Genomic DNA, 57,671 nt, shown 5'->3' with positions numbered 1-57,671 from the left:
CCGAACTGGAACTGCTGAACCGGATCTGGGCGTTGCAGGGGCGGCTGACCAATCACTTCGGACCCCAGCAGAAACTCGTCCAGAAGATCCGGACCGGCGCAAAGATCAGCAAGAAATATGACCGGCCGGCAACCCCGTACCAGCGGGTCCTGACCGACGAGGGCACGGTCCAGAAAGGTGTGAAGGCGAAGTTGAGGCGGGAGAACAAGCCCTTGAATCCGGCGGCAATCCAACGTCAGGTTCAAGCACTCTGCGCTGAACTTCTCACCCTCACCACGGCCAAGCAAGGCCCCAAGAGCCAACCACCCATCCGGGCACAATCAAATGATTCTTCGATAAACGCTACGCGGGCATCTTGACATGATTCCTCGGGGAGGGCCGGAGAACTCCCGAATTGGCCTCCTGTCATGGGTCACCGCCGGTGCCGGAAATGCTTCCGGTTTCCCTTGTCCAACAAACGCGTCATACCGTGGAGTAGGCTGAAACCTCCCAGACACCACTAAGCGAGGCATAACGTGCACCAGGACGCTGTCCGGTTCCTGTCCCAGCCTGTGAAGGCCCAGCCCGGCTCGCCGCTCCGGGCTGCCGTATACTCCCGGATCGCCGAGGCCATCCGCAACAGCCTGCTGACGCCCGGTTCCATGCTCCCCACCGAAACGGAGCTCGGCGCGGACATGAAGGTCAGCCGCACCGTGGTCCGCGAAGCCCTGATGCTGCTGGAGGAGGACGGCCTCATCCGCGCGCGCCGCGGCGTGGGCCGCTTCGTCGCCGACACCCTCCCCCGCATCGGCATCGAGCGGATCCGGCCCTTCGAGGAAGTCCTCGGCGGCCCGGGCCAGCAGTTGGAAATCAAACGCATCCAACGGGAGCGGCAGCCCGCGTCCGAGTTCGTCGCCCCCGGCGTGGGCGTGGAGCCCGGCGCCGACTGCTGGCTCTGGGAGTCCGTCCTGATCCGCGACGGCGAGGCCATCGCCCACCTGCAGGAAAACATCTCGGCGCTGCCGGTGAGCCTGGGCAGCAGTTCCGGCGCCTCACCGTTGGACATAGTCGACGACGGCGGCGCCACCCTGCTTGCCACCCTCACCAAGGAGCTGGGCCGGTTGTCCGGTCCCGGCGAGTGCCAGATCAGCCTGAGCCAGGTGGGGCCCAGCCGCGCCAAGCTGCTGGACCTGCGCGCTGCGGATCCGGTCCTCGTGCTGACGCAGTACGTCAGGCACGCGAACCGGCCCTTCTACCTGGCCAAGTGCCTGGTTGCGGCACGTGCCGGGCACCTGTCAGTGATGCAGTCCCTGCAGTCCTAGACCCAAGGACCGGAAACTACCGGACGGCCCTGTCTGCGTTCACGCGGCCATGCGCCCAGTATGTGCCAGTGCCGGAAATCGGGTCCGCGGATGATTCGATATTTGCGCGGACTGACGTGTTCGTGGCGCCAGGGTGGGAGCTCCAGGCAAGCGCGGCAGTTGCAGCGACGATAGGTGAGGACATTGAGGTCCCGTTGCCGACGTCGTAACCGAAAGAGCGGTTGTTCTGCGTCCCGAGGACAAAGGTGTGCTTCGGGAATGTCGAGTAGACATTGACTCCGGGTGCTGCGACGTCCACCCAGCTGGCTCCGTAGGTTGAGAACGATGCTTTGGCGTCGGTGTTGTCGGTAGCGGCGACTGCAATGACGTTGGGGTATGCGCCTGGGTAGATCTTGGTCTCGTTACCGCCGTTGCCTGCTGCGCCAACGAGCACCACACCCTTACTCCAGGCGTTATTGACGGCAGTTTCGAGGGTGCGAGACGCCCGCACTCCGAGGCTCATGTTGATCACCTGGGCACCGTTACTTACGGCCCAGTTGATACCGTTCGCAAGGCCTGAGCTGGATCCAACCCCGCTGTCGTTAAGGACTTTGCCGTCCAGGATGGTGCAGCCGGGGCACACGCCGGCGACACCAATCGTGTTGTTGGCGGTGGCGGCAACAATGCCGGCCACGTGGGTGCCGTGGCCGTAATTGTCCTGACCGGATTCACCATTACTAAAGTTGGCCCGTGCAACAACCTTCGGTGTGATGTCGTCGTTGTCGTTTGTGACCCCTGAATCGAGCACAGCAACCCTGATGCCACTGCCGCTGGTGACGTTCCACGCTTCGACGGCGTCCACATCAGCGTCCGCTACGCCCCCGGCCACAACCAGGGTGCCGGCGGTGTTGGTAAAAGATTGACCGGTGTTCTGCAGGGCGTACTGCCGATCGAAGTACTGGTCAGCCGAGGCGGCAGAGACCAGCTGGTCCGGCTCGGCGTACTCAACTGCCGGGTTCTGGCTGAGGGCGTCGATGAGCTGAAGTTCCTTGCCGGCCGGCACGGTGATGAGGTGGGCGCCGGTGCTGCCGATACCGGTGCCCTCGCTGAGGCCATGCTGGTGCAGTACACCGGCTGCCGCGCCATTGTCGCGGAATTTAATCATGATTTGACCCGCGATGTGTGACGACTGAGGCGCTGCAGTGCCCGGTGCTGCGAAGGTGATGGCGCCAAGCCCCATGATTGCTGCGGTGAAACCGGCGATGAGCAGTTTTTTCATAGGGCTTATCTTGCGCCTACCTGGACCGGCTGGATAGGGGTCAGGGCGCCAAAGGTGTCGGTGTCCGCCGCACCCGCGGCCAGTGCCGCCGTCGTACTTTCAGAGAACGACAGCAGCGTCTCCACCAGGTGCGGCGCGAAGTCACCTTCCACTTCCAGCACCACTCGGCAGCGGGCGCCGGGCTGCTCCGGGTAATCCATGTGCACGCCGCGCAGGTCGCAGATGGTCTGCCCTCGTCCCGGCCCGGAAGAGGTGTCGACGGAGGCACGCACCAGCGGCGCCAGAGAGGCCTTAACCCCGCCCACCGCGAGCGCCGCCGCCAGCGGATCGTGCATCGCGGAGCAGGGCCGGCCGAAGATGCCCTCGTAGAACCGGAAGTAGTAGCCCAGCATCTCGCCCAGCGCCCGCGGCACAGGACCGGGAGAAGCAAGCAGCTCCTGCCGGTGGTGCTCCTCCAGAACAGAAGTCATGGTCACGTCCAGCGGCACAAGGGTCACGTCCCAGCCGGGCTCAAACAGCTGATGGCACGGCAGGGCCACAGGGTCCTAGCGGACTCGTCCAAGCACGATCATCGGCCGTTTCATGCTTTAGCGCAGCTTGCGTTGCCCTGGACTCTGGTAGCGGACGACGGCGCCGACTCGGCTGAGCCGGAGAAGTTCCGGAACGCGGGGGTTGCGGTGGAGTCGGCGGAGGTTGGGCTGTTGGGCGGAATACAGCCTCGTTTTGGCAGCCCAGAGTAGCCGCACTGCTTACACCTGTTCGACAGGACAGGGGAATTATCGAAACGGACTAGTGGACCGAAGGAGAGCAACTTCGCCGTATCCTGTTCATTTGCCTAACCTGTGTTCGTGCGCCGCTGACTATCACCACACTCCGAAGCTCCTTTTCGTCTTCGTAGGCTTGGTACTTGAAGCTGGCCACATGGAGGATCGTCTGCAGTCGTTGGGCCTCCGACCGCTCGAGGTTATCGCGACGGCCCGGATCATCGAGGCTATCTGCGATCTCTTGAAGGAGCAGCTCGCTGCGCGCCAACTGCACGCTTTTTCGGTAGATGATCTTTATCCAAGAAATACCCCAAATGTTTGGGGACGATGCCTCAAACTTTCTCGGATCGGAATGAAGCGGGGCAGCTAGCGCTCCCGGGGACTTCTTACGCTCCGCCTTGATCCGAGACAGCGCAAACGCCGAACGGGCTTGAGGACGCCCCGTCGCTGACCTCGGTAAACCACGAGGAACGCGGGCAGCTGCCCAGCAGGAGCGGCACTTCTACCGGCAATGTGACTGTGCGGCTAAAGCCCCTCATGTCACTGGAGGACCTGGACGAAAGCCCGCCTTTGTTGATCCCGAAAAATAGACACGCAAAGGTGAGGCAACACGCCTACCTAATGCCGCCTCTAGCGCTCCCCTAGTTAGCACCGCCGTATGTTGCTATGCGCCGCACAGACGTACGATGTTGCCATGGGAGGTGATGTTTCAAAGGCCTCCGTGTCGCCTGCCTCTGACGGCATGCACATCGCCCCGAGCTGGGAATCGGCGGATTCATGTTTGCAGCATTTGCAGTGAAAGAAAAGAATCCCAATATCAGCAAGAAAAATTAGCCGGACACGGCTCTAATCTGTTGAGTGGCGAGGACAGCACAGGCAATGGCGCTGCTGGTCGCTCGCCCTATTTGAAAGGCGCATCAATCTGGGTGCTGCGGCCGGGTGGCTTTCGGGAGGCTTGAGAGGGCTTCCGAAGCACACACGGACCGGCGAAATCCGGATCCGCAAATTCCTGTTATTACTGCCTTCGGTATTGGGGCCCAGGGCATCTGCAGAAAGTCTGAAAATGAAGCTATCACTCCGCCGCGTCCTGACTCTGTTCGCGGCAATACTGTTCGCCCTCGCAACGGGCATGACTGCGGCACAGGCGGTCACAAACTTCGACAACGCTCCACAGGGAGCCCACTACGCCAAGGGCGCTGCCGAGCCCGTCTGTACCCTCAGCGGCCTCACCGTAACGTGTACTGGCACCGCGATCGAAGGCGTCGGAAACACGAACGCGACAGTGACGTTGGCGGTCACCAGCACGTTCACCGGTGTCTGCCACAACCCGGGCACGAACAGCAAGGTCGTCGAGCCGTTCACGAAATCCGAGACCACGACCACATCTAGCGTGATCAGGTCGAGCAGGAACGGCCGGCTCATCGTGCCTGCGCAGAGCGCGACGGGAACGAGCTCCGCGGAGTTCCTCGCCGACTTCACCTGCCCCAACCCCAACTGGACGGCGGAGATCACGGGCACCAGCATCAGCTTCGTGTACACGCTGACCTTCGCGGGGTTCACCGAGCCGGCCATCCTGATCACGGGTTAGTCGACACTCTGTTGAGGTAGGGCAGGACCCCTGCTCAGCCGCCACAAAAGAATCCGCAGCATCTCCCCAGACCTGCGGACTGCACGGCCCCGGAGAACCCATTCTATGGGCTCCGGGGCCCACCCATGCTCGACAACAGCAGGCAAAAAACCGAGTTTGCCTTGCCGGCGTGGTGGGGTGGAAGGCCGAGGTAATCCTGAGCGGGGGGCGTAACCCAGGCCGCATCCTCAGTGATTGCCCCATCGGACCGGGCTGGAACGCATGTCCCCCCGTGGCGCCCCCGAGTCCAGCCCACTCAACGGGGGGACAGCAAGCATGCGGCTTCAACATCTCCAAGCTTTCTTGGCCTTGGCCGAGGAGCTCAATTTCCGCCTCGCCGCCGCACGGCTATGTCTGAGCCACCGGGCTCTCGGAGCAGATGACCACCACCCCCTACGCCTGAGCCTGATCAGTCAAGGCCGGCTATCAGGCCTCGTTGGGCGCTCTTTGGCGTCGGCGCTGTTTCTTCGCTTGGTTCTCAGTGCTTGGAACTAGCCGGTTGGGATGAATCCTTCTACACCCCCTGGGCCAAGCGGCGAGAGGTGCTTAGCCGCGGTCAAGGCGGCCCCTCCCATCGGCCCCATGGAACCGCATTAGTCAGTTTGACGCCTATAGGAGCATCGTCGTATCTGGACAAAAACTCGAGGGGTGGGGCGGGGTTAGGCGACCGAACCCGCGGAGGCGAGTGCCGCCGTCGTACTTTTAGAGAACGACAGCAGCGTCTCCACCAGGTGCGGCGCGAAGTCGCCCTCCACTTCCAGCACCACCCGGCAGCGCGCGCCCGGCTGTGCCGGGTAGCCCGCGTAGGCGCCGCGCATGTCGCAGACGGTCTGCCCGCGGCCCGGCCCGGAAGAGGTGTCGACGGCGGCACGCACCACCGGCGCCAAGGAAGCCTTAATGCCGCCCACCGCGAGCGCGGCCGCCAGCGGATCGTGCATGGCGGAGCAGGGCCGGCCGAAGATGTCCTCGTAGAACCGGAAGTAGTAGCCCAGCATCTCCCCCAGCGCCCGCGGCACAGGACCGGGAGAGGCAAGCAGCTCCTGCCGGTGGTGCTCCTCCAACACAGACTCCATGGTCACGTCTAGCGGCACCAGGGTCACGTCCCAGTCGGCGGCCAGCACAAGAGCGGCGGCTTCGGGGTCGTTGTGGATGTTGGCCTCGGCCACAGGCGTGATGTTCCCTGGGGCCAGCGCAGCCCCGCCCATCACAGTGATCGACTCAACCAGTGTGGGCAGTGCGGGTTCCAGCCGGAGGGCTTCGGCGATGTTGGTCAGCGGGCCGATGGCGAGCACCCGCAGCGTGCCGGGGTGTTCGTGGGCGAGCCGCACCAGCATCTGCGCCGCGGTTTCAGGCACCAGCCCCACAGGAGAAGGAGGAAGCGAGACCCCGCCGATGCCGTTGTCCCCGTGGACCCACGGCGCCCCTCCCCCGAACGAGCCGGCCTGGGGGTGGTGGGCCCCGAGTGCCACGGGGATGTGTGCGTGGCCGGCGAGCTGGAGCAGGTCCAGGGTGTTGCGGGCGCCGACGGCGGCACTGACGTTGCCGCTGACCGTCCCGATCCCCACCACGCGGGCAGTGGGGGCGGCGAGCAGGTAGGCCAGGGCGAGGGCGTCGTCGATCCCGGTGTCGCAGTCGAGGTAGAACGGGTGGGGGGTGGGCGTGGTCATGGTTCTCTTTTCGTTGGTGCGGGGCGTGGGGATCAGAGGGTCTCGCCCTTGGGGGCGGCGACGAAGAGGCTGACGATGAACGCGGCGGCCGTGATGGCCACCGAGATCCAGAGGGCGGTGGCGTAGCCGGCGGCCGTGGCCTGCGCGGCGAAGGGCGCCACGAGGACGACGCCGAGGCTCGCCCCGATGCCGAAGGAGGCACCGTTGATGCCGGGCAGGGCAGCCGGGGCCTCCTTGGGTGAGAGGAGCACCGAGAGCCCGTTGATGGCGGTGAGGAAGAACCCGTTGTAGAAGATGCCCAGGGCCGCGATGGCGATCAGGACGGCCACATGGTTGTCCGAGAACGTCGCCGCAACGATGGCGCAGGCCAGGCTCAGGCCGGTGCCGGCCCGGAGGGTCTTGATCCAGCCGCGGCGGTCGGCCAGCCAGCCGGCGAGCGGGGCCGCAAAGACGCCGATAAGCGCCGCAGGCGTGAGGAACAGCAGGGCAGACACGGACGCGGTCAGCCCGAAGCCGGCGGCGGTGTCCTGGCTGAGCAGCACCACGGTGAAGTTGATGATGGCGAAGATGCCGGCGAGGGTGAGGACGGTGGTGGCGATGACCGGCCAGACCTGGCGGGAGCGCAGGTGGTGAACGGCAATCAGCGGGTGGCTGCGCCGTTTCTCGATCATCCAGAAGGCGGCGAAGGAGGCAACCGTGCCGGCGAGCAGTGCGAGGGTGCTCGGCGCTGTCCAGCCCGCGGCCGATCCACCGGAGACGAAGTAGGTGATGAACACCAGGAACACGGACAGGGAGCCGGCGCCCCACCAGTCCATGGCGCCGCGCACTCCGGCGGGGCGTCCGGCGGGGACGGTTTTGATGATGCAGGCGGCAGCGATAGCCGTGAGGACCAGTACGACGACGAAGATGGACCGGAAGCCGAGGGTTTCAGCCATCAGGCCGCCCACGTAGCCGTCCACACCGCCCACTCCCCCGTTGATGGCGGCGATGATGCCCACGGAGGTGCCGAAGACCTTGGCCTGCAGGTTCTCGCTGAGCACGATGTAGGCGAGTGCAAAGACGGCGCTGGAGACGCCCTGCAGGAACCGGCCCGCGATGAGCAGGGGCAGGGTCGGGGCGGCGATGCAGAGAAGGGTTCCGGCGCCCATAATGCCGAGCACCAGCAGCAGTGCGGCGCGGCGGCCGATGAAGTCGCTCCACCTGCCGATGACGGGACCGGCGATGGCGCCGGCGAGGAAGAACATGGACTGGACCGGCGCGGCGCTGTCAGCGCTCAGGCCGAAGTGCGCTGCGATCTGGGGCAGCGCCGGGGTGACCATGCTGGCGTTCAGCTGGAAGGACAGCACTCCGAGCATCAGCGTGGAGATCAGCAGGGCGGCGCGGCGGCCGGAGAACTTCGCTTGGTCCCGAGTTTCCGGGGGCGGCACGGTGGTGACAGGTGTTGGGGTGTTCACATCAAACTCCTTTGTTCGAGCAAGGCATCGCCCGGGGTTGGCGATATAAGTTGTTATACAACCATGTATGACGCACAAGTACAACCATGCCGTACACTATTTCCTAATCCGGCCGCTTCCGGCTTCACCCCGTTAGGACTTCCCATGAGCAATCGACTTCCTGCCGTCACCGTCGTCGGCAGCATCAACCTGGACCTGATCGCCACCGCCGAAAGGCTGCCAACGGCCGGCGAAACCATCGGCGGCGCCGTGCTCTCCGAACAGCCGGGCGGCAAGGGCGCTAACCAGGCCGCGGCAGCGGCACGTCTCGGCGGCAGTGCCCGCATGGTAGGCGCCGTGGGCAACGACGCGCAGGGGCAGCGGATGCTGGACGCACTGAAGAGTGCCGGCGTCGACACCGCGGACGTCGCCGCCCTTCCCGAGGCGACCGGAACGGCGCTGATCGTGGTGGACCGCGATGGCGAGAACCAGATTGTGGTGTGCCCGGGCGCCAACTCCAGCCTCTCCCTGGACGGGGTGGAGTTCGGCCCGGACGAGACCGTGCTGTGCCAGCTGGAGGTGGGCCTGCCGGTGGTGCTCGAAGCAGCCAAAAAGTCCACCGGCTACTTCGTGCTGAACGCTGCGCCGGCCATGGACCTGCCGGCGGAACTGCTGGAGCGCTGCGACCTGGTGATCGTCAACGAGAGCGAGTACGCCCTGATCCCTGCCCTCGCCGACGCGAAGCTGGTGGCGGTGACGTACGGCAAGGACGGCTCGGCCATCCTCGAGCACGGCAAGAAGGTGGCCGAGGCCCCCGCGTCGGCCGTGAGCGTTGCGAACACCGTCGGCGCCGGCGACGCGTTCTGCGCCGCCCTGGTCCTGGCGCTTCGGGACGGGCTGGACCACACCCGGGCCCTGGCCATGGCCAACGCGGTGGGTGCGGACGCCGTGGGCGATCCTTCCTCCCAGCCGGAGTTGGCACAGCTGAGCCATTACGTCGAGCGGACCGCGGCCGCCGGGGACGGCGCACGGTGAGCGTCGCGTTCAGGCGGGCGACGCCGTCGGACTTTCCGGACGTCCGGCGGATCACGCGCGACGCGTACCTCCGCGCCGGCCATTTCACGGCGGACCACCCGTACATGAGCGTCCTGGAGGACGTGGACCACCGGGCGGAGCATGCCGAGGTGTGGGTGGCGGAGGCCTCCGGGAAGGTGGTGGCGGCGGTGACGCTGACCTTTGCCGGCCAGCCGTACAGCGAAATCGCCACCGACGCGGAACTGGAATTCCGGATGCTCGCCGTGGACCCGACGTGCCAGGGCGGCGGCGTGGGGCGCGCGGTGGTCCGCAAGGTGGTGGACCACGCCCGGTCGCTGCCCGGCATCCAGGCCATCAGCATCACCAGCGCTACGTTCATGGAACGCGCCCACGGCCTCTACGAGTCGCTGGGCTTCCGGCGCGCACCCGAGCGGGACTGGTACGTGCCGGGCGAGGACGTGCTGCTGTGGGTCTTCCGGCTGGGGCTGTAAGGCACGACGGCGGCACGCGCCATCAGGGCGGCGCTCACCTTATGAATTCCAAAAGACTTTTCCCAATAAACCCATCCGACATGCGATACCGCCCGAATAGCTGGCATAACCCTTTGGGTTAGCAGGTAAAGAGAAACCCGCTCATCCATAAACACATATCGCATTCAGGAGATCACCATGACTACACACATGAGTAACCGCACGGCAGCCCGCACCATCGTCCAGAAGGCATCGATGGTTGTCGGCGCCGTGTTCCTGCTGGTCGGCATCCTGGGCTTCGTTCCGGGCATCACGGGCAACTTCGACCAGCTGCACTTCGCCGGCCACGAATCCGAGGCCGTCCTGCTGGGCCTCTTCCAGGTGTCGGTCCTGCACAACATTGTCCACCTGCTCTTCGGCGCAGCAGGAATTGCCCTGGCCAGGACCGCCGCCGGCGCCCGTTCCTTCCTCCTCTACGGCGGCATCATCTACCTGGTCCTGTTCGTCTACGGCCTGGTCATCCCCCAGGATTCGGTTGGCAACTTCGTGCCGCTGAACGGCTTCGACAACGTCCTGCACCTGCTGCTCGGCGTCGGCATGGTGGCCCTGGCCCTGATCCTGACCAAGGGCCACAAGGCACGCGCCTAAGGCATTTCCCCGGCGGTAACCCGCTCACCAAGCATGACAAATGGCCCCGGCCGCAGCTTCTGCTGCTGCCGGGGCCATTGCTGTTCCCGATTGCGCCGCCCCGGCGTAACATCCAGCCATGGAACCAATTCGGGTCATCCTTCTTCCCGGGAGCGTGCTCCCCGCCCAGCCCGCCTACGGTGCTCTGATTGAGGCGTTGGGACCGGACGTCCACGCCGTCGCCAAGGACCTGGAACTCTACGCGGGCGACGATCCCCCGCCGGGCTGGAGCCTGGACACCGAGATCGACGGCGTCCTCCGCGAAGCCCGCGAACGCGGCTGGGAGACGTTCCACCTGGTGGGCTACTCGGGCGGCGGCGCCGCGGCGCTGGCCTTCGCCGCCAAACACCCCGGGCGCCTACTCAGCCTGACCCTGCTGGAAGCTGTGTGGGCCGGGAACTGGGACTGGAGCCCCGCCCACGGAGAACTCTGGAAGCAGTACGAACAGCTGGAAGCACTGCCGCCCGAGCAGTTCATGGCCGTCTTCATGAGGCTGGGAGTGAAGCCCGACGTCGTCCTCCCGCCACCGCCGCCCGGTCCCCCGCCGCCGTGGATGGCCAAGCGACCGCCCGGCATTAAGGCGTTTCTGGAGACGTTCAAGAGTTACGACCTTAGCCGGGCACGGCTCGCCGCCTTCGAGAAGCCGGTGCTCTTCGTCCTCGGCGGCCTGAGCAACCCGGACGACTACGGCGAGGTGGCAGACCGCCTGGCCACGGTCTTCCTGGACTTCCGCCTTGAGGTGTTCCCGGACCGCCACCACTTCGATCCCCCGCACCGGATCGAGCCAGAACGGCTGGCTGGGTTGCTGCGCGGGCACTGGGAGCGGGCGGTTCAGATGTGAGCTGAACGACACCACCGAGCGGTTCCGGCAGCGCCGGGCCGCCGCGTTCCAGGCGTACTACGAGAACATGCCGCTGCGGGCCTCGTCCGTGCCGGCCGGGTTCGACATGAAGATCTACCGCACCATCCGGTGGGGCCAGCTGGCCAACTTCCACATGATGGACACCCGGCAGTACCGCGACGACCAGCTCGCCGGCGACGGCTGGAAGAAGAACGTCACCGAGCGACTGGCCGAGGACCGCACCATCACCGGCGCCGAGCAGGAGACGTGGCTGCTGGACGGGTTCAAGAACTCCACCCAGCGCCGGGACATCCTGGGCCAGCAGGTGTTCTTTGCCGAGCGGGACAGGGATAAGGCACCGGAGATCGACGACGTCTCCATGGACGGGTGGGACGGCTACGCCGCATCGCGCCGCCGCATCACCCAGGGCTGGGTGGACGCCAACGTCCGCAACGCCGTGGTCCTTACCGGCGACGTGCACCGCAACTGGGCCAACGACCTCAAGGTGAACTACAAGGACCCGGCCTCCCCGGTGGTGGGCTCGGAACTCGTGTGCACCTCCATCACGTCAACCGGCAACGGCACCGGCTCCACCACGGACCCGACCATGGCCTGGAACCCGCACCTGAAGTTCTACAACGACAACCGCGGCTACGTGAACACCAAGATCACCAAAGATGCGATGACCGCGGACTTACGGGTCCTGGACTACGTCACGACGCCGGGCTCCCCCGTCAGCACGAAGGCCTCCTTCGCCATCCAGGACGGGGTGCCGGGGCTTATCGGTGGTTGAGCCTGTCGAAACCGTCGAAACCCCGGGTGGTTAGGCCTGTCGAAACCCACCGGGGGTTCCATCTCCCGCGGCGAGCGAGGATTCGGTAACGCGCGTGCTGTGCCAGCCCTCCGGCCACTTTCCCGACGGGTTGTTGTGCCCATGGCCAGGCACGGCGCAGGTGTGACAGCATGAGTTCACTATCCATCCGCGCCGTGGAAAGGCAGCAATGGGCGGCAATTCCAAGAGCAGTACTGACTACGAATTCTTGACCGTCTGGCGCGTTGCGGGGACCCCTCGTGAAGTCATGGATGTTTTGGGCGATGCCGGGACGTTGGCCCGCTGGTGGCCCTCGGTGTATTTGACCGTCCTACAATTGGATCCGGGGTACGCGGACGGCACGGGAAAGGCATTTTCCCTACACACCAAGGGTTGGCTGCCGTACACCCTGCGCTGGAGGTTCACGGTCACCGAGCCCATTACGGAGCAAGGCTTCGCAATCTCAGCGCACGGTGACTTGAACGGTACGGGGCGCTGGACTTTCGAACAGGACGGGCCGGAAACCGTGATCACGTACGACTGGCGGGTCAGCCCGTCGAAGCCGCTGGTCCGGCGGCTGAGCTGGCTGCTCAAGCCCGCCTTTTCCGCGAACCACCGTTGGGCGATGGCCCGCGGTCAGGAAGCTCTCGCCCTTGAATTACGACGACGGCGCCCTGGTGCGGACCTCTCCAAGATCCCCCGGCCGGCGCCGCCCACGTTTGCAGGCCGCTACCGCTGGCCAAGGAGTACGACACATGCCTGACGAAAACAGGGGCGAGGTCCGCTGGTTGCCGCAGCCGGAGGAGCAAGATTATCCGGGCGCGGCGGACTATCTGTCTTTACTTGAATCCGACGACGTCGTTGCCACCGTTGTTGCGTCTCTCACGGTCGCCCCCATCCAACATCGCAAGGCAAAGGACATTCTGCGGGCCGCGGGGCTGGTGCTGCTACCTGAGGACAACGCCCACGTGGCATCGGACCTGAAGAAGATCAAGGAAGGCAAGAAGCTCTCGCCCATCCTGATGGTCAGGGGTGACTTGGCCAGGGGGATTCCCGCGCAGGTGGCCGATGGCTACCACCGGGTGTGCGCAAGCTACTACACGGACGAAAACACCGACATTCCACTCAAACTGGCTGACGCGCCCCGCTAACCACCGCAAACGAACCGCAACGCCGGTAGAAGGAGGGGCGTGTCGTTCTTTCAGCTTTCGATGATCGCCGCGGTCGCGCTCCTCGGTCCGCTGCTGGCGCTACCCCAGAAATGGCACCTTCCCGTGGTGCTGGGGCAGTTGCTGGCTGGTATCGCCATCGGCCGCACGGGTCTGGGACTGGTGGACTCCTCGGATCCCACGTTCACCTTTGTGGCCGACGTCGGGTTCGCCCTCGTCATGTTCGTGGCCGGGACTCATGTCCCCATGCGGGACGAAGCCATCCGACCGGCACTGGGCGCGGGCGCGCTTCGTGCCGGCATCGCCGCAGTGTTGGCTGCCGCCGTCGGAATCGTCATTGCCTTTGCCTTTGCCACCGGACATGCTCCCCTCTACATCGTTCTGCTCGCTTCCTCTTCGGCAGCCTTGGTCCTGCCGATCGTCGATTCGCTGCGGCTGACGGGACCAAAGGTCCTGACGACGACGGCGCAAGTGGCGGTAGCGGACATCGCCTGCATTGTGGCGCTTCCGCTTGCTGTCGACCCACCCAATGCGCCGAGGGCAGCCGTCGGGGCAGCCGTCGTCGCGGCATGCGCTGCGGTCCTGTTCTTTGTCCTTCGCTGGCTGGAGCACAGCGGCACGCGCAGACGGATGCATGACGTGTCCGAGGACCGGAAGTTCGCCCTGGAGCTCAGGATCCAGCTTGCCTTGCTCTTCGCGCTCTCCGGGCTTGCCGTCGCGGGCCACGTGTCCATCATGCTGGCCGGGTTCTCCTTCGGCCTGGTGGTCGCAGCGGTGGGCGAACCCCGGCGACTGGCTCATCAACTCTTCGCCGTCAGCGATGGCTTTCTAGGGCCGGTGTTCTTCGTATGGCTGGGCGCATCGCTTGACCTGCGCACCCTTGCGGGAAGCCCCAGCATGATTCTCCTCGGGATTTGCCTTGGCCTGGGAACCTTGCTGGTGCATGGAAGCCTGCGGCTACTCGGCCAGCCCCTGCCGCTCGCGGTGCTGGCGGCCTCCCAGCTGGGAGTGCCGGTTGCCGCCGCCACTATCGGCTCCCAATTGCATTTGCTGGAACCGGGAGAAGCCGCGGCCATTATCCTCGGGGCCCTCATCAGCATCGGGGCGAGCACCATCGCGGGCTCACGGGCCGCCCGCACGTTTACCCAGCCCGCCCCGGCGCCGGCAGACAAGCCATCCGAGGGCGGACCGGCCGTGGCTGCGTAGCTCACCCAAGGCCCAGGGTTGAGTCTACCCACGGAGGAACCGCAGCAACCTCAGTGGAAGGGATGAGAAAGGGGCCAATGCCGGTGCGCCCGGACCCTAGGGAACCGGTCGGCGAGGGCTTTGGAGCGAACGGTGGGCAAAGAAGACAATGGCAGCGTAGCCGGTAGCAAGGACAACCAAGCTGCCCAGCCAACCGGCTGACAGGAACAGCAGGACCATCCGGTCCCGGTCCTCAAAGGGCGTCAATGATTGTCCGGCGACGACGACTTTGCCCGCCGCCGGGCGTGCGACGACCGCCATCCGCAGGCCCGGCTCCGGCTGCCATGTCACAGCGTCGGATCCGGAAGTTCTTGCCGCCCGAAGCACGCCGGCGGGAAGAACTGGAAGTGACCCGTGGAGGGCAACCGTCCCGGATGTCGGCTTGTCGTCCTCCCCATAGACGATAATGAAGACTCCGCTGTCGGGGCCTAGTTCCAGCCGCGGCGCCCCCGGCGGCTCCGAACCAATCAGCTGGACCTGTGCCGCAGCGGCAGCCGCCGGTGCAGCATCCGCTGAGCGGCGGCCGAGCTGCTGGAGGGAGACATAGACACTGCCGAAGATGAGCGTGGTGATAACCGCTGCCGTCAGCCAACCGATGACCCTTTGCATGCCTCCATCATCCGCCGCCGCGCCCATTTGAAGTATGACAGGCCTGAAATCAAGGTGGACTACAAAAACCCGGCCTCCCCCGTGGTCGGCTCCGAACTCGTCTGCACCTCCATCACATCCACCGGCAACGGCCTTCAGAGACAAATACGGGAAGATTCCCTTCGTCAACTGCACACCATAAGCAAGGCACCCTGCCTCTCGTAGTGGTGAATCAGGCAAGTGCGAGCAGTTGGCTAGGTCATCGACGCTGCAGGATTCCACACGCAGTCCTGCACAGTTCGCTACCGTCCGTCGGCGATACTGGATTCATGGTCATCAACATCAGGCTCATCGACCGACAAAATGCAGAGAGCGATGATCCTCTTGGACGCGATTGGTACGGTTATGACCCCGACGCAACACCGGAGCAACTCTGGGCGCACAATCGCGGAGACTGGTACCTGGACGCGGGCCGCATCGCCGGCGAGCGCTGGGCAGCGCTCAACTACCAAGGCCGGGTAGTGCTGATCGCGGAGCTCGACGACCCGGGTCACGAGCTCCTGGCAGGCAACACAGGGAGACCAAAGAAAGCTCTCATCGGCCGCGTCCTGGCGGCCGGACATTCCATTCACGAGGCCCTGATCGAAACGCGGGTCGAATACACACCCCGCAGCAGGACCGCAATTTTGTATGGCCCGGACCCTGAGGCTGATCCCACGCCTCAAGCAGACCCGGACCTGCCTGAGGCGTGGGATCGGCCCGGTGAACGGGGCCAAGGACTGCAAATGGACGCCGAGGTCCGCAAAGCCATTGAGGACGCTGCCCAGGAACGTTTGATGCGCTACTACCGGGACGGTGGCTGGACCGTCACAGACACCCGGCAGAATCGTCCCTACGACGCCGAAGCGGATAGGGGTGGCGAGCGGATCTATCTTGAAGCGAAAGGTACCCAGAGCAGAGGTGACTCGGTCATCGTGACGCGCAATGAAGTCGATCACGCCCGCCACCATCCGGGACGATGCTGGCTGGGAGTTTGGTCCGGAATGAGATTCCTGCCGGACGGGATAGTGGATCCTGAGGCGGGGACCTTCAGGATTCTTGCCTTCGATCCCGACGACAAGGACCTTCGTCCGCGTGACTTCGATTGGACGCTTCCCGGCGACGCCACATAACGACGGGGCGCGCCGCCCCCGCCGTCGGCTGCCGGTGCCAGCCCGGACAGCAAAGTCCTCGACGAGGGCGGTATGGCGTCGAGCTCAGGCCTGTGTGCAAGCAATCAACTGGTCTGTTGGTAACGGCGTGGCCGCAAGTGATCAGCATGAGCACTCTCCGAAACTGCCTTCAATAACGCACCACCGAGCACCCTTAAGGGTGCACCAGCACCTTCACCGCCGTCTCCTTGTGGTTGATCAGGGTGTCGAATCCTTGCTCCACCAGATCCTCCAGCGCGATCCTTCCGGTGATGAACGGCTTCAAATCCACCTTGCCTTCCTGCACCAGTTTGATGGCCGCGGCATGGTCCCGGACGTACCCAATGGTCCCGCGCAGGTCGATTTCCTTCAGCACCAGCTTCTGCATGTCCACCGTGGCCGGCGCTCCCCAGATGGACACGTTGACCACCACGCCCGCCGGCCGGACGGCGTCGAGCATGGTGTCCAGCACCGCGTTCACGCCCGCGCATTCGAAGGCGACGGCCGCCCCGGTACCGCCGGTGAGTTCCAGCACGCGCGCCGGGACGTCCTCCTTGCTGGGGTCCAGCACATGGTCCGCCACGCCGCTGGAAACCGCCTTCTCCTTGCGGGCCAGCGTCAGCTCACTGACGATCGTGGTCACGCCCATGCCCTTGAGGACGGCCGCGGTGAGCAGCCCGATCGGACCCGAACCGCCCACCAGTGCCACGTCGCCCGCCTTCACGCCGCTGCGCGCCACCGCATGGTGCGCCACGGACAGCGGCTCGATCAGGGCCGCCTCATCCAGCGGGATGTCCCCGATGGGATGCACCCACCGGGCGTCCACCACGATTTTCTCGCTTAGACCTCCCCCGCCGCCGGAGAGCCCGATGAACCCCATCTTGCGGCACAGGTGGTAATTGCCCGCCTGACAGGAATCGCATTCGTCGCAGACAAAATAGGGTTCGACGACGACGTTGTCCCCCTTCGCTAAGCCCGTCACCCCATCGCCGACTTCAGAGACAGTCCCGGAGAACTCGTGGCCCAAAGTCACCGGAGCCTCCTCCCCCGAGAGCGGGTGGGCATGACCCGGGGCGGGGACGAAGATGGGGCCTTCGAGGTACTCGTGCAGGTCGGTTCCGCAGATGCCGCACCAGGCGACGTCGATCTTGACGGTCCCGGCGCGGAGCTCCGGCTCCGGCACATCCTCGATCCGGATGTCTTTCCTGCCATGGAAACGTGCTGCTTTCATGATGGTCCTCCTCATTGAACGGTTTCGACAAGCTCAACCACCGGTGTCAGCGCGCGTGGTGCGTCGGCTGCAGTTCGTACACCGGCGTTTCCAGCCCTTCCATCCGGGCTTTGAGCTGCAGGGCCAGGTACGAGGAGTAGTGGCGGCTCTGGTGCAGGTTGCCGCCGTGGATCCAGAGGTTGGGCACGTTGGTGGGCTTCCACATGTTGCGCAGCTCCCCTTCCCAGGGGCCCGGGTCCTTCGGCGTGTCCGAGCCATACCCCCAACATTTTCCTACTTTGTCCGCGATTTCGGGAGAGACCAGGTCCGCCAGCCAGCCGTTCATGGAGCCGTAGCCGGTGGCGTACACAATCAGGTCCGCTTCCAGCTCGGTGCCGTCGTTCAGGACCACGGCGTTGCCGGTGATCTTGGAGACCTCCCCGGACTTCAGCTGCACCCGGCCATCGATGATCAGCTGGGAGGCGCCGACGTCGATGTAGTAGCCGGAGCCGCGCCGCAGGTACTTCACAAACAGCCCGGACCCGTCCACGCCGAAGTCCAGATCGAACCCGGCGGCCTCCAGCTGGGAGTAGAAGTCAGCATCCCGGGCAGCCATCTCCTGATACACGGGCACCTGCGCCTCGGGCAGGATCCGTAGCGGCAGCGACGCGAACAGCAGGTCGGCCTTCTCCGTGGTGACGCCGTTGGCGAGCGCCTTCTCGGAGTACAGGTCGCCCAGCGCGAGGTCCATCAGCGACTCGCTGCGGGCGATGTGGGTGGAGGACCGCTGCACCATGGTGACGTCGGCGCCGTGCTCCCACAGGTCCGCGCAGATATCGTGCGCGGAGTTGTTGGAGCCGATGACCACGGCCTTCTTCCCGGTCCAGTCCCCGCCGCCCGGGTGCTGCGACGAATGGCGCTGCTCGCCCAGGAAGGAGCCCGCGCCGTCGAACACGGGGATGTTCGGGTAGCCCGAGACACCCAGAGCGAACACCAGCTGCTTGGGGCGCAGGGTCACAGGTTCGCCGTTGCGGCGGACGCTGACCACCCATTCCTGGGTGCCGTCGTCGAACTCGGCGCCCAGGCACTCCGTGCGGCCCCAGTAGTTCAGCTCCATGATCCGGGTGTAGTACTCCAGCCAGTCGCCGATCTTGTCCTTGGCGGCGAAGACGGGCCAGTCGTCGGGGAACTTCAGGTAGGGCAGGTGGTCGTACCAGACGGGGTCGTGCAGGTGCAGGGACTTGTAGCGGTTCCGCCAGGAATCGCCCGGCTTCTCGTTCTTCTCGATGACGAGGGTGGGGACGCCCAGGCGCCGCAGCCGCGCCGCGAGGCCGATGCCGCCCTGCCCGCCGCCGATGATGACCGTGTAGGGCTGCTCCTCGTACCCGAGCCGCGCCTCGCGCTCCTCCTTCTGTTCCAGCCAGGAGCGCCGGCCCTTGATGATCTCGTGCGCCACGCTCTTCTCGCGGCGGATCCCCTTCTTCTCCTCGAAGCCCTTCAGCTCCTGCATGGTGGTGAGCAGCGTCCAGCATTTGCCGTTCCGCAGCCGGAGGTGGCCGTAGCCGCGGGCGGCGGCGGTTTCGAACGTGATCCAGGCTTCCGTGGTGCCGGCGTCGCCCGTGGCGTCCTCGGCCAGAGTCCAGTTGGCAGGCTGCACGTGGTCCAGCGTGGCGTCCAGCATCTGCCGGATGTCCGCCTTGCCTTCCAGCGTTTTCAGGTTCCAGGTGAACGCCACGAAGTCGCGCCAGTAGCTTTCGTCCTCGAAAAGCTCCAGCGCGGCGTCCACGTCCCGCCGCTGCAGGGCGGCGTCCAGTTCCGTCAGCCAGGCCTGCGCGGCTGCGGTGGGTGTTTCGGTCATGTCCACTCCTTTGTGTCGTATGGTCCGTGTGTCTGTTGGTCCCGGCGGCCCCGTCCCGCCGGAATCCCCTGCGATATGCTGGGGCTGGCGTGAGCTGCATCACCATTGCAACGCAGTGGGGGTTTCAACCGCGTTACACAGGCACTGCCGGCAAGGACGCCGCCGGTGAGGAGGACACTGCTTTGGACTACGGCCTGAGGTTTTCGGACCCGGCGAAGTACTCGCGCGCCCTGCGCCGCGCCCACGAACTGGTCATCTCCGGCGTCCCGCGCCCGGAGATCCCCACCGACCTGGCGGATTCGTGGCGCCGCTCCATGGCCCTGGGCATCAGCCCGGACCAGCACAGCCCCCGGCACCTGCACGATGTTTCCGATGTCCTGGAGCTGCGGCGGGAGCACCGGCTGCAGCAGGTCATGCCGGCGCTTCACGACTTGCTGGCCGACGATTCAAGTTCCGGCCGGCACCTGCTGGTGCTCACCGACGCCCGGGGCGAGATCCTGTGGCGGGTGGGCAGCCCGGAGGTGCTGCGGCGGGCGGACCGGCTGGAGTTCTCCGAAGGGGCTGACTGGTCCGAGGCCGGGATCGGCACCAACGCCATCAGCGAGGCGCTGGTCACCGGCCGGCCGGTGCAGCTGTTTTCCGCCGAGCATCTGGTCCGCACCCACCATGAATGGGCGTGCACGGCGGCGCCCATCAGGGACCCGGCGACGGGCAGGCTGCTGGGTGTACTCGACGTATCGGGACCGCTGGACACCCTCAGTGCGGACACGCTGCGGATGGTGCGGTGCGCGGTCCGGGTGGCGGAGACGCTGTTGGGAACGTCCGACGGAGGGACGTCCGTGAGTGCCTCACCTGGCCGGGCTGCGTCCCGGCAGGCCGCCCGCCGGCCGGTTGCAGCCGTTGAGTCGCTGGAACTTCTCGGGGACAAGCCTGCCGCGGTGTTCCGGGACGGTAGCCGGGTGCCGCTGACGCTTCGCCGGGCGGAAATCCTGGCACTGCTGGATTCGCGTGCCCAGGGCTGGTCCGCCGAGGAACTGACTTATGAGCTGCATGGCGACGCTGGCACTCCACAGGCCATCCGCACTGAAATGTTCAGGGTCCGATCCATGCTGGGCGACGCCGTGGAGTCGAATCCGTACCGGTTTGTTTCGGGCCTGGCCGGCTGCTCGGATTCGGGGCGGGTACTGCGGTTCCTGCGCGACGGGCGGGTGGCCGAAGCGCTGGAGGCCTATACGGCTCCCCTGCTGAGCCGGTCGGGTGTCCTGTCGGTGCAGCTGCTGCGGGACCAACTGGACCTGGCCGTCGGATCGGCAGTGCGCTCCAGTGGCGACGCCGGGCTCCTCGGCCGCTGGCTGTCCACGGACATGGGCTCCGCGGATTCGGAGGCGGTGGAGGCCCTGGGAAGTCTGGTGGGTCGGGGGGATGCGCGGTACCTGTCGTTCTTGGCGTTGAGCCTGTCCTGAGCCCTGGGCGCTGCGCAGTGATCCTGAGCGGCGCTCCACGCCACATGTGTCGTGCCTACATGCCGTCCGTCCGTCGTCCCGGTTCCGGATTGTCGTCTGGGCGGGTGATGGCCTCGGCAGCGTTCATAAGTTCCGTCAAATCCTTGGCTTCCTCTTCGAGAGCCTGTCTGGCTTGAGTTGCTTTTCGATTGTTGTCGAAGTCGTCGTATCGGCGGCCGATCTCCGCCTTCATGGATTGGTGAGATACGGACCCGGCATTACCGAGCAGAGTCCTTTCGTTGAAGTCGAGGAAGCGGTCGGCCTGCGTGACCCAGTCGGCCATACGAATTTCCTGACGTCTTGCGGACCGGTCTTCAGCAAAGTCGAGGAACATCACGGTCAAACGGTCAAGCTCTCGTATCTCCTCATGCGTGAGGTAATTCTTGGCCGTCTCCGCATCCAGACGTTTGACTTCCTTGCCTGCCCAGGTCGTGAGCCCCAAGTTTGGAGCCGACGCATCCGAACGAGCCACCACCAGTTCAGCCGCCGTCTTGCCGGTAACGGCGAAGAGCAGCTTATTCTGAATGGTAGCGAAGAAGCTCCGAGCCAGTTCTGACTTGCTGTCGTAGTCACTGCTCGTTTCAGCGAAAATGTCACGAACCTTCTGATAGAAGCGCTTCTCCGACGCACGAATGCTGCGGATCCGCTCCAGAAGCTCGTCGAAGTAGTCCACGCCGGCGGGATCTTTGAGGTATGCATCATTCATTGCAAACCCCTTGATCAAGAATTCCTTTAGCACCGTCGTCGCCCACTGGCGGAACTGGACAGCCCTTGGTGTGGAGACGCGATAGCCTACGGCCAAGATCATGTCGAGGTTGTATACCTTGACCTCGCGGGTGACCTGTCGGGTCCCCTCAGTTCGAACCATTAACTCTGAGTTAATAGTTGCCTCGGTCACTTCCCCGTCCCCCAAAACCCTGGAGATGAGCTGGGCTACATTGGGTATTGAGGTCCCAAATAGCTCCGCAATTTGCATCTGCGTGAGCCACACTGTGCCACCAGATGCCCGCAGCTGCACCACCTGCCGACCGTCAGGGCTGGCATAGAGAATCAGCTCACCGTTCGGACTTGCTGCTCCAGTCAAGTTGCCCGCCTTCACTCATTTGTTGACACCCCATCTGTCTGTTCTGCGACGATGCTATTCGCTACCACCGACACGGTTAATTAGCCCGAAGCTGAACTGGTCAAATGGACCACGTCGCCGCGCAGTTCCAACTGATCCGATTCAAGGCCATGCTGCAGCCCCTCGTTTAGGCGGGCGATGATGCCGGCTGTTCGGCGCTTTCCTCCGAATGTTTGGATTGTCTCCCGCTGCAGCTCATCTACGGCTATGCCGCCGTTCACGCCCACAATGTCCACCATGGCGTTCTTCAGCTCGACAACACTGATGTGCTCTGGCTTGCGGACAATATCCGTGCCGTTCGGACGGAATACCCGCCAGGAGCCTCTGTCCATGGCGGCGTCCCACACGAAGCCATCATCATCGATGACGTGGGTCGATGGCTCCACCAACCGAAGCACAGAATGCGAACGCTGGCCATTGACCTTGTTCAGCCCGAAAGCCGCACACACCAGTTTCGCCAGACGGTCCTGATGGACAGGACCTTCAGCTGCCACTACCGCGGAAATGGCATCCCGGACGGCAGCGATTGAACGGCGCGAGTGGAGGTTGTCAAGGACGTCGGTGGTACCGAACGTCTGAACGGGCCACGGCTCGTACGTATCAACCTCAGAGACGACAGACGTGGACGACGGCGGGACAGCCGGTTTCCGAATCTCATCGAACAGCGGCAAGGTTCCAAGAATGTCCGTGACATCCTCAGCAGGCTCTGCGTAAAGCTCTTCGTCGGAGGCACGCGGAACGGCAACTTCCCGAGGAGCTGGCTCGGCGGCGGGCTCTTCTAAAACGTCCGGTGCTGCTTCCCGCAGGGACAGTTCAATCCGGTCAAGGACGGCCTCACTATCGGCGAGCCAAGCCGGCAACCATACCCGCTCCACCGACGGCCACCGCATCATCCGCGTCAGGACATCCCGCGGCAGTCCATCCCGATCCCCCGCCGTCCGGCGAGCAGCCCAGGCGGGACCGTCCAACAGGATGGCCATCAGCTGGCGGCTTGGGTTCTCCGCCAGCGCCACGCTCAAATCCACCTTGAAGTCGGACAACCCAACATCTGAAGAAACCACGAACCCACGGTCCCGCAGGGCGTCGGCAATCTCTTCCCGATGCAGGTCAATGCTGGCAGCACGTCGCCCGTCATAAGGCAGCGCAGCAGTTCCCTGCTCGGCCAGATCCAGGTAGGACCGGAGGTGCTTGATGCCCACCGAACTGGTCTCCTCAGAGCGCAGGTCCGCAGGACTGAAGCTGGAGAAAACGATCACCTGCCGGCGTGCACGGGTCACGGCCACATTGAGCCTCCGCTCACCACCCGACCGGTTCAGCGGCCCAAAGTTCAGCGGCAGGTACCCCTTGTCGTTCTTGCTGAACCCCGTGGAGAACAGGATGACGTCCCGCTCATCGCCTTGTACGTTCTCCAGGTTCTTGACAAACAGCCCTTCAGAATCCTCATCAAGAGCAGCCACAATCCGCGGATCCTCCGTATCCCGCAGCAGCCCCTCAACCAAGGCACGCTGCTGCAAGTTGAACGTCACCACACCAACTGAGGGCAAACCCGCAGGATCAGCATCAAACCGGCGCCGGATCTCGGCCACCACAGCAGCCGCCTCCACAGGGTTGGTCCGGAGCACCTTGGACGGCCCCGAACGATGGAACTGCCCATCCACCCGGACAAAGTTCACGCCGTGCCCGAGGACACCCGCATTCGCAGCACCATGCGATGGACCGGGGAAGGACGACAGCTTGCTGTCGTAATACTGCTGATTGCTGAAGGCGATCAGCGATTCGTCCTGGCTCCGGTAGTGCCAGGACAGCCACTGCCGCGGCACCCGCGCTTCCACGCATTCGGAAAGGATCGATTCCATATCCTCCACCACGGAAATCTCGGCGTCCCCGTCGCTGCCGCCGTCTGAGGAAATCTCCGCGAACGACGTCGGCGGCATCTGCTTGCTGTCACCCACCACCACTACTGACGCACCGCGGCCCATAGCACCCACCGCGTCGGCTACCCGGATCTGTGAGGCCTCATCGAAGACCACAATGTCGAATAGACCAGCCTTGGCAGGGAAGAACCGCGCCACCGAATCCGGGCTGACCAGCGTGCAGGGCATAATCCCCGTGATCAGGTCTGCGTAGCTTTCCATCAGTTTGCGGACGGACATGCCACCCCGCTGGCGGGTCAGTTGACGTTGCAGCTCCCCCATACGCCCTGAGGTCGACGACGACGAGACCGTCCGGGAGCGCAGTACCCCGGCAGCCAGGTTGGTTTTGAGCAGCTCACGAACCGTTTCGGCCCGGGTGGTGAACCTGTCGATCGTGCGCTCGTGCACCGCGGCGTCAAAGTCGCTTAACCCCGTAGCGATGCGGCGTTCGGTCAGCGATCCTTCGGCCAAGCCGCGTTCGAAGGCAGCTGCAGCGTCATCAGCTTCAAGCTCGCCGTCGAGCACGGCGGTACGGGCGTCGAGCAGCCCCGCAGCACGCAGCGGTTCGAGGTGGCGAACCAGATCAAGCCATCGCGTCAGGGGTACCGCCCCCGAGGCATCCAGCCGCCTGGCCACGGACGTTTCCCACCAGCACGCCAGGAAACCCCGCTCACCGGTCCAGGTACGCAGCTCAGCTGAGCCCACGCCCTGGACCTGCAGGAACTCTTCCCAAGCCTGGGAAAGCTCCTCCAGCCAGCCAACAACGTTCTGGTGGACGCCCGGGGCATCCTTCAGGAACGTCCGCAGCTCGCCCTGAAAGCTCACGACGGCGGTCTCCGGAGCAGGCTGCACAGCCTGCGCGGCCCAGCGCAGCCAGGATATCCGGTGTCGCAGGTCAGCCTGATCGTCCGGCGTCAGTGGGTTCCACTGCTGATCCGCGGGAAGACCAGGCAGTGAGCCCCGCGTTGCCCGCAGGCCCGAAACTTCCTGCTGCACAGCCACCAGTTTCTCCAGCAGCGGCACCAGTTCCTTGTGCCGGATCTCCGCTCCGGGAGCCAGTACGGGAGACAGCTCAGCAGCTACCGCGAGCAGCCGCTTCTTCCGGCCCCAGAATCCGGTGGCCGCAGCCTGCTGCGCACGTCCCAGGATCTCCGGCAGCGGCAGGTCCATGGCACCGGGCCCCACCTGCTCCAGTCCAGGATGCTGGACGGAGGCAAAAGCCGTCACCAGTTTTTCGAGCTGTTCAGCGTTGACGGACCAGCCGCCTGAGCGGACCACGTCCAGGGTGCCCAACGGTACGTTCCGGTCCTGCAGCAGCGCGGCGAGCGTTCCGACGTCGGCCGGCGTCTGGGCAGCATCCAGAACCGACGGCAGCCCAGGCGTTGGACGCAGGGCGTTCAGCGCATCGTTGATGCGACGTCCCAGAGCCAGCAGCTGTTGCTCCTGCTGCTCGCCGCCAGCCACAGAGACAAACCTCCAAGGGTGAGCTGGGCCAGGACGGACGGGGTCTGTGAGCTCCGGAAGTTCCCGGAACACCTGCCGGATCGAATCCAGCGTCGACCCGTTCAATGACGCTGTCAGTTCCGGGCTGAGCGGCACAATCGCGTGATCAGGTTCGTAAGTCAGGGCCTTGGTCCGCGCGCTGTACAGGGAGAGCTGCGCGCCATTCTCTTCATGGACGTTATTGGCATAGCGGACCAGTCCGCGCCGGGCTGAGGCCAAGTCGGTGGAGGCAGTTTCGAGCTGCTGCTTGTCCGCCGCTAACCGCAGTTCCAAGGCGTGCTTAATCTGCGCCCTGACCACCGCCGGTTTGCTGCCCTTGTCATGCAGATCCAGGGAGAACGGCCCCATGCCGACATCCTCAAGCCGCCGCTGGACAACATCGAGTGCTGCCCGTTTCTCCGCAACGAACAGGACCCGTTTGCCTTCAACAATGGCGCGGGTCAGCAGGTTCGTGATGGTCTGGGACTTGCCCGTGCCTGGTGGGCCTTCCAGAACGAATGTCTGGCCGGTCACTGCGGACGAAACTGCCTCCAACTGGGACGAGTCCGCTGGTATGGGACACTGCGCCGCAAGGGCATCCAGGTCGACGTCGGACGTCACCGGAACGCCGTCCGAGAACAGTTCCGTGGGGGTGCTGATGAGGTGGTTGACCAGGTTGTTGCTCGTGAATTCCTTCCAGTTCTCGTCGAGGTCCTTCCACAGGCGGAACTTGGCGAACTGCAGCATGGACAGGTCCACGGTGTTCTCCACCCGGAAGGCCAGGCCCTTGGCAGAAACAGCGGTACGCACGGCAGCGAACGCAGCGTCCAGGTCAATCCCGGAGCCATCTTCGTCCGGCTCGGCCAGGCCAGGGATGCGCAAGTCATGGGACTGCGCCAGCTTCTCCAGAAGGCAATAGTTCGGCGTGGACTGGCCCGTCTCATCTAGAGTCACCCGGTACAGGCCATTTTTGCCCGCGGAGGTCAGCTTGACCGGGACAAGAACCAGCGGGGACCTGAGCGCCCGGCCGTCCAGCTCCCACATCAGGCTGCCGATGGCCAGGTACAGGTTGTTGGCGCCGGTTTCCTCCAACTGGGTCTTTGCCTTGTAGGCGAGGCCCCGCATCTTGGCGTTGTAGCCGTCTTCGCTGACCTCAGCGAATACGGACTTCTTGGAGCTCAGCAGGTCCGCGAGTTCGTCCTGGGGGAGGTCTCGGCCGAAGCGCACGCCGCGCTCCTGGTGGATGGCGCTGATCTGGTTGGACGGCAGCAAACTGACGGACGTGCCCTTGCTGACGAGGTCCTCGAAGGCACCCATCCAAGCGGTGGGGACGGCCAGCGGGAACCGGGCCGTGTCCGTGAAGTTGATAAGCCTATTTCGCAGGCTGAGGTCCAGCAAGGCGTTTTTCCACTGGACTACCCGGGGTGGAACGTCGGAGGGGGTCCTAACCGCTCCCCCGCTGGAGGCTGCCTTCTCCGGCAGGGACGGCGCCGTCCTGGTCTCCGGGACGTAGTTGACCACCGTGTGGGTTCCGGCGTCGGACGTGGTGCGGGCGGGCAACGGGTAGATGCCGTCAAGGCGCGCGCGCCGGACGTCTGTGACGGCGTTGATCTCGTCATTGCCGCTCTCCACATAGCGGTTCAGCGGACTGCTGCGGAGTGCGGCGGCTGAGATGGGCTGACTGCCGGTGAGGAGTGTGGTCTCCACGAGCCCGATGAAACCGCGCTGGACCAGGCTGACCAGTTCGGGAACGTCGTCCGACGCCGCGGTGCTGAGGCTGCCTTCTTCGCGCCAGTAGCCGAGGAACGCGTGGCCGTCCACCAGCCAGAGCAGCGGCCGGATGCCGCAGGATTCGAGGGCTGCGGCAAGGACCAGCGTGGTGTCCAGGCAGGTGCCCAAGCGACCATCCAGTACCTGCGCCGGGGTGCGGACCTGCTGGCCCTCCAATCCCCAGCTGGCGGGCGGCATGCTGTAGCGGATGTCACGGGCACTCATGGCCTGGGCGATGGCGAAGACGATCTTGTCGACCCGGTCTCCGTCTTCCAGGTAGCCGTCGAAGCTGCCGCTGCCGGTGGTTTCCATGAGGACGTCGGCAGCCTCGGAGATGAGCTTGGCGATGCTGGGGTGGTGTGGTTGCACATACGCGGCCAGGAACTCGTAGGAGACCAGTCCCCGCCCGGCAATCCACAGCTGGGCGGGCAGGAGTATCAGGTCAGCCTCGGCGCGGCCGAGCTCCGTCACGGTTGAATCGGCGCCCACCGACTGGACGGTCACCAGCACCTTCCCCAGCTGCCGGTCCGCCAGCTCATAGATGGTGGCGGCCTGGACAGGGACGTTGAGATCATCCAGTGTGATGGTCTGGCCTGCTGCGAGATCCACATACTGCTGGAAGTCGCCCGAGATCCGGCCGGACTGCGCGGTGGCTTCGATGTGGACGACGGCACCGCGGATTTCCGCGCCGGCGTTGGTGACCTTGACCTGCCTCACAAAACGGAAGCCGTTGTGCGCCATCGCATAGCTGAGGGCATCTGCTGTGGTCACTTCCACCACCATGTGAGGAGACGCGGCGACCGGTTCCGGCGCCACCGAATCGTCCGCTGCGCTGTCTTCCTGGACGCCGGGTTCCACGACGGCGGCGGGCAGGGCTTGCTCGTTCTCTTCCGGTTGTTCCTGGTTCTGAGAAGTCCGCTTCTGGTACGCGTTCAGAAGTGCAGTCAGCTCGCTGGAGGTGTCGTTCAGGCCGATGACCTTGGCCAGCCGTCCTGTGGTGTCCAGGGTGCGGAACGTGTCGGCGTCATTGAAGGACTCATTGTGTGCCCACAGGTTACGTGCCTGCCGCAGCTCGGAGGTGTGGCTGCGGGCGTCGTGCGGGAGGTTGAAAGGGTATCCCAGTGAGCCCATGGGTTCGGTCATGATCCGCAGCTGCACGCTGAGGTCCGAGGCGGCGTAGTTCTGCGCAGCACGTCCGGCGTTCTCATCCTTGTGCTGGAGGATCTTTGTCCAGACCACGCCGGGGGCTACCTCGGCGAGCACTCCTGCGATGTAGGGCTCAAGGCCCACGGCCAAGGCGTCAAGAGCACGGCCCACGTACTCGCGGTTGGACAGACTCATCAGATTCCCCCATCTACGGCACCGGCGTCAGTGTCGTCATTCAATCAATCAGAACCCATCATGGCATCTGGCGCCGACAATCAGGCGCGCCGGGCGCCGCCACGCGCACCCGTCAGCACGAAAGCATCCTTCGATACCCGCGGCGCTCGGGATGCCGCTTCGTACGTGCAAGAACGGGTTTCCCTCCACGAGGCATTGGTTTGGTGCCTGAAACACTTGCCGCTGGACCTTCCGCACAGTGATGATGGCGTAGCGCACGACGCGCTACTGGCTGTGGGTTTGGGGTTCCCTCAGCCGGGCTATGCGCCCCAGAAGGCTTCATTGCTGCACTTTCCTTCGGCCAATACGGCCGCGCACCGACCATCCGCCCGCGATGTTGCGAAACTGGGTGAGTTGCTGGACGACGATGTATGGGCGTTCAGTAACTGCCGGGTGGACGCACCGGGCAGGCCGGTCGCCGAGGTTGACTGGTTTTTCTACAACGTCCGGCATGGGACGCTCATGGTCAGCGAGTGGAAGGGCTTCCCCCAACGCGTGGCGTCAGCAACCGACACCGGCACACCTTGGCGGCTCGACGGCGGACTGAACGTTCCCAACCCGATCGAGCAAGTGTCGCGGCAGCTCGACGCCGTCCGCGCAGTCCTGAGGGGCACCATCCTTCCCCACCACTTCCCAACCTTCGATCCGCAGCAGCTGCTGCTCATGCAGAGCGTCTACTCTCCCCAGGTGGACGACGGCACAACCATCGAGCGGATCCGCTGGGGCAAGGTCTACGGCAGTCTGCCGCATCTAGCCGGGTTTATTTCAACGGCCACCAGCAAGTCGCCGCTGACATTGCCCGACGACGGCGCCCGGCTCGGTCTTGCAACAGCGCTTTGTGCGCTGTTCCGCACCAGCTTCCCCGCCGACGTGAAGGCCAAGCTGCGCAGCCCAAAGAGAGGCGGGGACACCGACGTCGTCCGGCGGATCAGCGCGATCCACCGGCACATCGCGGCACTCCACACCGAACTGGCCGACCTCATCGTGGTGGCCGCCGGAAGTGCGGGCACCGCCCAGCCGCCAACCGCAGCCGAAGCGCCTCGGGCCAAGGTCTCAAAGTCCCAGGCACTGACCGAGCAGCAGCGGATGCATGACCATCTGGCGCGAAGCTTCCAAGGCGTCAACAGCAGCAGGGATGACGCAGCCAAGGCACTGGAAAAGGCATGGAGGTCGGTGCTCAACGATCCCCTGCTGCACGGGGACACCGGCATCAGCATTTCCCTCTTCGGTTCCGTGGGGACGCCGCTGGTGAAGCAGCGCCACGGGTCATTGCCAAAGGTGCTCGGCATGCAGCTGCGCAAGTGGTGCCTGCTCCAGGCCAAGGCCTTCGGGATGAAGCCGCTGGACATTCCCGGGAAGCCGTCGAACATCCGGGTGCGATGAGCGGATCCGTTGATGCAGCCACGGCGCGACATGCTTGGTTAGGGACCCCGCCGGTGGCTACTGCCGCCCATACGATTAGCCCATGCACGCACCCGCCGCCTCAGATCTCCAGGCCACCGATTCCGCAGTCAGAACAGCCCATATGGACCATGCCCTTTCCCACAGGAAAATGGAGGCCCGGGCGGCAGCCGACCACACCGGCAAATCAGAGGGTCCCGCCATCCTTCGAGTAGTGCCGCTTCTGCGGGTGTCCGGACCCAAGCGCGAGCGTGTTGTGCTGGTGGGTCACAGCCGCCTCGTGGTCCAGGACCTTCACCGCGTCGCAGTCGAGTCGTACGTGACCAACGCTTGGGTTGAAGGCTCCGACGAGGGTGAGTTTGTAAGAGTAGGTGTTGATGCGGCGTCAACGGACGGCCGGGTCACGGCCGCAACGGCAGAATTCAACCGCGAACTCCCGGCGTGGCCTAACGCGGCCTCGACGGCAGACGCGCAGCTGCACATCGCGAAACATGCCAAGGCCTTGGCCGAGCTTTCCCGCAACGCAGTAGCAAGCGTCCGGGAGATCCGCTACGACCTCGAACACCTGCTGGCGCACTTCAGCAGCAAGGGCCTGCCCACCACGAGCAACACTCCGATCGTCGCGTCCCTTCTCGAGTTGAACATCATCTGCGGCCGCGCTGCGGATGAAGCCCGGGAGGCGGTGCGGGAAGGCCTCTGGCTGCACCTCTCAGATTCCGAGGCCTATCACTCGTACCGGCGGCTCCAGGACCCGTCGATCATCAACGATGCCGCCGTCGCAACCTCCGCGACCCGCAGCTGGATGCGCCTTCACGATGCCGCCGTCCGCCAATGCCTTGAGATGCGCAAACAGCTGGACGCCGAGTCCGGCTCCGCCCGCGACCTCATGGCCGCGGCGGCCAGCGTTTCAAACTCGAGGGAAGCCGACTCCCAGTCCGCGTTCAATACGCTTGCCGCGGTTGCCTCCCTCGGTCTGGGCATCCCGGCCCTGGTTCTGGCCCTGTACGGTGCCGACCGTCTCCTCCCTCTTAATACCGAGCCCAGGCAGCTGGCGTTCATCCCGGTCGCTGCCGGGTTGCTCTTCGCAGCGGTCATCGCGATTTGGCGGGCCCCGAAGGGAAAATCCAGCCGAATCTGGATCTTCGGAGCCATTGGGATCATCCTCATTCTGCTGAGCCTGCTGGTCGCTGCGGGACTGCTGGCGCCGTCAAGTTAACCTGAGCAGAGATACCGACTCACTAGCCATCCCTGGGGGACAACATGTTGGAACTGAAACGCATTTATTGGAGCCGCCAGACGCTTAAATTGGCCTATTCTGCCGTGATGGTGTGGTTAGCCATCTCCGCCGTCGGTGCGCTGATGCCCAACAAAGTCCCCACCGTAGCCAGCCCGGGCATCTCGGGCGTCACCGAGGTTGCACGGGAAATGTTAGACCGAGTCGTGGCGGCGGCCGCACCCCCTGGACTCATGCTGGTCGCCCTGGCGATCGTGGCGGCGTTCGTTGTGGCCAGGGACGTCCGACGCCGGGACCCGGTCAGGCGCTTTACGCTCCAGCAGCGCCGCGAAGGTATGGCACGCGCTGCCGGGCAGTGTGAAATGGAGGCAGGGTTCGGCCGGCGCTGCTCCCGGCCGGCCGAGCACGGCGACCATTTCTATCCGTGGTCCAAAGGCGGCTCCACCAGCATGCAGAACTTTGTTGCTGCCTGTGCGAGGTGCAACCGAACGAAGGGTGCCGGGATTCCGTCCCCCGGCCAGCAGGAACGGATACAACGACAACGGCGGGACTACGTCCCATCCGACGGTTCCGTCAGCGTCGGTGAGCGGCAGCCGCTGCGCTGAGAACGTAGTCAGCGTGCGATGCCGAGAAGACGGCATGCGATTGCCCGCACCTACACCCCGCCAGTCTTCTGAATCTGCTCGATGAAGTTCAGCTCGCGGCCGTACTCAGGACCGTCTTGGTAGGCAGATGGACGTGGCCTACCTGGTCGGTTCGAACGTCCGGAGATTTTACGATTCCCCATTGATGGCGCCTCCACCTACTGCACCACAAACTCCCCAGGCCCTCCCCTCAGACTGACATCGGAAACACCAGGGTGGAGGGGCGGGCTGTGGAGCTTTAGCCAGAGCTTCGTGGGCCCGCTGGCCGTGGGCGGTGCAGGAGCGGATGAGGATGGGGCCAGCACAGCCCCGGCACCTGCGCGACGTCGCCGACGTCCTGGAGTTGCGGCGGACCGGCTGGAGTTCTCCGAAGGGGCCGACTGGTCCGAGGCCGGGATCGGCACCAACGCCATCAGCGAGGCGCTGGTCACCGGCCGTCCGGTGCAGCTGTTTTCCGCCGAGCACCTGGTCCGCACCCACTATGAGTGGGCCTGCACGGCGGCGCCCATCACGGACCCGGCCACGGGCCGGCTGCTGGGCGTGCTCGACGTCTCCGGACCGCTGGACACCCTCAGCGCGGACACGCTGCGGATGGTGCGGTGCGCGGTCCGGGTGGCGGAGTCGCTGCTGGGAACGCCCGACGGCGGGACGTCCTTGAGTGCCTCACCTGTCCGGGGTGGGTCCCGGCATACCGTCCGCCGGCCGGTTGCGGCCGTTGAGTCGCTGAAGCTGCTCGGGGACAGGCCTGCCGCGGTGTTCCGGGACGGCAGCCGGGTGCCCCTGACGCTGCGCCGGGCGGAAATCCTCGCTCTGCTGGATTCACGCGCCCAGGGCTGGACCGCCGAGGAGCTGGCCTATGAACTCTATGGGGATGCGGGCACCACGGCTGCCATCCGCACGGAGATGTTCCGGGTCCACTCCATGCTGGGCGAGGCTGTGGAGTCCACCCTTACCGTTTCGTCGCGGGTCTGACCGGACGTTCGGATTCGGGGCGGGTGATGCGGCTGCGCGCGGGACTGGTGGCTCAAGCGTTGGAGGCGTACCGGGCTCCCCTGCTCAGCCGCTCGGGCGCCCTAGCCGTGCAACTGCTCCGGGACCAGCTGGACCTGGCCCTCGGGTCAGCCGTGCGGTCCATCGGCGACACCGGGCTCCTCATCCGATGGCTGTCGACGGACATGGGCTCCGCGGACTTCGAGGCTGTGGAGGCCCTTGGCCGGCTCGTGGGTCGCGGGGATGCAGGGTACTTTGCGTTCCGGGCGTCCTTGCTAACCGGGGAGCGGAATTTGCTGATTTAGCCCCTCATATGTTCGCATCAGAGGTCTAGCCGCCTGCGCAGGAGGCAGAACTCGCTGCCCTCCGGGTCGGCCAAGACGTGCCATCGCTCATCACCGGTCTGCCCGACGTCGGCAGGACGGGCGCCCAGGGCGAGCAAGCGTTCCAGCTCCGCGCCCTGGTCCCGGTCCACGGGATTTGACGTCAATGTACAGAGGGAGTCTTCCCGCCCGCGGGTCGTTGCTGGGGCTCAGGATGATCGTCGGCTGCACACCGCCGAACCCGGCGTCAGGAGGCCCGATCTCGATCGCACCGTCCTCCAGTCGAGCTCGACGTAGCCGAGGACGTCACTCCAGAACCGTGCGAGCAGTTCGGGGTCGGCGCAATTGAGGACCCGTTCGCTAATACGGGAGACCATTAAACTCAGTGTACGGAGATAGAGGAGGACGACGGCGGAGCCCCTCTGCCCATCGATCTCGCCAATCGATCAGCCGGCTGCCACGGCCGGTCCGCTGCAACGCTGGATATCAATCCCGCCCACGACAGTCCCGAACGGTCAGCAAAGGCGTCCAGGGCCGTAAACACCTCATCCGCACTCCAGTGCCTGCCGTTCGTGAGCCAGCAGGCTTCCTCGCGGACAAGGACAGGAACCGGACGGCGGAGATCGACGGCGTCTCCATGGGCGGAGGTGGGACGGCTACGGCCGCGTCGCGCCGGTGCACCACTTAGGGCTGGGTGGACGCGAACGTCCGCAGCGCCGTGGTCCTCACCGGCGACGTGCACCGCAACTGAGGCAACGACCTCAAGGTCGACTACCGCGAATCCGGCGAGGCTTGGAACTCGCACTTGAAGTTCTACAACAACAGCGCGGCTACGCGACCACCAAGATCACAAGTCATTATGCGTGCCTGTGCCAGAAACTGATCGGAGTTTGGCACAATCAAGTCAAGGTCCCACTTTCATTGGAGATACTGTGCCGTTCCAGCCGTCAACAACCATTAAACGAGTTTTGAATGATATCCAGAAAAAGGAACTCGTCCTTCCTGCGATACAGCGCGAATTTGTGTGGGATGCTTCTCAAATCGAGATGCTTTTTGACTCCATCATGCGGGGATATCCAATCGGGCAGTTCCTCTCGTGGAAAGTCAAACCGGATACTTCACGACTGTTCAAATTCTATGATTTCATGCGAAATTTTCACGAGTGGGATAGTCCACATAATGAGCAGCTCGATCTACCTACACAGTCCGTCGTCGCGGTGCTAGATGGCCAGCAACGACTCACGGCTCTCAACATTGGGCTTCGCGGATCATTTGCCGACCGAACCCCTGGCAAGTGGGTTGGAAAAAGCTCTTCATATCCTGTGCGCCGCTTGTTTCTTAATGCGCTCGCCGAGCTTCAGCAGGACGAGCGGGGCCGCGAATTCGACTTCAGGATGCTGACTGAGAAGCAGGCCGTTGCCGCGAGCCGCACCAGCGACTGCCAACTTATCCCGGTCAGTGAAGTTTTCGACATAGAGATGATGAAAGTTCACGAGTTACTGATCAACCACGGCCTCGGTAACGATGCGGCTGCAGGAAGGCGCGTGTACGAGCTTCACCGCGCGGTACACACAGAGCAATCCATTACCTTCTACCAGGAAGAATCCCAAGAAATTGAGCGCGTCCTCGACATCTTTGTTCGGGTAAACTCCCAGGGTGCAGTTCTTTCCCACTCCGACCTCCTGCTTTCGATTGCGACCGCGCAATGGGAGACTCGCGATGCACGCAAGGAAATAAACGCGCTGATTGATCGTCTAAACAGGATCGGGGCAGGTTTCAATTTTCGTCGAGACTTGATCCTCAAAGCTGGCCTTGTTCTTGCCGGTATCACCGATTTTAGTTTCAAAGTCCAAAATTTCAACGCAGAAAACATGGATCGGCTAGAAGCTGAGTGGGACGGAATCAGCGCCTCGCTGGCTCTAGCAACTGATCTGCTTTACGATTTCGGCCTGTCATCGCAAACGTTGCCGGCCGCCTCGGTGCTGATTCCGGTCGCCTATTACGTTCATACGCGCCAGCTCTCGGAGAGCTACCGCGCCAGCAACGTAGATAGGGGTGACAGATCCTTGCTGAAGTCATGGGTGCTTCGCAGTCAGATCAGCGGCGGGATATGGGGCGCAGGACTGGATACATTGCTGCGCGACCTTCGCAGTGCTATTGACGGCGCCTCCGGAGGCGGTTATCCGGTCGCCGAAATCGAGAAACGAATGGCTGCGAGAAACAAGTCGCTCATCATGAATGATGAAGAAATCGATGATCTCCTTAGCCTGGCGTATGGGCACCAACGAACTTTTGCAGCATTGGCAATACTGTTTCCGCATGTAAACACCAGAAATGTTCACCATGTAGATCATGTGTACCCTCGAGCCCTATTGGCCAGACCGCGTCTCAAGAAAGCTGGCCTGACTGACCACGAAATTGAACTCATACAGCAGCGCACCAACATGTTAGCCAATCTAGAGCTACTCGAAGGACCCGAAAACATTGGCAAGTCCGACGTTGACCCCGCGACTTGGTTGAGGTCTAGGTACTCACCAGAGCATGTTGGCACGCATATGGAACTCCACAAGCTGCCGACGTTGCCCGTGGACGTCCGGGATTTCAATGACTTCTTCGAGCAACGGAGCAAGCTTCTGCGCGACCACATCAAAGATGTGCTCGGCAGCCACATCAATTTGCCGGCCAACTGAGGTCTTGTTCACAGGCAAGGACAGGAACGCCGCGCCCCAGATCGACCACGTCTCCATGGACGCGTGGGACGGCTACCCCGTTACCTTTTCGTAGCCCGTTCCTGTTGCAGGATGAGGGTGTGCTGGCCGCCGACCCCGGCATGAGCCGCCCCCCGGTCGTCCATGTTCCGGGTGTTGTCACCGGGGGTCCGGTAGGTGCCGGAGAGACCGCCAATAGAGGCAGGACAGTGTGGGATCGTCGCGCCTAACGTGGATGCCGCGCTCTGATACCGAAGACAGTCCAGCACAAGTGTCAGCTGCTGCGGCTGGGAGGTACCGGTGATCGGAAACCACGAGAGCATTGATGTCTTCATCGGTCTGGACGTCGGCAAAGGCGAGCACCACGCCGTTGCCGTGGACCGGGCCGGAAAGAAGCTCTTCGAAAGGCTTACCCAACGACGAGCTCAGGCTGCGCGAAATACTGGCGTCACTGCTGAGATTGTCGCACCTATATGCCCACGACGGGGTCTGTCTGCGCTGCCTTCTTGCGCTTATACCACTGGACACCTTTGTAGGCGCCATAGCTGGCGCCGGCGATAGCCACGATGCCGGCAACGACGAACCACACCTTTTCCGGGTCGATCTCGTGCTCGACCTTGGCCGCTTCCTTGCTCACCTGGAATGCTTGGAAGTGCGCCTCCGCCTGGGCCTGCGCGACCTTCGCCGCGGCGCTCAGCGCTTGCTTGCGCGCCAAGATGTCCTCGCGCACCTTCGCGAGCCTTTCGGGCGCGGAGTCGAGAACTTCGGTGATGCTGGGGGTGAAGTGCGTCGTCTCCCAGAACCGGTGCGCGAATCCGCCGTATCCATTGTCGTGGACCTGTTGAACTCCGAACTCCTTGCCCTTTGGCGTGAGGCCGTACGCACCCGGTTCGCCGTAGAGGAACCCCTGGTCCTTCAGCAGATAATTGACCTCCACAGCGGTCGCACCGATTTGCTTGCCGATGCCTCGTGCGGATAATCCATGAGCATGGCTGTCCATGAGTGTGGTTCCTTCCTGATCTAGAATGCCTGTGTACGAGTACTCGTATGTGTATGAGTTGAACCTATACAAGTATCAGTAAGGTGTCAAAACTATGGGCAACCGATCCGCAGGCGAAGTCCTTGCCGAGGCGCGCAAGAGCCTTGGCTGGAGCCAAGCAAAGCTCGCCGAAACTCTTGGCTTCAGCACCGTCCTGATTTCGAAGATCGAAAGCGGCGTGCGCGCCCCATCTGAAGCGTTCATCCAGGCTCTTTCGTCTCATCTGCCCGAGACGGCGGGCGCCGTCCAGGAAGCTGCAGGCTCCGAGGCGCATTCGGACAAGCGCAAAAGCGGGAGTCTGAAGGTGGTTGACGCGATGAAGCTTGCGAAGAAGAACGGCGAACGAGCCAACCGACTCAAGGCGCGAGCAGAGAACGATAAGCATGTGGCCGATGAGATCGCCCAACTTCTCGTCGTGAAAGTTAAAGAGTTTGACCGTGAAGTGGTCGATCCATTCTCTCGACTTCTGACACGCGTTGCCGACCTGCCGGAAGATGTAATCGTGCACGCGGACGTTCAGCCCTCGCACGCGAACCCGGAGTTCTCTGACGCGCTCAAAGACGCGCAGTTGAAGACCAGCAAGAGCATCTTCGCCCTGCTGGGCGCCGGCGTTCTCGGAAGTGGCGCCGGTGCAGCGGTTGGGGCCGGAGCTGCAACTGCCACGTACATGACGGTTGCGAGCATCGCTACGGCATCCACGGGTGCGGCGATCTCAAGCTTGTCTGGTGCTGCCGCCACATCGGCGACTCTCGCCGCCATCGGGGGAGGCAGCTTGGCTGCGGGCGGCTTGGGGATCGCGGGTGGAACCGCGCTGCTCACCGGTCTTGTCGCGATGCCGGTGATCGCGGCAGTTGCGGGTGCTGTATTGGCGAGCGGCGGACGCATCCTGGAGAAGCAGAAGTCGGTCGAGCAGAAGATCCAACAAGCGGAGACTGACTTTGAGGCGAATGAGGTCATCGTACGCAGATTCGTGACTCGCGCTGGGAGGATCAACGAGATCTTGACGGTGGCGCTACTCGCTGCGCGCAACCACCGACGCACCATAGAGCGCGCGTTGCCTGATCAAGGCGACGTTTCATGGGCTGAACTCGATCCTTCAAAGCAGGCTTCAGTGCGCCGCGTGGCAGAAATCGTCTTGGCGTGCCTGACCGTGCTCGCGCTGCCAATCGGCATGAACCTGAAGCAGGGCGCACCGAAAGACGCCATGCACGCCGAAATCGTTGACGAGAACTCCGTTCCTCAAATCGCGCCCGAACTGGAAGCGGGCCGCGAGCTTGAACACGAGTTCATCGACTTCGCAATCGAACAGTCCTTCAGCCAAGTCGCCCGATAAAGCATCCGCTTGAGCACCGCCCGCTGAGCGTTGCTCAAGCGGGATAACCTCCTTTTGGGGGAATGGCAGCGGGAGCACCGTCCCTTCCGAGGAAGTGCGACGATACTGATATCGAAGCTACTTCATGAATTAGAGGAGAATCGGTGACGCTAACAGAGATGCACGTTCCCTTGAAAACTGGATGCACGCTCGATTTGCCAAGGCATTTCGGGTCACCACGATCTCCGATTTTGAAGCCGGTGTCCTCACCAAGGGTGATGTCACTCGAGAAGTTATGAAGAGGCGTATCGGCTATACGTCGAAAAAATGGCCGCTGCAGGGTTCCTCGTGGAAAAAATAGTTGATGACGGTGGTTACTACGTTCGAAACTACTCGGAATGCACAAGTAATCCGTGAGTGACTGCGAGCGGTGGACGGATAAGTGCGGAGTCCGGGCGGCTTCGACAGTCGTGGGCTCTGTGCTTTGGAGCGGAAGTTTCGGACCGCCTCGGCGTCGCTTGCTATGTAGTCTGCAGACTTCCGCGCTGCGGGGAAGTAGGGGCGCGTCTCGCTTGCCGTCCTGGGCGGGGTCGTAGTTGCCACGCTTCCATTCCAGCTGGCTCAGGTCGACGTCGTCGGAGACGCCGAAGTAGTGGAACGGCACCAGCAGGTCAGCGTCCAGGGCGTCCCAGACCGTCGGAGTATTATTTGCGACGGATTGCTCCGACCGACGGCTGAAACAAAGGTCTGACTCGCGGCGCACTCCGATCAATGCTCACGCATCCAACTCTGACGGGGACGATAGGTAGATTGTCGGCTCAGCCTGGTATCCTGGAGTGTCGGATATCAAGGGGTGCATGTGTTTCCAATTATTGATCTCTTCGCCGGGCCCGGAGGCCTGAATGAAGGATTCTCAAGTGTTAGAGACGAACGGGGGGCCTACGTCTTTAGAACCTTGGCGTCGTTTGAGATGGATAGCCTTGCCTGTCAGACCCTCAGGTTGCGAGCGACATACCGAGAGCTCGTTCGGTGTGGAGGAGATCTGCGACCCTACTTCGATTACATCGAAGGCAAGCAGACATGGCAATCCGTGCTCACTGGCGACTTCAAAGAAGCCTACTTAGCGGCCAAGGCTCACGTCTACCAGGTCGAACTTGGAGAGGACAATCGCCCCGAAGTGGACAACTTCATCGAGCGTCAGCTTGGACCAGAGAATGAACGAGGACACTGGGCACTCATTGGCGGCCCCCCGTGTCAAGCGTATTCCCTCGCTGGGCGGTCCCGGAGGACCGGCGATGAGTCGTTCGCGTCCGACCACAAGCATTTTCTTTACCGTGAGTACCTTCACATCCTAGGCAAGTTCAAGCCAACGATTTTTGTCATGGAGAACGTCAAAGGGCTCCTCTCGTCAAGAAACGGCGACAGCAGCATGTTCCAAACGATTCTCGAAGACCTTAAGCGCCTACCCGGCGGTGCTAGCTACGAGATCCGCTCACTAGTGGTTGACGCCGAACCGCGAGACTTGGACCCGTCAGACTTCATCATTCGTTCCGAAGAGTACGGTGTGCCTCAGAAACGGCACCGCGTGATATTGCTCGGAGTTCGAAGCGACGTTGCGGGGTGCCTTCCGCGGAGTGCTTTAAAGAAGGCAGATGGACCAGTTACGGTTCGAGCCGCACTGCAGACTATGCCTAGCGTGCGTGCAGAGACCTCAAAGAGAAGGCCGAAAATCGATCAGGACTGGGTAGCGGTCCAGAATCAAGCACTTGACTCGGTCCGCCGGATGGAATCAGTGTCCAAGCATGAGCCCGTGAAAGCCGGCACGTTGGCTATCGACGAGTATGAAGGGTGGATCCATGAAACGTCACTCTCCGCGCCGATACAGCATGATCCACGTGCTCACATGGTTTCCGACCTTGCTCGGTACCGCGTGATGGCTGAACTAGCCGAAAGATTGGGCAAAAGCCCTAAGTACACAGACCTGCCAGTTTCGTTGCATCCTGAGCACAGCAACGTTGGCCGGGAACGCACCCCTTTCACGGATCGCTTCCGAGTGCAGGTCTGGGATGCGCCCGCGACGACGGTGGTCTCACACATTTCCAAAGACGGGCACTACTACATTCACCCCGATCCACAGCAGAACCGCAGCTTTACCGTGCGAGAAGCCGCGCGCCTCCAATCCTTCCCCGATAATTACTTCTTCGAAGGGGCCAGAACACAGCAATTTCACCAGGTGGGAAATGCCGTGCCGCCTTTGCTTTCTAAGCAGATTGGTGTCGTTGTTGCTGACATGTTAGGGGCCCTTTAGTGCCTTCTTAGTCGGCAACGGATGGCATCGTGCCTTTGATGGTCAGTACATAGGCCATTCAGTCGCAAATATTCTGGGCTTAGAATCACGGGCGCTGAGAGTTTCTATGGGAACCTCCGCTGGGGAAATGCCCAAAGCTGAAGCGGACTCTAAGAATAATGATGTGACGAATACGTCCACCTGCTGGGATGACATAACGAACACAGATTGGACTGCCATCTTGCGCAGGAGCCTTTTCGTGGCATCTCGGAAAAGTTCCATGCGCCGGCCCGTGTTCGTTTCTGAGGCGAAAGCTAATAGGTGTGCCCCCATCGCTCGCGAGAGAAGCGGATAGCCGCCAATCCGCGGCTTCTCCAACAGGTTGACAACCTCATCCTCACCCAGCCGGCCAGCCAACTCGGGCCCGAGAAGATGAACTCTCCACCAAAGTCGTCCGATGGTCGTCCTGGTCATGTCGAACAGGCGATCCTCGGAGATGTTCCACTTCTTGTTCTGTACGTTGAATCGTCCATATCGCCAGAGGACGACATCAGGAACAACGGCCGTATTGATGAAGTTCCAAACATCTATCGCAGAGGCGTCAGCGGGCATTATGGCCATCTGAGCGTGAACTTCAGGCCCAACGCTTCGGTCGAACTCAACTAATACCTTGCTGCTTACCGCCGAGGGGAAGCCAAAACCTTCAGCAATGCCCAGTATCTTTGTTCTGAGACTCGTCAGCTCCTCTGCGCCGGCGCGCTGGCGAGCCAGGGGATAATACGGCGCTTGAATATTAGTTAAGTCAATGGACGAACCAATCTCCGACAAACTCTGTGAACGCAACAACTCCCATGACAGGGAAGAGTCGTACAGTGCCATGCGTGGGTAGCACAACAAGGCTTTCTCCGCGGTCACTTTACTCCACCAACCTTGGCTTGCAGTTCCGCTTCCAAACGACCCGGATCCTCTTGGTAACGTTGCCGGAGCTGATCCAGTGAATTTCCCAACAGAGTGACCAAACTGCTCAGAACACACCCCAGCGATTCCTCCGGATATGGAACTTGGAGGCTCAACTCATCGTTACTTAAAGCCTCGCGAAGGAGTTGACGCATGAAATCAATTTCGAGAAAACGCAGCCACATTTCCGATTCCGGAGAATCGGGGACCTCCAACATCCGCACAATGAATGGGTTGTCAACATTCAGCCACAACCAAATTGCGGAAGAGGCACTGGCCGTCAGGTCATGGGTAGACAGCCGGAGCCACCACAGAGAGCTTTCGGAACCTACGATGCCATGGTCGGCAAAGCTCACCGGCAGCATTGGCAACCGTGGCGCTATTCCCTCCAGCAGAATTTTCCGTTCCACCCGGAAGACCGTGTTCCCGATTTTTTTGGGCGCAAAGGGACTCTCCACGGTCCGACCGGGCTCGAGGAGCGACATCTGAAAATCAAGAGTTAAGCCTCCGGAAATCTGACTTCCCGGAACGGTCAAATAGATTTGTTGCCGGCCGCTGCGCACGCTGCGGACATCCGATCTCATAATGAGAGGCGTTCCCGTGGATCTAGCGACAATAACTGCGCCTAGGCCTGCACTGGCTGGAAGCCGTAGTCGGCGGAGTGTCGACTGAAGATCCAACTCAAATGTGCATTTAACCAATATGTCGTCGTAGTACGTCCAATCTTCGGCCGCGGTATCCTCCTCAGAAAGAGGAGAATCTCCCACAGAAATTTCCCAAGCGAGAGTGGATACTTCCTCTAACGGCAGTGTGAGATAACCGAAACTAATGGCCTGCAAATTCGAGCTCCTCTACGGAGGCACTGACGCGGATGGCCGTGTCAGCCGGCTGGGTGAACACCGCGGTGATTTCGTCGTCATAAGGCGCAAGCACGGTCAAGACCTCGCCGGATGACAACAACGACCCCGAGGGGGAAATCCAACCGGCGAAGCGAGGAAGCTCGGCACCAAGTGGACCCTCCGATTCGTTCCCTCCGGACTCGGTCACAACGCGGGCAGCAACGCGGACAGCGAGAGAGCTTCCCGGTGTGCCGCCGGTCAATGAGAAGGAATATTTAGCAACCACCTCACCGTCCAAGAGGTCTAGAGAAGCCGAGGTAAGGAGCCGTACTGCGGCTCTTCTTGATCTCCTTGACCCAGGGGCGCTTGGCCCCGCAGGTGGCTGAAGCTCAGCACCCGTGCCAGAGAACCCCGCCAAGAGGCCACCTAGCGCAGCAGCTACACGAGAAGCTCCTCTGGAGTGGACCCCGTCTCCTGCCGCCGCACCCTTAGCTGAGAGACTTCTGAAAGTGTCCCGAATATTATCTAGCGCAATCCTTACGGGATTCGGTGCATTCTTTTCGACCGTCGCTTGACGGTATACCCAATCGTCGTGAGTTACGGGTTCAGATTCTGCAAATTTTTCATTCATCTCTGGCGAGGAAATGAACACCCCAAAGACTGGTACTCCATTGGGTGGAGCTGCGACGGATAGGTATTTGACGACCATTCTTGGGTCACGCAGGAGTGCAACAGTGTTCTCCAGCTCGGCGCCCGTCGCAACAGGCGTGTGGCTCATGCGATGCGTCAGCAGACCCAGATAGCGTTTGGGCCGCCTGCTAGAGATGCGAGTGAAGGTGGTTTGCCAATTGCTCGTATGGTCGGCGTCTAATATTCTCTGACGGCCTTCCATGTAGGCCGACGCAAACTCGCGAAAGACCGGATGGTCCAACGGTTGAGGTCCCGGGATGTCGGCGCCGTCCGCGCTGAAGTTGAATCGAATATCTGGTCCTTTGCCGAGATCGAGGGCATGCGGCCAGGCCCATTTCAATGCGGCGTCAGCGATTGCCGAAACTCGTTCACGACCGTTCTTGACGCCAGCAAAATCGGGTGCGATAACCATGATGCTGGTGCCGGTACTTTCACTGGACGGTATGCGCATGCCCAGGCTCTTTGCTAAATCCCGGGCAGCTCGTCCTACCAAAGGATCGACAATCCCGTCAACGCCAGGCACCCCCCACCAGTTCCGTCCGGTATAGCGGCTAGCTCCGTCGTCGTAGTCGCCGTCACCACCAGACACGCCAATCAGCCGCGGCTCTACCGCTCCCTTGTAGTTGGCCTGAGAGTAAACGAGACATAGGCCTACTTGGCTCGCCCGGTAAAGGACACCCTTGCCAAGCCCGTAAGTACCGCCCTCCAACCCCTTCGAAGTCGACCGGCCAAGGTTTCGAACGAAATCAACGAAGTCTCGAGACTCGCCGGATTTCCCTGAAACATCCGCCCTAATTGGCCCGCCTAAACCTCGAGTGTCTCCATCCTCTATGACGAGGACTCGAATGCGCTTGTGAAATATGTGTTTATGCAGGCCGGTCGATCTGCAATTCGGGGGAAGCTGGCTGAAGACGTCATTCGTCAATATCCGAGTCTGGTCCTCGGTCATCTCGTACTCATCTACGGAATACGAAATGTGTCCGGCCCTGTCTACACGGGCGTCCCAACTGTTTTGCAGAGACTCGCGGAGCACGAGATCCCAAAGCCCAAGTGATGTACGCCCGATGGCATTATCAGCCGAGCGCGCATCGAGGCCACCATCAGCACCGTACTGCTGCCTGTACAGCGACAGCATCAGTCCTGCCCGCCGCTCGCCAGAGAGACCCCTGACAAATCGAGGTCGGTTGTCTCCATGTGGCCCAAGTCAACGGAGTAAGCAATGTTGCCAAGCCGCTCAATTGTGCCTGCCGGAACGAGGGTGTCGGCAGTAATCCTCGGGAAGTTGGCGTCAACTAGGTACGAGTTCTCGGACAGCGTTGAAAATCTCAACCCCCCGTAAGCAGATGAGTCGGCATCCGAGTAATTTGCGCCGCTTAGCACTGTCAGAAGATCAAGCCTGGAGACACCTAGCGCAATCACTTCCTTGACCTTATCCGGAACGGAGATGCCGTTGGGAGTGCGCTCCAGTTGGAAGGCTCTGAGGTAAAGGTCACCCTGATCCGGCGCCGCCAACTGACGTCCGCCGTGGATCGTAACAACCATGTTGTTGTGATTGGTCGTGGCCTTGACCTCTACGGCGCAGTCGGAAAATACAAAATCGTGCCGGTTCCCGTTTGGCCCTTGCCATGCTGACAAGGCATAGGGTCCATGCGACTTGACAAGCTCATGAAGGACTGAAAGCTCCGCCATAATGCCAGCCAACTGCTCGGCCCCCAAGAGGGACCCTCGCTCGGACTCAAAGAGGTTCCTCCAACGGTCCAAAGTAGCCGAGACTGCCTTTGCTGCCCCTTGTGGGGCTTGGGCAATTGCATCCAAAACGTCGTCTGCCAATAGCCCGAACTGGTGGTGCAGCTTTGGGTCGATGCAGCGGAGAATCACAAAGGGCCGTTGCACACCATCCACAGCAAGTTCGGTTGTTTGCATTGACAACGATTTACTGGCCCAGTTCGGGGGACCGTTCTTTGATGCGCCAATCGGGACGAGTACTGTGGGCTGTCCGGCCGCGTCTACGGCACAAAGAACTTCGCCGTCTGCCGCCGATACGCCAGATTTCCGTGAATGAAAGCTCCCTGCAGCTGAGACATCCTTGGCTAGGAAATCAAAGACTGAAGCCGATGATTCCCTCATGCTTTTACCAGCTCTTCTTGGACAGCCTTCTCTTCGTCCAGCTCATCGGCTGCCTCCAGCTCCTCTTCAAGGGCTTCAAGATAATCGGCATCTACCTTCGCGGCAACGTAATCGACCACTGATCGAGGATTGCGCGAGTCGGGGAACATAAAGCAGAGCCCAATCACGTCCGCCGCCGCGAACAGCGGAACCCGGCGGTTCTCTGCGGGCTCTAGAGCGGATTTGTCCAGTCCCGGATCAGAATCCTTGGCAATGGGGTAGATGCACAACAGACCTTTTCGGTCGGACTTCTGCCGCAGTTGCCGGAACTGCAATAACTGCCGGTCCGTGATCTTGTCTGTCGACACTAGGTTCAGTGATTTCCGGATGAAGTCCAGGCCGACATCAAGATCGGCAACACGGTCGGAAGTCGACGCAATTGCCTTCAAATTGGCCGTCCCGTCGTCGCTCGGAATGTACATCTTCTTGCGGCGCAGGAGCCGCACTTTTCCAACGAGCCCTAGATCCAGCTCTTCCTCCCCGTTCAGAGGCTCCATGAGTACAACGTCCCAACGCTTCAAATCACCTTCGGAACGTTCCCTTTCGATATACCGGCGTATCGCGTCCTTGTCGATGGATTTTGCCGCGTCATGAACCTTATATGCATCGAGGAAGTCCAGAATGTCGTCGGCCGAAACGTCTTGGAACCCGCGGCGGGACGCTTCGAGTTCATTTTCATCATGGCCTTGGTGTATCAGACGCCCAAACAGATTCTTGGTTGCCGTGATGTTGCCATTCAACCAGTCTGAGTCTCCTTCGTTGAACATGATCGTCTGCACACGACGTCCGGAATAACTGACCTGCGCCTTGACTGCAGAGCGCATTTTCGCGGCCGACGTCACTGACATTTGGGGATGGGTACGGATCTTGACGGGTAGTTCGGCCGGAGTCTTACCCTCCGCCTCGTAGACCTTGATCTCCTCGCGTATCTCAGCTTCAACGATGGACAACATGAGAAACCAGCTCTTCAGCTCGGAACTCATCCAGATGCGGATCAAATCTTCGTAGCCCATTCGGTATCCAAACCAGCGCCCCATTTGAAGCAAGGTGTCGTATGCCGACGAAGCACGGACAAAGTAGCTCGCTGTCAGACCTTCAAGCGTCAACCCACGGGACAGCGTGTTGCCACCGATCACGATTGCTGTCTGCGGATGCTTTTTGTCGTACTCCAACCGGTCATTCGATTTGTAGTTATCCACGATGACTTTTGCGGCACGGGCCGTCTCAATCAAGTGGGGCATCAGGTCGTCAAAGGTAAGCGGCTCATTGCCGAATGTATCCGCCTTCACCCGAACCGACTCGGAGTCCCAAAGATCTCGGAATACGGCGAAAGCCGTAGGAGCCTCATTAACCAGCTCCGCCCTGAGCGCATCCAGATGATCTACGACTGCTTCTGCAGTCTTCTCATGCGCCCCAGCCAACATCGAGGTATGGATAAGCATCGAAGAATGGGCCACTTGGCCGGCGCGTAGGCGGCGAGCCGCCGTTGCCAGGAGGAACCACCGGATCGCGGCGTCCATTGCCTCAGGTACGTCGGGGGACCATTGTTCGAAAAGTGTCTTGTTCCGTGGGGGACGAACGACATCCACCTCCAATTCGGAGATCAACCGGACCACGTCCAAGCCATCATCCACAGGATCTTCAAGGCTCTCAGCCTCAAGCTGACCAAATATCCGTTCCGCACCGAAATAGTTATCCGGGCGCGGGAGGTCCACTATGAAGTCCCGCGGGTACAGGTCCTGCTCCACACTTGGATCGATAAGAAGATTTGCGAACGGGGTAGCCGTATATGCGATGTAAGCAGCCTTGGGGTTGCCCAGGAGGTCACGGATTAGACCGTTGATAGTCGACTGACGCTTAGTACCAACATCTATGGACGCTTGATCTGCCTCATCGTCAATGATCAAAATGGGACAACTTTGACGCGTCGTCGCGGACGCAGTTTTGATCCAATTGCGAAGTCGACGAAGCCTGGAGGGGTTCTTTTTTACGACAGCAATTGAACGCATTGACGGATTGCTCAGTATCGCATTCGCCGAAGTCGTCACGCTGAAGTCAAGATCGACGGTAGTCAAGGGGTTCCAGATTGAGACGCAGGGATCGATCAAGTAATCATTGATCCGGTCCTGCGTCTGCGTTCGAAGGTTTTCGGTCGTCCCGGTGAGAACGATAATGAGCCGGTATCCAACGTCTGCCGCTTTCGCCACCACGGACATGAAGTTCGTCGTTTTGCCGCTTTGGACGTAGCCAAGCACGAGACCCCTCGTATTGATGGTCTCTTTGCCCGGAGGACTTCCGAGGCCGATCACCATGGAAGACGCTGCATCCACGCCTTCTACCGCTGTTGCAGGAAGTTCCTGCAACAGCCTGGCTTTCAGCGTCGGCCAAACAACATCATCGTGTCGGGGACCGGAGTACCAGAAGCCAACCTTGCGATGTTTGTCGGCCAAAAAGTCGGGATCCGGGATCTCCTTTATGAGATTCAACCGCTTCTCGTACAACACTCGCGCCGCGTGGACAAGTCCCGCCGGCACGTACGTCAAGGCTGCCTGAGCCCCCTGAAGTGTCTTGCCGCCTGCAACCAACGTCGCAAGCGTGTCAGCCATCGCTTCGACATCGCTGTCGGAGTACTCCGGTGCCCCCATGAAATCTCCCATTTTGTATGTGATTATCAACCCTTGTCAGATGTTAGCGGCAGCAGTCGAAGGAATCACAATGCCGAAAAGCAAGGTTTCAGGCCCCGCCAACCCGCCAGTTTGCGCTGAGCCACAGAGCACGTAGCGTTCTGACCGCCCATCCTATGGCAGCAGGCGGCCAAAGAGGTCAAACATCAGTGGATACAGCCGACCATTGAGCTGGCGATATTTGGAATACAGATCAATCCTGCGGTCCCCCATTTCTAGCCAGCCGAAGTTATCCAGCTGCGCTACTGGCTGACCGTCACGCTGCAGGATCCAGCGAGTATCCTCCCAAGGCTGCAGACGATCGCGCGATATTGATGACTCAGGGTCAAGGGGTCCACCGCTGAGTTCGCTCGTTGACCACTCCAAGCGCCCACCCAGTGTGAGCTCCAACATCGAAGCCATCACGCGATAGTTCAGCACCCTGGGCGTGGTTGCCGGCGACTTCTCAGGGCGATAAATGTTTTGAGATTCTTCCATCGCGATCGCTATAGCTCTGGCGCTTGACATGGCCAACGCCCTGTCCCAAGAAATCTGAAAATCCCCACCGGAGCCGGCAGTGAAGCCCAGACCACGGCGTCTTGCTTGGTACTCCGGACCGCTGGCGTTAGTCAGCATTAAGGCGTCAGCATGTGCAGCCGAGCCGTCATATCCCGTGAGGCCGATGTATAGCCCCTGGTCCCGTCGACTCAGCTCGCTCGCCACCCTCCATGCCAAGGCGTTGATCTGCCGGTATCGAATAGTCCCGTGTTCTGCGTACATCAATTTGCCCCCTGTTGAGCCGTCCATGCCTGTGTCCGTCGTCGTTTACGTCATTCTTCATGGGGAGCCCTGCAGTTCAACCCAACGCTTCGCGGGACGTCGCAACTAATTCCTCCGCACCCACAACCGCGAGGGCCTCCCCCGCGTCCCGTCGGACATCTGCCCGGTTCGGACCAACTTCGGCTCCATAAACCGCCGGAACGTGTCCCGCATCAGCGGAGCACCCACAACCGCTTCGTGCAGTTCCCGCAGATCCTTCAAAGTAAACGGTTCTTCCAGCAGCGCACCAGGGTCCGGCGCCGCCGTGTAGGCGGCCCGCAGCCACTCCACCGCCTTGGCTACGATGGCAGCGTGCCCGTAGGGCAACCCTGCGATCAGCTCCGGTTCCCCGGTCACGGATGCCAGCCTGACGCCGTCGGACTTTAGCGCTTCCTCCAAAGCCGCCAGCGGCACGACGTCCACGTGCGCCACCGACAACACCCAACCGCGGTCATCGCGCCCCGGCTCGTCAAACACCTGCAGCTGCCGCGGTACCCGCCCGGAGATACCGGCCTTCTCCCGCAGGCAGCGCAGCACCGCGTCCGCCAGGGTCTCGTGTTCGCGCAGGAACGTGCCCGGGAGGGCCCACTTTCCGTGCTGATGATCCTCCGCGCGTCGCACTAGAAGCACGCACACGCTCCCGTCCGCAGCGGTCAGCACCGCCGTATCCACCGCCACCGACGGCCGCGGGTAATCAAGCAGGGACGCGCCGGGAACGTCCTTGGAAACCATCACATCTCATTTATCGCAGTCTTGCGCTAAAGATGCAAGCCATGCATACTTGCATCAATTAGCGCAGAAATGCATTAAATCAAGCGGAGGTCACCATGAAAGTCCCACAGCTCCACGTCGGCGCCGGCAGCAGGCTCGGCCCCCTCAGCATCTTCCCCGTCTGGACCTCAGGCTCCGGCAGCCTCGGCATCAGCACCGGCACGCACGCGGACGTCGCCGTCACCGAACTCGCCAGCGGTGCCCAGGTGGCCCGGCTCACCGTCACCAACAACGGTCCGCACCCCGCGCTCCTGCTGGAAGGCGAGCTTCTCGAGGGCGGACAGCAACACCGGACCTGCGCCCGCGACGTCGTCCTCGGCCCGGGCGAAACCCGCGACATCGGCACCTTCTGCGTCGAGGCCGGCCGCTGGGAAGCCGGCCAAAGCAGCCACCGCCGGCAGGCACGCCGCGCCCCGCTCAACGTCTGGTCCGAGCTGGCCAACGGCCTCAACGGCGAGCGCGGGGCCAACCGCCAGGGCCGCATCTGGGAGCGTGTCAGCCGCTTCGACAACGCCCGCGGCGCTTCGGCCACCAGCTCGCTCCTGCAGCACATGGACTGGTTCAAGGACGACAAGGAGGAACGGAACCGCTTCGACGCCTCGGACGCACCGAAGCCGCTCGAAGGCCAGCGCGGCGTGGTGATCGGCCTCGGCCAGCAGCCGCTGCTCCTGGAAGTGTTCGGCACCCACACGTTGTTCCTCCGCCACTACCGCCATCTGGTCGAAGCGGCACTGCTGGATCTGGAACTCTTGCCGCCCCAGGCGCTGGCATCCGGACCGATGCCCGGCGAGCGCGCCCGCGACTTCGCCGCCAACATCCAGGCGATGGACTTCGGAACGTTCGACGGCGGCCCGGCGGCTGTGGAGGTCCGGAACCACGGGCCGTTGCGCAGCCGCAACATCTCCCGCACCGCCGGACCGGTCACCGCCGCCGGCATCGCCGTCGCACTCCCCGGGCGCCGCCCCCAGCTAGCCCACCTGACCGGCTGGAACACCAAACACCCCCTGATGGAGATGGCATGAAACCGAACCCCCTGCAGAACGACCGCGCGGCTGGCGTCCTCGTCGCCCTGGCCGCGGGCGACGCCCTCGGCGCCGGCTACGAGTTCGGCGCACCGCTGCCGGACGGTGCCGAAGTGACCATGAAGGGCGGCGGGCCGTTCGGGTTTGCGCCGGCCGAGTGGACCGACGACACGTCCATGGCCATTCCCATCGCACAGGCGCTACTGGAGTCAGTGTCCGACGGCGGGTCCTCCTCCCCCGCGGCCCTCACCATGGCGGTCCGGGCGTGGACGTCCTGGGCCGCCGAGGCGAAGGACGTGGGAGCGCAGACCAGCTCCGTCATCGCGGCCGCCCGCCGACTCGCCGCGGGTGCCGGGCGAAGCAAGGTCAGTGCCGCCGACTTCAGCGCCGCTGCCGCCGACTTCCACGCCCGCACCGGCCGCAGCGCCGGCAACGGTTCGCTGATGCGCACGGCCCCGCTTGCCCTGGCGTACCTGGACCGGGAACCGTCTGAACTGATGGCTGCTGCCGGTGTGGTGAGCGCCCTGACCCACGCTGATCCTGATGCGCAGGAGGCGTGCGGGCTGTGGTGCGTTGCCATCCGCAACGCGGTGCTGACCGGGCAGCTTGATGTCCGGGCGGGCCTGCCGCTGCTGCCTGCTGATCGGACTTCCCTGTGGCTGGAGCGGATCGACACGGCCGAACGTTCCCGTCCCCGCGACTTCACCCGCAACGGCTGGGTGGTGGAGGCGTTCCAAGGTGCGTGGAGCGCTGTCCACTTTGCGGGCTTGTCGGCGTCGGGGCCGGCGCACTTGCGGGCGGCTCTGGAAGAGGCAGTGCGGGGCGGGCGCGATACCGATACGGTTGCCGCGATCGCCGGTGGGCTGCTGGGTGCTGCATACGGCTACACCGCAGTGCCATTCGAGTGGCGGCAGCGCCTCCATGGCTGGCCCGGGATGCGGGCCCGCGACCTCATGGTCCTAGGCATGGAACAGGGCCGCGCCGAAGGCCGCCGCCCAGCGTCCTGGCCCCGGGCCGAGCGGCACGACTACAGCATGTGGAGCCGCACCGATGTGCTGGTTCAGCACCCGCACGACGACGGCGTGTGGCTGGGCGGGGTCGGCTCACTTCAGCGGGTGGGCGAGCTGGGAATTGACGCGGTGGTCTCGCTTTGCCGGCTCGGGACGTTGGATGTGCCAGGGGTGGCTCCGGAAAACCACGCTATGTTCTGGGTCATTGACTCCGCCGTTAAAGGCGACAACGCACACGCCGCATTTGTCCTAGAAGAGGCCGCTGCCGCCGTCGAACGCTACCGGGCGGAGGGCAAGACGGTGCTGCTGCACTGTGTCCGGTCGGAGTCGCGGACCCCGACGGTCGCTGCTCTCTATGGGGCGCGCGTTGCCGGTATTTCTCCCTTGAAGGCGCTGGCGGGCCTGCAGCGGGTGTTGCCCCGGGCGCGGCCCAACGAGCTGTTTATGCGGGTGCTGCGAGATGCCGAGGGTGCCGTCGATCGAGTTCCCGGCGAGGCCACGCCACCGGTTGCCATGTAATGTCCGAGCCTGCTGATAGGAATATGACCATGACAACAACTCCTGAACTCAGTCGGGACCAGCGCGACGCCGCAATGGTGGAGCGCTACTCCGACGGCGAGACGCTCGAGGCCATCGGGCAGAGCTTCGGCATCACTCGCGAGCGCGTCCGGCAGATCATCGCCAAAGTGGGCGGAACTAACGCCGAGGAATCCCGCAAGAACCGGATTGCAGCACGGGAAGCGGCCACGGCGGCGGCCCATGAAGCCTTCCTGGCTGAGTACGGGGATCTCGCCCGCCAAATGGCCAAGCGTGGCGTGACCCGGCCGGACGCCGTACTGAAGCTGCAGGCACTCTACCCGGCGATCGACGTCGACCTGGCCGAGGAGGCACTGCGGGAGTCCAGCATCGTGTTCGACAAGAGCCAGATCGACGACATCTTCTCGAAGGAAGCAGTTGCCGCAGGCGTCTGGTATCTGCTTGGCGCCGAACTCCGGTTGGCCCCGGACCCTGCGTGGGCCGTAGTCAACCTGGACCTTTCGTTGATGAGCGAGCTGAGGGCAGCTCTCGGGTCCGCGGAAGCAACCGTCGACGACGTGGCCACCATTCTCGGTGTCATCGGTGCGGCACAGAAGCACCTCACTGGCAACCCCTCAGCCAGCATCACCGGCAAGCGCTACCAAGAGCTCCGCGAGGAACTTGTCGTGGCTCTGGGTCTGGTGTCCAGGCAGGGCGCGTTCCCTTGGCCTCCAACCCGGCAAACTGTCATGAAGCGCTTCGGTGGCTGGAACGAGGCCTTGGAGGCCATGGGTGTCGGCACCATAACCCAAGGCCGCCCCAAAGGCCTGCTGAAATTCACCCGCGAAGACTACGACGACGCTGTGAGCGACTTCTGCTTCTTCGCCTCAGCTGCCGAAACGAATGCGACGTATGCAGCTTATGACGAGTGGGTGAAGCAGGAAGTTGCCGCTGGCCGGTCAAGGCCCTCCGGGGCGTCGGTGCGAAACATCTATGGCACGTGGACGGATGCCGTCCGTTCGGTGCAGGAGTAGGCGGCGACTATGGGGGAAACAGAGGACGGGCCTGTCGCCGATATCTGGGCGTTCCTGGACATGCCTGATGAGTCGGCGGCGGCGAAGCAGGCTGCTTACCGGAACGGTGATCCGCTACGGGCCATGGCCGCTACGCACGGCTCCGACATTTCCGCCCTGTGCACGGCGATGGCAGCCATCCTCGACCAGTCTGACGAGCTGGAGCGATTCCGGTCGGTCCGGCGGCGAAGTGTGGCCGCCGCCGTCGTGCTCCGGGCAGAAGAACAATTGGTCGATCGGTTGTCTGCCTCAGGCATTGCCCGAACGGACATCCCCACCATCCTGACGGCCCTCGGCTCCCAGATCGACGCCGAGATGGCAATCGAATTGCTGGGCATTCCCAGCGGGCCATTGGACATACCCGCCGAACCGCGCCGCCTCGCGGACAAGCTGAGCCTGCTCTTCGTGGCGGGAACGCACCACGGGATCGAACGCGACCACCAGCTTGCGCTCGGTAAAATGTCGCTCGACGCTGTGGCGGAGCTCAGGGAGCTGCTTCACCCGGACGTGCCGTACCGACGCCTTGCGGATATCCTGGCGGTCATAGAGCCCACCGCCCGTGCCATCCGAACGAGAAGGATCACCACCCTCGCCTTTGGCGCCTATGAGGACACCGCCCGGAGGATCAGTCGCGAACTGGGCATGATCACTAGAGACCAGGCCGATCCATGGCCCGTTCCCGCGCGCATCCTGCGCCGCCGCTACGGCCGGGGTTTTTGGGAAGACGCCCTGACCACCGTAGGCCTGGCTCTGCCCGCGGCCGAATCACGCTTTGGCCGGGACGACTATTTCCAGGCCCTCGATGACTTCAGCGAGGAATGCCTCGGCGCCGACTATCCATTGGACATCGGCACCTACGATCGCTGGGTCGTTGCCGACTCTGCCATGGGCGCCGACCGGCCGTCGGCCATCGAGATGATCCGCCACTACGGAACCTGGGAAGCAGCCGTAGAAACTGTTCTCCCGTCAGATAAACAGGAAGAAACGAAGCCCGTCCATGTGGAGCCCCAGTACATTGACTACGACTCCGGCTGGGGCACGTTGGAAGAGCTTAATGCATGGGAAGCTGAACAATACGAGGAATGGCGGGCTGTCGGTAAAGCTCTCGACCAATTGATTGAAGCCATGCCTACCGGTTCCTTCTTGCACATTCAGTACGGCGACACCGGTGCTGGAATAGCCGCACCGTACGCCCGGGCGACGCTTGGCTCCAACGGGGTGACATGCGAAATCGTCTCCCATGTGGGATATTCCCCCCATGGTTGGTGTCTCAGCACGAATTGGCTCTCCGATCACGGTTGGACGGCTCCCGGCCCGGGAAACACCAACTGGCTCAAGGCAGGCGTGCCTCGAACGGAAGCCGCTGACAAAATCCTCATTCCACTGCAATTCGGCCGCGTCCCATTGGAAGCCACTGAACTGAGGTGGAGCGTCGGCCGCGTTCCTGATGGTCCGGGTCCGTCCCGCGGAGTCACCCTGAACGATGCTCTTCGGGGAGTGGTCCAGACCCTGCAAAATGCTGAGTTGGGAATCTCATCATGACGACTCAACGTTTCGGTCCGTTACCTGCCACAGATGGACAGGCGTTGATTGCGCAGGTTGTCAATGGCTTCCTGGCCGGGGATCCCGTCTGGTCCATTGCCGATGCTGCGAACATGAGCAGCTGGGAGGTGATGGGTGTCCTCAGCAGCCGAATCGCAGAACGGGGAGAGGATCAGCGATCCAAAGCTCTCCAGAACCGGTGCTCTCTGACTGCCGAAGTCCTTTACCAAAATGACGAGCGTATCTGGCAACTGTTGGATGCCGGAATAGAAGGCAAAGATATTCCCAAGGTCTTGGCCGCTCTCGGCGCCTCCATTGACCTCGAAATCGCAGTGGAACTGCTCTGCAGCCCGGAGACATTCAAGGACATACATGTCGCCACCGAAGTGGTCGTTCTTCCACGCCCCACCGACAGGTTCAGTTTGCTATATGTCGTCGGGCGGCACCGCGGTGTTGAGCCCGATTACAAGTTTGCCCTCGGAAAGGTCCCGCTGCCCGGCATCGACGAGCTCCGTCGTAGTCTGGTTCTCCATTCTGCTGAACCTCAGATAGCCGAGATTATTGCAACCGTGGAAACCACAGCCCAGGCGATCAAAATCGGGGATGTAACCGGAATTTCCTATTCGGCCTATACCGATACGGCCACGGCATTGGCCCACGACCCGGGCAACGCTGGATTGACGGGGTGGCTCGTTCCGGCATCGGGCCTTCGCGACGGCTTGGGCGGAGGATTCTGGTCAGATGCGCTGGAGGCCGTGGGCCTGACGCTCCCATCCACCCCGGCCCGATTCAACCGGGCCGATTATCAGGAGGCGTCCAAAGCATTCTTGACTGCGTACAGCCATTTCGGATCCCCGAAAGACGTCGCGAGCTTTGACAGCTGGGTCATTGCCGAAACGGCCGCCGGACGCGATCGCCCCTCGCTTATCGCAATTCGCCGGCATTTCGGAGCGTGGGAGTCGGTGATCGGGGCGGTCATGCCGCCGGAAGTTGAAGATGAGTTCCCCGGAATGGTCCGCCACCTCAGGGAAGAGAACGCCGTCGAAGAACGCTGGGCGCGGGCAGGTGAACTGGTCAGTGAAGTGCTGGCCAATATGCCATGGAACTCATTCGTGAGCATCGACTACGGCGACGAAGCTGACGGGCCGCGGCGGCCCTACGCCCAGGCAAACCCGAGCGCGGACGGCGTTTGGTGCGAGATCGTATCGGAGGCGTTCCTTCCCGCAGTCGAGTGGCCAATCGATACCAACTACCTCGTGGGAAACGGCTGGTCCGCGCCAGACGAGGAAGTCCCGAACTGGCACAAGCAGGGTGTCCCGCCTTTCGAGGCCGGGCACCAGCTACTCGAGGCTCTGAAGCATGGCAGGCTCTGCCGTGATCCGCAGAAGGTCCGCTGGCACAGTGGAGATTTTCCCGGAGGCCCAGGGCCAGATGGCGGCGTTATCTTGGACTTTGAGCCCGGCGGAGTGGTCCGGAATCTGCGCCGCGCGAGTTGACGAGCGAAAGGGAACCACGAGCATTAGGAATCCCCGCTGACTCCATAATGTCGTTCCCTGCACTTACCTTGAATTAAGCCGACATCAACCGGGAGGAATGCGAGGAGGATATGCCAAAGCGTCATCGCAACCGCCAGTCTTCTGAGCCCACGCCTGCTCCCGAACAGTTAAGTGCCGTCCCTCCCACGCGTCCCAGTCTGGATCCGGTGCCACAGGATTTGGCTGCCCTTCTGCTGGACAGCTCCCGCCTGCGTCCGGTGGTTGTGATCTCCCGGTTCTCCGATGAGGAATCTCCCCGGCTGAACAGCGAAAGCATCGCGTTGGAACTGAAGGGGATTGCCGACGTCGTGGTTATCATGAACGGGCCAGCGACCTACGAACTTGAGGGCCTCCTCCCCATTGACACCCACATTTTCGGCAGCGCCGCCAGGGTTTATCCACCCGGCATGAAATGGACCCAGGATCCGTACAGCAGCCCTCTTCGGCTTGTGCGGAGCCGGGCAGACATCGGGCCTGTCACCGCGAAAATTATCAGCGATGCCGAGGACCTCGCATTTTCAGGCGGCTGGAAAACAGCCAGTGCGGCCAGCAAAGGAAGCTCCGCTGAGACCGGACTGGTCAAGAGCATTGCCCGCGACGGTTCCCGGGCTGTCGTGGAGCTCAGCAGCGGGTTGCAAGTATTCCTGCCCGAGGAGTCCACCGGGCTCGGCGTCCCGCTGCATTGGATCCTGTGCGAGGGCATGACCGTTTCGGGTAATTTCGACACCGGCAAACGGATTTTTTCGATCGCCGCCATTGAGCCACCTGCCCCGGGCGAAGGCCGCGCTGACGGCGATTTGGTGCCTGCGCTTGTCCGGTCAGTGGGGACAGACTCGGCAGATCTGGCCTTGGTTCCCGGACACTCCCACACGGAGACTCTCAACAGCATCTCCTCCAATGAGCTGGATTCAGTTGCGGACCTCCTGACGGAGGGTGAAGTTGTCACAGTCAGGCTCCATCGAAGCAGCGGTCGGATAAGGCTGTCGATGATCGACGTCGACGACTCCGAACCCGTTTTAAGCGCCCCTGAGCTCGTTCCGGGAGGAGGGCCCTGGCTGGTTCCCGGCCGCGATCTTCTGCAGAAGGCCTCCGAAGCCCCGCAGGCCCGGCTGATCCCGCCGGCCGACGGGGCGCAGGGCCCGAGTTCGGTTTCTAGGGCCACAGCACTGAAATCCGTGGAACTCGCGCTGGCTGCCGAAAGGGCCAGACGGCAGCAGCTCGAGCTGGAGCTCACCGGGCTGAGGTCGACGAACCATCAGCACCTGATGCACGCCGCTGAGCTGGATGCGGACGTCATGCTGGGCCGTCAGCAGGCCGCCGAGCTTTCCGGTCTGCAGCAGGAAGCCGATCGTCTTCGCCGTCACCTGGCCGCCGCAAACAAGCAGCTCTCCGACTTGAGGAAGAAGTTGCGAGGTGTCCGCAAGGAGGAGGCAACCCCGGAACGTGCCTTCCTGGACATGGAAGAGAACTTTCGCTTCCTGCTCAACCACACATGGGCCTTGCAGATACCGGCTTCCGAAAAGCGCCGGTTGACGCTGGGCCAATACCGGATAGGAGAAGACTTCCTGGGGAGCCTGCAGGAGCAGCCCCCGGAGAAGCAGAAGAAGGCCTTCAAGGCCATCGTTGACCTCCTCGTAAATGATCCAGCGAAGCTCAGCGCCCGAGAAGCTCACCAGTTGCGCACTAATATGTCTGGAGGATCCGACCCCGTCAGCCGCAAGAACGGCCAGGACTTCTGTTGGAGACTCTCCATCGAACAGAACGTCCCGGCGGCCCGGCGCCTCCACTATTGGAAGTGCGCTGACG

At 62.7% G+C, this 57,671-nt stretch carries 42 protein-coding genes and 5 pseudogenes (2 of these 47 running past the window's edge); 29 read left to right on the top strand and 18 right to left on the bottom strand.

Features of this window, described 5'->3' with window-relative positions; translation table 11 throughout:
- Positions 1-359, top strand: partial view of a hypothetical protein gene (locus tag ACQCSW_RS05980; RefSeq protein WP_426990630.1) — the 3' portion only. Its footprint begins 301 nt before the window's first position; the window shows 359 of its 660 coding nt (coding positions 302-660); its start codon lies beyond the left edge, outside the window; it ends in the stop codon at positions 357-359.
- Between the two features lie 156 nt (positions 360-515).
- Complete coding sequence (locus ACQCSW_RS05975) at positions 516-1,301, top strand: GntR family transcriptional regulator (protein ID WP_426989931.1); 786 nt, start codon at positions 516-518, stop codon at positions 1,299-1,301.
- Positions 1,302-1,317: 16 nt separating this feature from the next.
- Here ACQCSW_RS05975 and ACQCSW_RS05970 read toward each other — a convergent pair whose 3' ends face one another.
- Both ACQCSW_RS05970 and ACQCSW_RS05965 read right to left on the bottom strand, forming a co-directional pair.
- Positions 1,318-2,559, bottom strand: coding sequence for a S8 family serine peptidase (locus ACQCSW_RS05970; RefSeq protein ID WP_426989930.1), 1,242 nt, complete (start codon positions 2,557-2,559; stop codon positions 1,318-1,320).
- A 5-nt stretch (positions 2,560-2,564) separates the two neighbouring features.
- A pseudogene (locus ACQCSW_RS05965) lies at positions 2,565-3,062 on the bottom strand (nucleoside hydrolase); the annotation flags it as partial.
- 1,324 nt (positions 3,063-4,386) lie between these two features.
- Here ACQCSW_RS05965 and ACQCSW_RS05960 point away from each other — a divergent pair.
- A complete protein-coding gene (locus tag ACQCSW_RS05960; protein WP_426989929.1) occupies positions 4,387-4,911 on the top strand; it encodes a hypothetical protein in 525 nt (174 codons plus the stop codon).
- Positions 4,912-5,609: 698 nt separating this feature from the next.
- On the opposite strand, the gene ACQCSW_RS05955 is transcribed toward ACQCSW_RS05960, so the two are convergent.
- Together ACQCSW_RS05955 and ACQCSW_RS05950 are read right to left on the bottom strand one after the other, a co-directional pair.
- Positions 5,610-6,617, bottom strand: a complete 1,008-nt coding sequence (locus tag ACQCSW_RS05955) for a nucleoside hydrolase (protein WP_426989927.1) — start codon at positions 6,615-6,617, stop codon at positions 5,610-5,612.
- 32 nt (positions 6,618-6,649) lie between these two features.
- A complete protein-coding gene (locus ACQCSW_RS05950; protein WP_426989926.1) occupies positions 6,650-8,071 on the bottom strand; it encodes an MFS transporter in 1,422 nt (473 codons plus the stop codon).
- A 144-nt stretch (positions 8,072-8,215) separates the two neighbouring features.
- Here ACQCSW_RS05950 and ACQCSW_RS05945 point away from each other — a divergent pair, with 144 nt between their 5' ends.
- The 8 genes and pseudogenes from ACQCSW_RS05945 to ACQCSW_RS05910 all read left to right on the top strand — a co-directional run bounded on the left by ACQCSW_RS05945 (position 8,216) and on the right by ACQCSW_RS05910 (position 14,269).
- Positions 8,216-9,085: a ribokinase gene (locus ACQCSW_RS05945; RefSeq protein ID WP_426989925.1), complete on the top strand. Its 870-nt coding sequence runs from the start codon at positions 8,216-8,218 to the stop codon at positions 9,083-9,085.
- Positions 9,082-9,576, top strand: a complete 495-nt coding sequence (locus ACQCSW_RS05940; protein ID WP_426989924.1) for a GNAT family N-acetyltransferase — start codon at positions 9,082-9,084, stop codon at positions 9,574-9,576. The genes ACQCSW_RS05945 and ACQCSW_RS05940 overlap by 4 nt, the downstream gene beginning before the upstream one ends.
- A gap of 177 nt (positions 9,577-9,753) precedes the next feature.
- Entirely contained in the window at positions 9,754-10,203 is a 450-nt protein-coding gene (locus ACQCSW_RS05935; RefSeq protein WP_426989923.1) for a DUF4383 domain-containing protein, read from the top strand.
- Positions 10,204-10,321: 118 nt separating this feature from the next.
- Positions 10,322-11,083: an alpha/beta fold hydrolase gene (locus ACQCSW_RS05930; protein WP_426989922.1), complete on the top strand. Its 762-nt coding sequence runs from the start codon at positions 10,322-10,324 to the stop codon at positions 11,081-11,083.
- Positions 11,082-11,876: pseudogene (locus ACQCSW_RS05925) on the top strand (alkaline phosphatase D family protein); the annotation flags it as partial. The gene ACQCSW_RS05930 and the pseudogene ACQCSW_RS05925, both read left to right, overlap by 2 nt.
- A gap of 208 nt (positions 11,877-12,084) precedes the next feature.
- Entirely contained in the window at positions 12,085-12,657 is a 573-nt protein-coding gene (locus tag ACQCSW_RS05920; RefSeq protein WP_426989921.1) for an SRPBCC family protein, read from the top strand.
- On the top strand, positions 12,650-13,045 hold the full coding sequence (locus ACQCSW_RS05915) for a hypothetical protein (RefSeq protein WP_160678194.1): 396 nt from the start codon (positions 12,650-12,652) through the stop codon (positions 13,043-13,045). The genes ACQCSW_RS05920 and ACQCSW_RS05915 overlap by 8 nt, the downstream gene beginning before the upstream one ends.
- A gap of 39 nt (positions 13,046-13,084) precedes the next feature.
- Positions 13,085-14,269: a cation:proton antiporter gene (locus ACQCSW_RS05910; RefSeq protein ID WP_426989920.1), complete on the top strand. Its 1,185-nt coding sequence runs from the start codon at positions 13,085-13,087 to the stop codon at positions 14,267-14,269.
- Between the two features lie 96 nt (positions 14,270-14,365).
- On the opposite strand, the gene ACQCSW_RS05905 is transcribed toward ACQCSW_RS05910, so the two are convergent.
- Complete coding sequence (locus ACQCSW_RS05905) at positions 14,366-14,917, bottom strand: hypothetical protein (RefSeq protein WP_426989919.1); 552 nt, start codon at positions 14,915-14,917, stop codon at positions 14,366-14,368.
- Positions 14,918-15,225: 308 nt separating this feature from the next.
- Here ACQCSW_RS05905 and ACQCSW_RS05900 point away from each other — a divergent pair, with 308 nt between their 5' ends.
- Complete coding sequence (locus ACQCSW_RS05900) at positions 15,226-16,068, top strand: DUF3883 domain-containing protein (RefSeq protein WP_426989918.1); 843 nt, start codon at positions 15,226-15,228, stop codon at positions 16,066-16,068.
- A 193-nt stretch (positions 16,069-16,261) separates the two neighbouring features.
- Here ACQCSW_RS05900 and ACQCSW_RS05895 read toward each other — a convergent pair whose 3' ends face one another.
- On the bottom strand, positions 16,262-17,317 hold the full coding sequence (locus ACQCSW_RS05895; protein ID WP_426989917.1) for a 2,3-butanediol dehydrogenase: 1,056 nt from the start codon (positions 17,315-17,317) through the stop codon (positions 16,262-16,264).
- Between the two features lie 46 nt (positions 17,318-17,363).
- The gene (locus ACQCSW_RS05890; protein ID WP_426989915.1) at positions 17,364-19,154 is read right to left on the bottom strand and encodes an NAD(P)-binding domain-containing protein; all 1,791 of its coding nucleotides are present in this window, start codon (positions 19,152-19,154) and stop codon (positions 17,364-17,366) included.
- 89 nt (positions 19,155-19,243) lie between these two features.
- On the opposite strand from ACQCSW_RS05890, the gene ACQCSW_RS05885 reads away from it, so the two are divergent.
- Entirely contained in the window at positions 19,244-20,617 is a 1,374-nt protein-coding gene (locus ACQCSW_RS05885) for a GAF domain-containing protein (protein ID WP_426989914.1), read from the top strand.
- Between the two features lie 55 nt (positions 20,618-20,672).
- On the opposite strand, the gene ACQCSW_RS05880 is transcribed toward ACQCSW_RS05885, so the two are convergent.
- Both ACQCSW_RS05880 and ACQCSW_RS05875 read right to left on the bottom strand, forming a co-directional pair.
- Positions 20,673-21,740, bottom strand: coding sequence for a virulence RhuM family protein (locus ACQCSW_RS05880; protein WP_426989913.1), 1,068 nt, complete (start codon positions 21,738-21,740; stop codon positions 20,673-20,675).
- Positions 21,741-21,820: 80 nt separating this feature from the next.
- Positions 21,821-28,285: a DUF3320 domain-containing protein gene (locus ACQCSW_RS05875; RefSeq protein WP_426989911.1), complete on the bottom strand. Its 6,465-nt coding sequence runs from the start codon at positions 28,283-28,285 to the stop codon at positions 21,821-21,823.
- Between the two features lie 321 nt (positions 28,286-28,606).
- On the opposite strand from ACQCSW_RS05875, the gene ACQCSW_RS05870 reads away from it, so the two are divergent.
- The 5 genes from ACQCSW_RS05870 to ACQCSW_RS05850 all read left to right on the top strand — a co-directional run bounded on the left by ACQCSW_RS05870 (position 28,607) and on the right by ACQCSW_RS05850 (position 32,898).
- Positions 28,607-29,707 (top strand): hypothetical protein, encoded by a 1,101-nt coding sequence (locus ACQCSW_RS05870; protein ID WP_426989910.1) that lies wholly within the window; start codon positions 28,607-28,609, stop codon positions 29,705-29,707.
- An 82-nt stretch (positions 29,708-29,789) separates the two neighbouring features.
- Positions 29,790-30,941 (top strand): hypothetical protein, encoded by a 1,152-nt coding sequence (locus ACQCSW_RS05865; protein ID WP_426989909.1) that lies wholly within the window; start codon positions 29,790-29,792, stop codon positions 30,939-30,941.
- Positions 30,942-31,048: 107 nt separating this feature from the next.
- A complete protein-coding gene (locus ACQCSW_RS05860) occupies positions 31,049-31,564 on the top strand; it encodes an HNH endonuclease (RefSeq protein ID WP_426989908.1) in 516 nt (171 codons plus the stop codon).
- Between the two features lie 291 nt (positions 31,565-31,855).
- Positions 31,856-32,575: a GAF domain-containing protein gene (locus tag ACQCSW_RS05855; protein ID WP_426989907.1), complete on the top strand. Its 720-nt coding sequence runs from the start codon at positions 31,856-31,858 to the stop codon at positions 32,573-32,575.
- A gap of 26 nt (positions 32,576-32,601) precedes the next feature.
- Positions 32,602-32,898 (top strand): hypothetical protein, encoded by a 297-nt coding sequence (locus tag ACQCSW_RS05850; protein ID WP_426989906.1) that lies wholly within the window; start codon positions 32,602-32,604, stop codon positions 32,896-32,898.
- Positions 32,899-32,915: 17 nt separating this feature from the next.
- Here ACQCSW_RS05850 and ACQCSW_RS05845 read toward each other — a convergent pair.
- Positions 32,916-33,293: pseudogene (locus ACQCSW_RS05845) on the bottom strand (VOC family protein).
- Between the two features lie 209 nt (positions 33,294-33,502).
- Here ACQCSW_RS05845 and ACQCSW_RS05840 point away from each other — a divergent pair.
- From ACQCSW_RS05840 to ACQCSW_RS05830, 3 genes and pseudogenes are all read left to right on the top strand, one after another.
- A pseudogene (locus ACQCSW_RS05840) lies at positions 33,503-33,664 on the top strand (alkaline phosphatase D family protein); the annotation flags it as partial.
- A gap of 184 nt (positions 33,665-33,848) precedes the next feature.
- Positions 33,849-35,606, top strand: coding sequence for a DUF262 domain-containing protein (locus ACQCSW_RS05835; RefSeq protein WP_426989905.1), 1,758 nt, complete (start codon positions 33,849-33,851; stop codon positions 35,604-35,606).
- A 253-nt stretch (positions 35,607-35,859) separates the two neighbouring features.
- Positions 35,860-36,084, top strand: a pseudogene (locus ACQCSW_RS05830) (IS110 family transposase); the annotation flags it as partial.
- 9 nt (positions 36,085-36,093) lie between these two features.
- Here the strand turns inward: ACQCSW_RS05830 and ACQCSW_RS05825 are convergent.
- On the bottom strand, positions 36,094-36,624 hold the full coding sequence (locus ACQCSW_RS05825) for a hypothetical protein (RefSeq protein WP_426990751.1): 531 nt from the start codon (positions 36,622-36,624) through the stop codon (positions 36,094-36,096).
- A gap of 94 nt (positions 36,625-36,718) precedes the next feature.
- Between ACQCSW_RS05825 and ACQCSW_RS05820 the strand changes: the two genes are divergently transcribed.
- Both ACQCSW_RS05820 and ACQCSW_RS05815 read left to right on the top strand, forming a co-directional pair.
- Positions 36,719-37,996, top strand: coding sequence for a helix-turn-helix domain-containing protein (locus ACQCSW_RS05820; RefSeq protein WP_426989904.1), 1,278 nt, complete (start codon positions 36,719-36,721; stop codon positions 37,994-37,996).
- Positions 37,997-39,152: 1,156 nt separating this feature from the next.
- A complete protein-coding gene (locus tag ACQCSW_RS05815) occupies positions 39,153-40,283 on the top strand; it encodes a DNA cytosine methyltransferase (RefSeq protein ID WP_426990629.1) in 1,131 nt (376 codons plus the stop codon).
- A gap of 42 nt (positions 40,284-40,325) precedes the next feature.
- On the opposite strand, the gene ACQCSW_RS05810 is transcribed toward ACQCSW_RS05815, so the two are convergent.
- The 7 genes from ACQCSW_RS05810 to ACQCSW_RS05780 all read right to left on the bottom strand — a co-directional run bounded on the left by ACQCSW_RS05810 (position 40,326) and on the right by ACQCSW_RS05780 (position 49,128).
- On the bottom strand, positions 40,326-41,177 hold the full coding sequence (locus ACQCSW_RS05810) for a hypothetical protein (RefSeq protein WP_426989903.1): 852 nt from the start codon (positions 41,175-41,177) through the stop codon (positions 40,326-40,328).
- Positions 41,174-41,803 carry a hypothetical protein gene (locus ACQCSW_RS05805; protein ID WP_426989902.1) on the bottom strand — a complete coding sequence of 210 codons (630 nt, stop codon included), beginning with the start codon at positions 41,801-41,803 and terminating at the stop codon, positions 41,174-41,176. Before ACQCSW_RS05805 ends, ACQCSW_RS05810 begins: the two co-directional genes overlap by 4 nt.
- A 241-nt stretch (positions 41,804-42,044) precedes the next feature.
- On the bottom strand, positions 42,045-43,883 hold the full coding sequence (locus ACQCSW_RS05800) for a hypothetical protein (RefSeq protein WP_426989901.1): 1,839 nt from the start codon (positions 43,881-43,883) through the stop codon (positions 42,045-42,047).
- Positions 43,883-44,875 carry a PD-(D/E)XK motif protein gene (locus ACQCSW_RS05795; protein WP_426989900.1) on the bottom strand — a complete coding sequence of 331 codons (993 nt, stop codon included), beginning with the start codon at positions 44,873-44,875 and terminating at the stop codon, positions 43,883-43,885. The genes ACQCSW_RS05800 and ACQCSW_RS05795 overlap by 1 nt, the downstream gene beginning before the upstream one ends.
- The gene (locus ACQCSW_RS05790; protein ID WP_426989899.1) at positions 44,872-47,571 is read right to left on the bottom strand and encodes a Z1 domain-containing protein; all 2,700 of its coding nucleotides are present in this window, start codon (positions 47,569-47,571) and stop codon (positions 44,872-44,874) included. Before ACQCSW_RS05790 ends, ACQCSW_RS05795 begins: the two co-directional genes overlap by 4 nt.
- Positions 47,572-47,712: 141 nt before the next feature.
- Positions 47,713-48,384 carry a hypothetical protein gene (locus ACQCSW_RS05785; RefSeq protein WP_426989898.1) on the bottom strand — a complete coding sequence of 224 codons (672 nt, stop codon included), beginning with the start codon at positions 48,382-48,384 and terminating at the stop codon, positions 47,713-47,715.
- A gap of 78 nt (positions 48,385-48,462) precedes the next feature.
- On the bottom strand, positions 48,463-49,128 hold the full coding sequence (locus ACQCSW_RS05780) for an NUDIX hydrolase (protein WP_426989897.1): 666 nt from the start codon (positions 49,126-49,128) through the stop codon (positions 48,463-48,465).
- Positions 49,129-49,223: 95 nt separating this feature from the next.
- Here ACQCSW_RS05780 and ACQCSW_RS05775 point away from each other — a divergent pair, with 95 nt between their 5' ends.
- The 6 genes from ACQCSW_RS05775 to ACQCSW_RS05750 form a co-directional block, all read left to right on the top strand.
- Positions 49,224-50,189 (top strand): ARPP-1 family domain-containing protein, encoded by a 966-nt coding sequence (locus ACQCSW_RS05775; RefSeq protein ID WP_426989896.1) that lies wholly within the window; start codon positions 49,224-49,226, stop codon positions 50,187-50,189.
- Positions 50,186-51,718: an ADP-ribosylglycohydrolase family protein gene (locus ACQCSW_RS05770; protein WP_426989895.1), complete on the top strand. Its 1,533-nt coding sequence runs from the start codon at positions 50,186-50,188 to the stop codon at positions 51,716-51,718. The genes ACQCSW_RS05775 and ACQCSW_RS05770 overlap by 4 nt, the downstream gene beginning before the upstream one ends.
- Positions 51,719-51,747: 29 nt before the next feature.
- Complete coding sequence (locus ACQCSW_RS05765) at positions 51,748-52,749, top strand: sigma factor-like helix-turn-helix DNA-binding protein (protein ID WP_426989893.1); 1,002 nt, start codon at positions 51,748-51,750, stop codon at positions 52,747-52,749.
- Positions 52,750-52,758: 9 nt separating this feature from the next.
- On the top strand, positions 52,759-54,330 hold the full coding sequence (locus ACQCSW_RS05760) for a TY-Chap domain-containing protein (protein ID WP_426989892.1): 1,572 nt from the start codon (positions 52,759-52,761) through the stop codon (positions 54,328-54,330).
- On the top strand, positions 54,327-55,826 hold the full coding sequence (locus tag ACQCSW_RS05755; RefSeq protein ID WP_426989891.1) for a TY-Chap domain-containing protein: 1,500 nt from the start codon (positions 54,327-54,329) through the stop codon (positions 55,824-55,826). The genes ACQCSW_RS05760 and ACQCSW_RS05755 overlap by 4 nt, the downstream gene beginning before the upstream one ends.
- Before the next feature lie 206 nt (positions 55,827-56,032).
- On the top strand, positions 56,033-57,671 hold the 5' portion of the coding sequence (locus ACQCSW_RS05750) for a hypothetical protein (RefSeq protein WP_426989890.1). It continues 50 nt past the right edge of the window; 1,639 of the gene's 1,689 nt are visible here — the first part of the coding sequence; it begins with the start codon at positions 56,033-56,035; its stop codon lies beyond the right edge, outside the window.

The sequence above is a fragment of the Pseudarthrobacter sp. Y6 genome (assembly GCF_050156205.1).
Taxonomy (GTDB): Bacteria; Actinomycetota; Actinomycetes; order Actinomycetales; family Micrococcaceae; genus Arthrobacter.
This window is presented reverse-complemented; position numbering and strand designations above follow the sequence as displayed.

What these genes read in the sequence shown, in the direction of transcription:
- ACQCSW_RS05920 (WP_426989921.1), top strand. Translation starts at nt 12,085, where the DNA reads ATGGGCGGCAATTCCAAGAGCAGTACTGACTACGAATTCTTGACCGTC.
- ACQCSW_RS05960 (WP_426989929.1), top strand. Translation starts at nt 4,387, where the DNA reads ATGAAGCTATCACTCCGCCGCGTCCTGACTCTGTTCGCGGCAATACTG.
- ACQCSW_RS05805 (WP_426989902.1), bottom strand. Translation starts at nt 41,803, where the DNA reads ATGAGATCGGATGTCCGCAGCGTGCGCAGCGGCCGGCAACAAATCTAT.
- ACQCSW_RS05955 (WP_426989927.1), bottom strand. Translation starts at nt 6,617, where the DNA reads ATGACCACGCCCACCCCCCACCCGTTCTACCTCGACTGCGACACCGGG.
- ACQCSW_RS05865 (WP_426989909.1), top strand. Translation starts at nt 29,790, where the DNA reads ATGCACGCACCCGCCGCCTCAGATCTCCAGGCCACCGATTCCGCAGTC.
- ACQCSW_RS05900 (WP_426989918.1), top strand. Translation starts at nt 15,226, where the DNA reads ATGGTCATCAACATCAGGCTCATCGACCGACAAAATGCAGAGAGCGAT.
- ACQCSW_RS05800 (WP_426989901.1), bottom strand. Translation starts at nt 43,883, where the DNA reads ATGCTGTCGCTGTACAGGCAGCAGTACGGTGCTGATGGTGGCCTCGAT.
- ACQCSW_RS05935 (WP_426989923.1), top strand. Translation starts at nt 9,754, where the DNA reads ATGACTACACACATGAGTAACCGCACGGCAGCCCGCACCATCGTCCAG.
- ACQCSW_RS05905 (WP_426989919.1), bottom strand. Translation starts at nt 14,917, where the DNA reads ATGCAAAGGGTCATCGGTTGGCTGACGGCAGCGGTTATCACCACGCTC.
- ACQCSW_RS05820 (WP_426989904.1), top strand. Translation starts at nt 36,719, where the DNA reads ATGGGCAACCGATCCGCAGGCGAAGTCCTTGCCGAGGCGCGCAAGAGC.
- ACQCSW_RS05760 (WP_426989892.1), top strand. Translation starts at nt 52,759, where the DNA reads ATGGGGGAAACAGAGGACGGGCCTGTCGCCGATATCTGGGCGTTCCTG.
- ACQCSW_RS05795 (WP_426989900.1), bottom strand. Translation starts at nt 44,875, where the DNA reads ATGAGGGAATCATCGGCTTCAGTCTTTGATTTCCTAGCCAAGGATGTC.
- ACQCSW_RS05790 (WP_426989899.1), bottom strand. Translation starts at nt 47,571, where the DNA reads ATGGGAGATTTCATGGGGGCACCGGAGTACTCCGACAGCGATGTCGAA.
- ACQCSW_RS05785 (WP_426989898.1), bottom strand. Translation starts at nt 48,384, where the DNA reads ATGGACGGCTCAACAGGGGGCAAATTGATGTACGCAGAACACGGGACT.
- ACQCSW_RS05755 (WP_426989891.1), top strand. Translation starts at nt 54,327, where the DNA reads ATGACGACTCAACGTTTCGGTCCGTTACCTGCCACAGATGGACAGGCG.
- ACQCSW_RS05945 (WP_426989925.1), top strand. Translation starts at nt 8,216, where the DNA reads ATGAGCAATCGACTTCCTGCCGTCACCGTCGTCGGCAGCATCAACCTG.
- ACQCSW_RS05825 (WP_426990751.1), bottom strand. Translation starts at nt 36,624, where the DNA reads ATGGACAGCCATGCTCATGGATTATCCGCACGAGGCATCGGCAAGCAA.
- ACQCSW_RS05775 (WP_426989896.1), top strand. Translation starts at nt 49,224, where the DNA reads ATGAAAGTCCCACAGCTCCACGTCGGCGCCGGCAGCAGGCTCGGCCCC.
- ACQCSW_RS05890 (WP_426989915.1), bottom strand. Translation starts at nt 19,154, where the DNA reads ATGACCGAAACACCCACCGCAGCCGCGCAGGCCTGGCTGACGGAACTG.
- ACQCSW_RS05875 (WP_426989911.1), bottom strand. Translation starts at nt 28,285, where the DNA reads ATGAGTCTGTCCAACCGCGAGTACGTGGGCCGTGCTCTTGACGCCTTG.
- ACQCSW_RS05860 (WP_426989908.1), top strand. Translation starts at nt 31,049, where the DNA reads ATGGTGTGGTTAGCCATCTCCGCCGTCGGTGCGCTGATGCCCAACAAA.
- ACQCSW_RS05915 (WP_160678194.1), top strand. Translation starts at nt 12,650, where the DNA reads ATGCCTGACGAAAACAGGGGCGAGGTCCGCTGGTTGCCGCAGCCGGAG.
- ACQCSW_RS05770 (WP_426989895.1), top strand. Translation starts at nt 50,186, where the DNA reads ATGAAACCGAACCCCCTGCAGAACGACCGCGCGGCTGGCGTCCTCGTC.
- ACQCSW_RS05850 (WP_426989906.1), top strand. Translation starts at nt 32,602, where the DNA reads ATGCGGCTGCGCGCGGGACTGGTGGCTCAAGCGTTGGAGGCGTACCGG.
- ACQCSW_RS05930 (WP_426989922.1), top strand. Translation starts at nt 10,322, where the DNA reads ATGGAACCAATTCGGGTCATCCTTCTTCCCGGGAGCGTGCTCCCCGCC.
- ACQCSW_RS05765 (WP_426989893.1), top strand. Translation starts at nt 51,748, where the DNA reads ATGACAACAACTCCTGAACTCAGTCGGGACCAGCGCGACGCCGCAATG.
- ACQCSW_RS05780 (WP_426989897.1), bottom strand. Translation starts at nt 49,128, where the DNA reads ATGGTTTCCAAGGACGTTCCCGGCGCGTCCCTGCTTGATTACCCGCGG.
- ACQCSW_RS05895 (WP_426989917.1), bottom strand. Translation starts at nt 17,317, where the DNA reads ATGAAAGCAGCACGTTTCCATGGCAGGAAAGACATCCGGATCGAGGAT.
- ACQCSW_RS05970 (WP_426989930.1), bottom strand. Translation starts at nt 2,559, where the DNA reads ATGAAAAAACTGCTCATCGCCGGTTTCACCGCAGCAATCATGGGGCTT.